This is a genomic window from Acidobacteriota bacterium (assembly GCA_016195325.1).
Classification (GTDB): domain Bacteria; phylum Acidobacteriota; class Polarisedimenticolia; order JACPZX01; family JACPZX01; genus JACPZX01.
The window spans coordinates 115344-163302 of sequence record JACPZX010000016.1 but is presented as its reverse complement, the minus strand read 5'-3'; the positions used below and the strand labels follow the sequence as shown (position 1 = coordinate 163302).

The window sequence follows — 47959 nt, the reverse complement described above, 5'->3', positions numbered from 1 at the left end:
CAACACCTCGACGGACTTCAAGACCAACCCGCTCCTGCTCGACATCGACGGCGTGCAAGCGACTCTCGACGTCGCCCCGAACACGCAGAGCGTGAGCGTGGTCGGACTGAACGCGGAGTTCGGCGGCTTCGTCTTCGTCTCCGGTAACTTCGGCTTCAGAAAGCAGGTCACTGGCACGGTCACCGAGATCCAGGCTACCGGCTCGATGATCGACGTGAGCCTGAAGGTCGGTTCGGTCTTCGAGGCCGGCGTCAACGACGGGTCGATCGCGCTGTTGCTTCGGTCGGACAGCACGACGCCCGGCGTCACGACTCGCGCGCTGAAGGCGACGGGCGGCGCGTTCCTGACCGCTGGCGACTTCGCGCAGGTCACGATTCAGTCGGCGACGGTGAAGCTGAACAACACGGCGACTGACTTCAAGACCAACCCGCTCCTTCTCGATATCGACGGCGTCCAGGCAACGCTCGATGTCGCTCCGAACACCCAGAGCGTGTCGGTCGTCGGTCTGAGCGCCGAGTTCGGCGGGTTCGTGAACGTCTCGGGCAATTTCGGCTTCAGAAAGCAGGTCAACAGCACCGTCACGGAGATCCAGGCGACAGGCTCGATGATTGACGTGAGCCTGAAGGTCGGTTCGGTCTTCGAGGCGGGCGTCAACGATGGGTCGATTGCGCTGTTGCTGCGGTCGGACTCGACGACCCCGGGCGTCACGACGAAGGCCCTGAAGGCGACGGGCGGCGCGTTCCTGACGGCAGGGGACTTCGCGCAGGTCACGATCCAGTCGGCGACCGTCAAGCTCAACAACACGAACACCAACTTCGCCGCGAACCCGCTCCTCCTCGACATCGACGGCGTGCAAGCGACTCTCGACGTCGCCCCGAACACGCAGAGCGTGAGCGTGGTCGGACTGAGCGCCGAGTTCGGCGGCTTCGTGTTCGTGTCCGGCAACTTCGGCTTCAGGAAGCAGGTCAACGGCACCGTCACGGAGATCCAGGCGACGGGCTCGATGATCGATGTGAGCCTGAAGGTCGGGACCGTCTTCGAGGCCGGCGTCAACGACGGGTCGATTGCCCTCCTTCTTAGAAGCGATTCGACGACCCCGGGCGTCACGACGAAGGCCCTGAAGGCGACCGGAGGCGCATTCCTGACGGCCGGCGACTTCGCCCAGGTCACGATCCAGTCGGCGACCGTGAAGCTCAACACCACCAGCACCGACTTCAAGACCAACCCGCTGACGCTGAACATCGATGGGGTGCAGGCGACGATCGACGCGGCGCCCAACTCCCAGAGCGTGTCGGTCGTGGGGCTCAGCGCGAGCTTCGCCGGGTTCGTGACCATCTCGGGCGACTTCGGGTTCCGCAAGGTCGGCGCCGACGTCGAGGCGGCGGCGGAGCATGTCTCGGCGATTCTGAGCGCCGGCGCGATCCAGGTCGGCGTGACGAACGGGACCCTCGCCCTCGCGATGAACGCGAACGGGACGAAGGCTCTCGAGGCGAGCGGCACGCTGGTGCTCACGCTCCCGGGGAACATCACCGCGAGCGCCCGCGACGTGAGGGTGCAGCTCAACACGACGACGACGAACTATTCGGCCGCGCCGAAGACCATCGACATCGACGGCGTGTCCGGGACGCTCACGAGCGCCCCGGGGGTGCAGGCCGTGCGCGTCCTGGGCGCGGTGCTCCAGATCGAGGGGTTCGTCTTCGTGACGGGGTCGTTCAACTTCGAGAAGGGCGCGACGATCTTCGTGACGCTCAAGGGCGTGGCGCAGTCGGTGCAGGTCTCGGTCATCAAGGTCGGCGTCAGCGACGTGCACGCGTTCGTCGGCACGGGCGGGCCGTACTGGGTGACGGAGGCGAACGGCGCGGTGCGCGCGCCGACGGCGACCGAGGCGGAGGGGGCGCTCGGGATCGCGATCAGCCAGTTCGAGTTCGCGCTCGTCCTGATGAAGCCGACGGACACGGCCGACACGCGGAGCTTCACGGCCCTCAAGGCGACCGGGGCGGCCGAGCTGGTCGGGATCCCGGGGCTGACCCTCAGCGCCGGTGTGTCGGTGAGCGTGAACACCTCGAGCGACAGCGCGGGCGGGACACCCCCGGCGGTCGACTTCAGCCTGCTGCCCGGGCACAAGCTCACCGTGCCTGCCGGCGCGCACTCCATCGACATCGACTTCACCGACACGCTTCTCGAAGCCCAGGGGTTCGCGACGCTGGTGATCCAGGAGTTCGTCACGGTCGCCGCGCAGTTCGCCTTCCGCAAGGGAGCCGAGCAGGACGTGACGCTCTCGGACGGAACTCCACGGCGGGTCAACATCGTCCAGGTCGGCGTGGCGAACGGGAACGTCTTCGTCGGCGTCGGCGGGCCCTACTGGCAGGACAACTCCGGGCCGAACGGCGTCCCGGACGGCGTCATCGACACGTTCGACACGCCGCTCGCAGCCGGCGCGCTCGGCGTCGCGCTCAGCAACGTCACGCTCGGCATGGCGCTGATCAAGCCGGTGATCCCGATGACGGGGCCGAAGCCCACCGAGAGCTTCTTCGCGATCAAGGCGCGGGGCGACGTCGCCATCGTGGGCGTCGACGGCCTCACGCTCTCGGCGCGGTCCCTCACGGTCGAGGTGAACACGTCGAGCGACTCCGCGGCGCCGAACGCCCCCGTGCCGGTCGTCGATTTCACGAAGTTCCCCGGTGGGAAGCTCACGGTGCCGACGGGCGGCGTCTCGGGGATCGACCTCGATTTCAGCGCCCCGCTCCTTCGCGCGAGCGGCTTCGTGACGCTCGGCATCAGCGAGTTCGTCTTCGTGAGCGGCGCCTTCAGCTTCGAGAAGGGGCCGGCGCTGCCTTCGGCGACCCTCTCGGACGGCACCACGAAGTCGAACCTCTCGGTCCTCACCGTGGGCGCGAGCCAGGTGCACGCCTTCCTCGGCACCGGCGGCCCGTACTGGCAGGACAACTCGGGGCCGAACGGCGTCCCGGACGGCGTCATCGACAGCTTCGACACGCCCGCATCGGCCGGCGCGGTCGGCGTGATCGTCGAGAACTTCGAGTTCGGCCTCGCGCTCATGAAGCCGCAGTCGACGGCCGACACGACGAGCTACTACGCGCTGAAGGCGAGCGCCTCGCTCATCTCCCTCGTCGGCGTCAAGGCCGTCAGCTTGAGCGTCGCGAACCTCTCGGTCGAGGTGAACGGCTCGAGCGACAAGAACCCGGCGACCACGGGCGTCCCGCCGGTGATCGACTTCCGCCTGAGCTTCCCGGTCGCCCACGGGCCTCCGGGCCTCGCGATCACGACCGGCCCGGACCCCGATCTCGGCGGTCCGCTGAAAGCCCCCTCCGTCCTCCTCGATTTCGACACCCGAACCCTCAGAGCCCTGGCGATCGACAACCCGTCGGCGACGCAGCCGAACGGCGTCGGCGCCGCGATCTTCGCCGTCGATCTCGACGGCGACCACACGCCGGACATCTCGCTCCAGACCGATTTCTTCTTCGAGCAGACGACGCGCGCCAACGGCTCGCGCGTGACGAAGCTCGCGCTCTTCGACCTCGATCTGAAGCTCGGCTCGCCGGCCGTCATCGACATCCAGGACGCGAGCGGACTCATTCTCCTGACCGATGCGGGGCTCGCCGCCGAGTTCACCGTCGGCGTCAACCTCGATCTCCCCGCCGGCCAGGCGCAGCCGACGTTCAGCCTCCACGGGACGATGTCGCTCGCGATCAACAACACGACGAGCGCAGTCAACGAGGAGTTCAACATCCCCGGCACCTCGAACACCCTCTTCGAGGTCGCCGGCTTCACGGACATCACGAGCCTTCCGGGCTCCATCGGCGCGGCCACCGCGCTTTCCGCCACGTGGATCGCGCACTTCCAGGCCGGCGGCGTGACGCTCGGGGCGGGGGCGACCGTCCGCGCCGTCGCCGCGCAGGGAACCCGGCCGACGCTCTGGCAGGTGCTCGACGGCACGACGAAGTACCTCATCGAGGCGATGCCGGGCGATCCGAAGGGACAGCCCGCGACGGCCGACCATTTCGAGGTCCGGAAGCCTCTGGTCCTGAGCCTTCCCGCCGGCCCGTACGTGCGGCTGAGCGGCACGCCGAACGTCACCATCCGCGTCGGGCAGGCGACGATTCAGGTCTCGGGCGAGTTCGCCATCGAGCAGGTGACCCGGCCGCCGGCGACGCAGGGCGGGCAGCCCGTCAAAATCGTCCGCGTGGGGGTTCGCGAGCTGACGATCGCGGGCTTCGCCGACGAAGGGGGCTTCAACCTCGGCACCGTCACCCTGACGCACGGCACGGGCGGCTTCGTCTTCTTCCAGGACGGGGTGGCCGCGTCGCTGAAGGGGACCTTCAACGTGACGGTCCCCGGCCTCCAGGCCGGCGCCGACATCTTCCTCTCGATCAACACGACGTCGCCGAGCCGCGACGTGAAGGAAGTCATCTCGCTGCCGGGCGGCGACGTGCGGATCGACGCGAAGGCCGGCCGCACGTTCGAGATCGCCATCACCAACCTCGACGTGACGATCGGCGACTTCCTCACGCTGCGAGGCGACTTCACCACGCAGCCGATCCCGGGCGGCAACGTCTACGCGGCGCGGAACGTCCTCATCTTCATCGGATCGCCGGCCCCGCTCCCGGGCGGCGCGCTCGATCCGAAGGCGACCGGAATCCTCGTCAGCGGCGCCAACATCGGCGTCGTCTACTTCGACAAGGGGACCGCCGACAAGTCCGACGACACCTTCGCCCTGAAGGCCTTCGGCACGGTCTCGTTCGTCGGCCTCGACGGCCTGTCGGTCCGCGGCAACGTGGGCGTGAAGATCAACAACACCGGGCTGGCGATCAACCAGTCGGTCTTCTTCCCCGGCGACGATCCGGCGACCGCGCAGCCGTTCCAGATCGTCTTCGCCACCGGCCTCTTCATCGAGCAGGTCGAGGTCGGATTCGATCAGAACGGCCAGGTCGTCGCGGACAACGGCACCGACGACACGCGCCTCACCATCAGCGCCGGCCCGGCGAACGCCCCCGTCTTCCAGATCCGCGGGTCGGCCCGGTTCACGCAGAGCACGCCTACGAGCCCCGTCTCGGTCGACATCCCGAACGCCGAGGTGGCGATCAACACGCCGCAGGGCGGGACCGTCAAGGAGGCGTTCGCGGTCAAGGGGTCGGCCCGCTTCAAGATCGGCGGGAAGCAGGGGTTCCAGCTCCAGGACATCCGCGTCACCGGGTTCTCGGTCTTCGGGCAGCCCGTGAACATCGCGCTCCCGGCGACGGCGCTGCGCCCCGTCACCGCCGACCTCAAGGATCCGTTCGCCGGCGCCCGCATCGACGCGACTGCGATCAACACGCGCGGCACCATCGACGTGGTCTTCAACGACGAGAACTTCGTCGGGCTCGACGCGGGCTCGATCACGGACCCGCAGGCCGAGTTCAACCTCGTAGGGACCTCCGCGCGGAACGTCGCGGTGAACGGCCAGGCCACGCGCATCGACGATCGGACCTTCCGGTACTCGCTGGTCAAGATCAACCCGGCGCTCGACTACTTCCTCGAGCCGACCGACTTCGATCCCACGATCGAGGTTCAGTTCCTGGAGGGCCGCTTCAGCGACGTCCGGGGGGCGACGAACATCGCCGAGACGGAGCTCTTCACCGTCGTCTTCCCGAGCGACACGGGGGCGAAGCCGACCGCGAGCCTCGCGAGCCCCTTCAACGGGGCCGTCGTGAACAAGGGGGCGCAGAACGCCCGCCGGTACGTCGACGTGGCCTTCTCCTCGCCGGACGGGAGCCCTGTCAATCCGGCGACGATCGACGGCGACGAGATCCGCGTGACGATCGCGGGGTCCCTCTTCAACCCGGGCGGGGTCGCGAACGGCAAGTACCGCTTCCAGCGCCTCGGGCCGAACTCCTACCGCTATTTCTTCGACCCGGATCCTCTGAAGCCCCCGTCCAACTTCGCCGACGTCTTCCCGAACGGCGACGTGGTAGTGGACTTCGTCCCGAAGAACGCGGGGGGCCAGGCGGCGTGGAAGACGCAGAGCGGCCTCGAGTCGGGGCGCTCGAAGGGGACCTTCAAGGTCGACAGCGCGACTCAGGAAGGCGGCATCGCGGCGAGCAACGTCTCCGCCGGCCCGGTCACGCTCGAGGGGCCGTCGGTCGGGATCGCCGGGATCGCGTTCAAGCCCGACTTCGGGCCGAACGGCCTCGAGGCCAACCTCGTCATCACGATCGCGATCGGAGTCAACACCGCGAAGCTCAACTTCGGCGGAGGGACGGCGAACCAGACGACGCCTTCGTCGGCCCAGTCGGGGAGCGGCATCACCGCGACGCTGACGGGAGTCCTCGCGAAGTTCGACGTGCAGATCGACCTGCTCGGGCTCATCCAGGGGGCCGGCATCGCCGCCTTCAGCGTGCCGGGCAAGTTCAGCGTCGACGTGGCGGGCCTCGACGTGAACGTCCCCGACGTCGTCCGCGTCACGGGCTCCGGCATCCGCGTCAGCTACGACCCCAACTACAGCGCGGCGAAGAACGGCGGGAGGGCGCAGGAGCTGGTCGTCATCGACCAGGCGTCGATCAACTTCCCGAAGTTCGGCGTCACCGGCATCATCGACTCGTTCATGGGGACGCCGGGGCTCACGATCCGGGACAACGGCTTCAAGCTCGGGACGGCGCTCCTCCAGTTCGGCGGCACGCCGCCTCCGCCCCCGCCGGGCTTCCCGGCCGCGGCCCCGGCGCCGAAGCCCGCCGGCGGCATCAAGCTCGGGAGCCTCATCGAGTTCGATGACCTCCGCGTCGGCGTCCAGAACTTCGACGTCGTCTTCGACGGCTCGAACCCCTTCGCGAACTTCAGCGGGAACATCTTCATCGCGACGGGCGGGGCGAAGTTCCTGCCGGGGCGCCCCGTCAACGCGATCATCAGCGATCGCCTCTCGGGCGAGCCAGCCGCAGACACCGAGGCGGCGCGCGTCACGCTCGAGTTCGACTCGGGGCACGTCAAGGCGCTCCTCTTCAGCGTCGACACCTTCCGCGTGCAGCTCGGAAGCTTCCTCACGCTGAGCGGGCGCGACCTCAAGATCAACACCGGGGCGAAGGGCACCGAGGAGCTGGTCAGCTTCGCCTCGATCGCCGCCGAGGTGACGATCGGGTCTCTCGTCCTCACGGGGGAGGGGAGGAACTTCGCCTTCCTCGGGAACGGCGACTTCCTCCCGAAGCCCGGCTTCGGCGTCATCCTCACCATCGGCTCCGCGACCGGCGACGGCTTCAAGTGGCCGTCGTGGCTCCCGATCAAGATCGACTCGATCGGCATCCAGTTCCGTGACATCCAGCACGATCCGACCGACTTCATCCTGATCCTGTCGGCCAGCGTGAACGGCCTCCAGGGGGTCAGCGGGATCACCTTCTCGGGGGCGGTCGAGGGGATCAAGATCGACGTCGGCAAGCTCCTCGCCGGCGAGTTCCCGATCATCGGCATCGACTCGATCGGCGTCTCGATCGAGGGGAACCTCTTCGGCGGCGAGATCAAGGCGTCGCTGATCGGCGGCATCATCAACCTCGACGCCGGGAACCGGATCATCGACTCCTTCGACGTGACCACGCCCGTGATGAGGCGCGTCTTCTTCATCGGCGTCGAGGGAGGGTTCGAGTTCTCGGGGATCGGAGTCACGATCCGGTTTGCGCTCTCGGACCTCGGCCCCCTCGGGATCTTCATGAGCGTCTCGATCCCGGGCGGCGTCATCCTCGTGCCGCAGATCGGCCTCGCGATAAACGACTTCAGCGCGGGAGTGGACTTCTTCAAGACCCTCCCGTCGATCGAGGACCCCTTCAAGCTGCGAGGCCCCGAGTTCCAGCTCCCGACGGCGCTGACCCCCGAGCAGTGGCTGGCGGGCGTGAAGCAGCAGGTCGTGAACCAGGCGATCGCCCTCTCGAACGGGGCGGCGAACGGGTGGGCGGCGGCCTTCACCTCCCCGATGCTCATCACCGGGGGCGCGAAGGTCTTCGACATTTACACGTCCGAGGAGGTCTTCAACGGCGAGGTGATCATCCGGTTCAGCACCGACGGGAAGTTCCTCATCGTCGGGAAGCTCAACTTCGCCGCCAACAACCTCTCCGTGAGCGGACGTCTCTACGCCGATCTCTCGAAGGTCACGTCGGGGAGGGTGGTCGTCCTCTTCCTCGCGGACGTCCCGGATCAGATCCGGCTCCTCACGATCCACGGAAAGATCAAGATGGGATTCCGGGACGCGACCGGCCAGGAGGTCGCGTTCGACACGGTGATGCCGGAGAGTCCGATCCCGCTCCTGACGGCGTCGGGGCCGCGCGCGGGGGACCGCATCGGTGGGTCCACGCTGAACGGCCGCGGGTACGTCGACGTCACGTTCCCGACCTCGCCCAACGAGAACCTCGCGGCCTTCAACGGGACGCTTGACGTCTCGTCGATCACGGACCCCGACCCGGAGATCGTCGTCATCGGCCAGGGGGGGAGCCGCATCGATCGACGTCGACGTGATGCCGGCGACCGGCACGACGATCAGCGCCGCGACGCTGAAGGCGATCGCGACGCAGGGCAGCGGCGGGGCGATCAGCGTCCGCGCGAAGGGCTCGAACACCGCGACGTTGTTCACGAGCGCCGACGTCCTCCCGGACGGCCGCACGATCCGGCTCTACATGCCGCCGGCGACGGCGCTCGCCTCCGGCGACTACGAGCTGGTGATCGACGCCGACGTCGCCGGGATCGGCAACGCGGCGTCCGTCTCGGGCTTCACCGTCGGCGACGCTGCGGGACGCGTCGCCGGGCCGTTCAACGGACCGTCGATCGACGTCGGCGTGCTGAACGCCGATCAGTTCGATCCGGACGGGAACGGCGACCAGAAGTACTTCGACATCATGTTCGAGGCCACCCCCGGAAGGAACCTCGACTTCGCCTCGATCCTCGACAACCCCGGCGCGGAGTTCACGCTCACCGGCACGGCGCTCCACGGCCACGCCGTCAGCGTCCCGGGGCGCCCGATCCCGATCGCCATGGTGGCGGACGCGAACGGCGTCCTCGACGCCACCGAGGTCAGCGCGGCCGGCCAGGATCTCGACGGGAACGGGATCAAGGGTGAGGAGTCGGACCTGCTGATCCTCCTCGCGAACCAGGGGGTGAGGCGCTTCCGGTACATGCTCGGCGCCTTCGACTACGCCCCGGGCGACCTGGTGGTGACGTTCACGGCGGGCGGGTCGAACGGCGATGGGTGGTTCGAGGACGGCGGCCAGGCCGGCCTCGCGTACCAGCAGGCGTTCAGCGTGGAAGGGCCGACGGCGGTCCTCGTGAACCCCGGGGAAGGCGGCACGATCGACGTCTCGAAGCTGAACAAGAGGAATTACGTTGACGTCGACCTCGCCGCCTTCGGGGCCGTGCCTTCGGGCTTCGACATCGACCCGGCGTCGGTGACCGACCTCGCCCCCGAGCTCAGGCTTTCGGGGCCGGGGGCGGTGGCCGTGCAGCTCGACGCCGATCAGGCGCCGGTGCACCTCGGCCCGATCTCCTCGACGACCTACCGCTTCTGGGTCTCGGGGATCTTCGCCGCCGGCAACGTCACGGCCGAGCCGATCGCCGGGAGCTGGTCGTTCACGAAGTCGCAGGCGCTCTCGCCGGTTCCGGTCCACGTCGTCGACGCGGCCTTCCTGGACGTGACGATCCCGGCGCTGGCTTCTCCCGCCGGCTTCACCATCGACGCGGCGTCCGTCACCGATCTCACGCCCGAGTTCACCGTGACCTCCGCCACGGCCGGGATCACCGTGTCGCTCACCGGGAACAGGGCGCCGACGCGAATCGGGCAGACCGACACGTACCGGTTCCGGTACACGGCGACCGGCCGCACGTTCACGAACAACGGGACGATCCTCACCCCCTTCGACGTGACCGTCACCTTCGACTCGACGGCGTGGTCGTACACGCAGGACGCGCACGCGCCGGCCCCGGTCACCCTGGGCGCCCTGACCGCCACCAACGGGCGCACCTACCTCGACGTCCAGTTCCTCCCGAGCAAGGGAGGGATGCTCGTCGCGGGGCCCACGGGAACTTTCGTCGACGGCGACGAGATCGCTCTCTGGGGGGCGAGCCTCGGGATCCCGGGCGTCTCCTCGGCCCTCGGCCCTGACGCGGCGCAAGGGAAGCTCCTCGCCCTCGGCGGCGACATGTACCGCTTCTTCTTCCAGGCCGACTTCCAGCCGGGGATCCTGAACGTCGAGATCAATGCGGGGACCTTCGCCGACGGCTCGTTCAAGAACACGCAGGCCACGAAGAGCGTCACGATCCTGGGCCCGACGGTGAACCTCGTCGGCCCGGCGGACGGCGCGACGATCGGCCTCGGCTCGCTGAACGACCGCGGCTTCATCGACGTCTCCCTCATCCTCCCCGCCGGCAAGACGCTCGACCTCGACACGGTCTACGACGTGGGCGCCAACGCCTCCGACACGTCGGGGGACGAGTTCACGCTGACGGTGCCGAACGGCAGCCGCGTCGCGCTCGTGCACACGCAGGCGCCGGTCCTCATCGACGCCGCGACGAACACCTTCCGTTACTGGGTGACGGGTGAGTACGACACGACGGCGGGCGGCGCCCTCTCCGTAACGTTTGTGGCCGGGAGCTACAGCTTCACCGACCCTGTCACGAGCGTGCAGACGTCGAACACGCTCCCGGGCCCCGCGATGGCGCACGATCCGACCACGGTCAACGTCACGTACCTCGACGTCCGCTTCACGCCGACCTCGGGCGACGTCCTCGACGAGGACTCGATCCTCGACCCGGCCGCCGAGTTCACGCTGGACGCGCAGGGGGTGGCGCCGGCGGCCTCGTTCGCGCCGCTGCGCCTGACGAACTCGAACGTCTACCGCTACTTCTTCACCGGCGCCTTCGCCGGCGGCACGATCCACGCGGCCTTCGTGACGGACGCCTTCCGCTCGACCCCGGGGGATCAGCCCGGGGTGCTCGACACCGGCGCGGGCGTCGTCTCGAGCGACGCGCACACCGAGAGGTTCGAAGTGCGCCGGCTCGCCGCCGAGCTCGCCGACCCGATTCGGGGCGCGCTCATCGACGCGACGGTGCTGGCGGAGCGAGGGTACTTCGACGTCTCCTTCGCAACGCCTGCCTATGCGTCGCGCCTCGACGTCGCCTCGGTCACCGACGCGGACCCCGAGTTCGTCGTCACCGTGACCAGCTCGACCCCGAGCGGGGCCACTTTGAAGCTCTCGACGTCGGACACCCCCGTGCTGATCGACGCCGCGACCAACACCTTCCGCTACTTCTTCTCCGGGAATTTCAAGGAGGGGCAGCTCCAGCTCGACTTCATCGACGGGAGCGTGACCTTCGAGGACAACGCCGCCAACACCTTCCCCCTCTTCGGCGATCGGAAGGTGAGCGTCCAGAACGACGCCACGGCGAACCACCTGTACTTCGACGTGACGTACGGCGGCCGCCCCGGGAGCGTGACCTTCGCGTCGGCCGCGCTGCCGTTCTCGATCCGCGGGCCTCCGAACAGCACCGTCTCGGCGACCCTCGACAGCACGACCCCGGTCGATCCGAACACCAACACGTTCCGGTACGTCGTGACCTCGGGCGCCGCCCAGGGCGACCAGCTCGTCCTCACGTTCACGGCGGGGGCGTGGCTCTACGACGCCCTGCCTTCCGTCGTCCCGGCCGCGGCGACCCTCACCATCGACGCGGCGCACTCGAACCAGCCTCGTGCCTACATCGACGTCCGCTTCCCGAAGGCGGGCGACGCCGCGATCGACGCCGGCTCGATCCTCGACACGAACCCCGAGTTCACGCTCACCGACTCGACGGGCGGGCTCCTGCTCGACCCGGTGCCGACGGCGCTGAACGACGGCGTGACCTTCCGCTACTACCTCACGCGCACCCTCGCGGCCGGGCGCGTCCAGGTCGACTTCATCGAAGGGTCGTGGACCGACGCCGACGGAAACCCCGGCGCGGCCTCGTCGCAGAGCTTCCGGGTCATCTCGAACACTCCCGTCGGGAACCCCGCGCAGCCGGGGAGCGGCGGCCAGATCTTCTTCATCGAGATGAGCGGCGGCCTCATCGTCGACTCGGGCGGGCTCCTCGACGAGCCGCTCCTCGAGCTCCGCGGCTTCGCGAAGCTCGAGATCGCGCCGGGGCCGTTCTTCAGCCTCGAGGCGTCGGGAACGCTCAGGCTCTTCCGCCTGGGCAACATCGCCTCGGGGGCGGCGAGGTTCGTCCTCGACGCGAGCGCCGGGCTCAACGCGGCGCCGAAGTTCTACGGCATCCTCGTCTTCCAGACGAACCTCGAGTTCCTGGAGACGATCGGCATCACGGCGAAGGGGGAGGCGCGGCTCGAGGTCAACCTGACCGACAAGCTCCAGACCGGATCCCTGGTGCTCGAGGGGATCCCCGGCGACACGCTCCTCGAGTTCCAGAACTTCACGAACAGCAACGGCACCATCTCGTTCGCGAGCCCGGGCGGCCTGCCGACGGGCCTCTTCAACAAGGTGGCCCTCCCCGGGGTCTGGATCGACAGGTTCGGGACGGCGGCCGCGGGCTTCACCCCCATCACGCTGAGCGCGCAGGCGAAGGTCCTCGCGACGACGAAGAAGGGGAACGACGTCGTCACGTGGCGCGTCGAGGACGGGAGCAAGCAGTTCTTCATCCAGAAGGTGTCGGACTCGAAGGGCGATCGGCTGATCATCCGCGGAGAGGAGCAGGCCTACGCCCTCCAGCCCCTCTCGTTCCTGATCCAGCTCGTCGGCGAGTTCACCATCAAGGACCCGCAGGGAGGCGCCGATCCTCTGTTCTCGATTCGGGGCGGCGTGCGGATCCGTATCTCCCGCGACGGCTTCGAGTTCTTCACCGTCGCGCAGCTCCAGCTCGGAGGGAATTCTCTCGCGAAGATCGCCCTCGCGGCGGTGAACCCGGCCTTCGCGCTCCTCAACGAGGTCTCGGTCATCGGCCTCTTCGTCATCCAGACGAAGGCGCCGGCCGGCATCGCGGGGCTGCTGCGAGTCGATCTCGCGGTGGGCGCGAACTTCTCCGACCCGACCGGCGGGGGGATTGGCGGCGTCACCTTCACCGGGACGTTCCAGCTCCTCTTCAACTTCACCGGCGACGAGTTCCACTTCGACATCCCCGCGGTCTTCCTCGGCCTCCTCGACCCGAAGACGCTGGCCCTGCCGATCTTCCACGGCGGCTCCATCGTCCTCCCCGAGTCGGCTCCCGACGCGAACGGGAACGCGAAGTTCGCCGCGGCCGTGAGGTTCAGCGTCAACGCGAACACCGCGCCGGCGGGCCTCCCGACCACGCTCTTCGTCGAGACGAACCTCGCCCCGGCGTGGGTGACCCTCTTCAACAACCGCGGCATCCTGTTCACGGGGACGCCGAAGGTCCAGGCGATCGCCCACGCGGCCGGCAACAAGATCACGCAGTGGAAGGTCTACGACGGGTCCGACCGCTACTACATCAAGTTCGTCGCCGGCGCCACGCAGGCTCTCGACACCCTCGAGATCCACGACGACAGCCCCGGCTTCTACATCCAGCTCCAGGTGGCGGGCGAGCTGAACCTCTTCGATCAGATCACCCTCGCGGGCTTCTTCCAGATCACGCTCGAAGTCAGCGGGATGGGCTTCTCCGAGCTGAGCATCGTCGGCTTCGTGACCGCCGACATCAAGTTCCTGGGGGCGGTCTCGGGATCGATCGCCTTCACCGCGCGCGTCGGCACGGACAACGGACTGTGGGGAAGCGCGGAGCTCATCCTGTCGACGAACGGCACGATCCCCGGCATCAAGCTCAGGGGCGGCTTCGTCCTCGAGGTGAACATCTCGCAGGGCGGGACGGCGCGCGACATCGACGTCTTCAACATCGATCCGGCCACCGGCCAGGTCAGCCGCACCGCCACCACCAAGACGATCCAGCCCGGGATCACCATCCTCATGGGCGGGGAGATGGAGATCGCGGGCTTCCTCACGATCCGCGGAGCCTTCTACTTCCGGTTCAACCCGTTCCAATTCGATCTGGTGGTGATCGTCGACGCCGATCTCATCCTCGGGGATTTCGGGAAGATCCACGTCTTCGCCGGGATGGAGATCAACGCGAACGGGCTCGTGGCGCGGATCGACGTCTCCGCGGGGATCGGCGCCAACTTCGGCCAGGACGTCGGCCTGAGCTTCCAGGCCACGTTCATCCTCGAGCTGAACACCACCGGGACGCCGAAGGGCGTGCCGAGCATCCCGGCCGATCCCGCCTTCCCCGGAATGGCCGGGCAGGCGTCGAAGAATGCGATGATAGATCCCGGCTTCCGGATCTCCATCACCGGGAGCGTCGATTTTCTCGGCTTCGCCTCCGCCGCGGGGAGCCTGACCCTCGCCATCCAGAACGGGAATTTCGAGCTGGCCTTCAACGTCCAGTTCACCCTCGGCCCGATCACCCTCGACGCCGTCGGCTTCGCGGGGATCTACACCGGGGCGAGCCCCGGGCTCGTCATCCGGCTCGCGGCCCACCTCGATCTCACGATCGCGTCGATCATCAAGATCGCCGCGGGGGGCGAGCTGCGGATCAACACGACGAGCATGGCCCGCGACGCGAACGGCGTCATCGTCCCCGCGCACTCCTTCCGGCTCGAGCTGGACGGCACCGTGCGCTTCCTCGAGGTCCTCAAGTTCGACGCGCACTTCGTCATCCAGGTGGGAGGGGACGGCGTCACACCGCTCGCCGTGGGATCCGGGGTCACGGCGAACCAGCTCGTCCTGAGCGAGGGGGACTGGTTCGTCTCCTTCGACGCGTCGCTCGGCTTTTTCGGCCTCGCGTCGCTCAGCGCGAGCGGGTGGTTCGACTCGGCGGGCGAGTTCGACGTGGCCCTGGACGGCGAGCTGGTCCTCGGCACCCGGAGCTTCGGCCTCGTCGGCGAGTTCAACATCCACGCCTACCTGCACAGGGGGTCGGGTGACGGGCTCCTCGCGAGCCAGCCGGCGTTCAAGCTCGATCTCTTCATCAGCGCGAGCGCCGAGGTCAGCGCGCGCCTCTTCGGCATCACCTTCGGGAGCCTCGGCCTCGAGTTCACCTTCCAGATCCTGAGCAACACCGGCGGCTCGGTCGACGTCATCGCCTCGGTGACGGTCAAGATCAAGATCCTCTTCATCCACATCCGCGTGACGGCGAGCTTCAAGATCGGCACGCTCGAGCTCCCGAGGCCGATCTATCTGGCCGGCAACCCGCTCGTCTCCCAGGCCCAGTCGTGGACGCCGGCCAACGTGAACGGCGAGCTGCACCTGAACTCGGGTCTGCGCGGCCCGCTCCGGAACATCGGCACCTCGCCCGACGAGGTCTTCATCATCGACCACGTGGCGGGGAACGCCGCGACGGGCGAGAAGATCCGCGTCACGGCGATGGGCCGCGATCAGACCTTCTCGGGGGTGAAGAGCATCATCGCGGACGGCGACTCCGGGAACGATCAGTTCATCGTGCACCCCGGCGTGCAGGTTCCCGTGCGGCTCGCCGGCGGCGGCGGCGACGACCAGCTCGTCTACCAGGGCGAGGGAGCCGGCACGGTCCTCGGCCCCGACGGCCGCGCGTACAACGCGGTCCTCGAGGGGGGCGACGGCAACGACTACATCGAGACGGGCGGGAACGCGGCGACCGCGTACATGGACGGCGGCGACGGCCGCGACTTCCTCACGCACGGCGGCAGCGGCCCCGCCAGGCTTCTGGGGGGCGCGGACGACGATCACATCGAGGGAGGCCCGGCGGCCGACACGATCGACGCGGGCTCGGGCAACGACGAGATCGACGGGCGCGGCGGGAACGACGTCATCGACGCCGGCTCGGGTGACGATCTCATCCGCTGGGCCGTCGCGCCGATCGTCCTCGGCAGCACGGTGAAGGGCGGCCCGGGGCGCGACTTCCTCGTCGTGAGCGGCACCGCGGGGAACGACAACCTCCTGATCTTCACGCCGTCGAGCCAGAACGTCCGCGTCTCCCAGCGCTCGGGGGCGAACGAGACGGGCGCCGTGCAGGCGAGCGACATCGAGGATCTGATCGTCGACGCCGGCGCCGGCGCCGACAACATCACCGTGGGCCACCTCGGCGGGTCGGGGGTGCAGCGCGCGACCATCGACACCGGCAAGCGGTACATCGACACCGGCCGCACGACGGTCGTCGCCGACGAGGACGGGACCGACGGCGTCGACAACGACGGCGACGGCCAGATCGACGAGGCCGACGAGCACACGAACGTCGTCGTCCCGGTCCTCGACGTCCTCGACGACGGGGCGGCCGACACCGTCACGCTGCAGGGCCTCGACGGCTCCTCGGGCGCGGACGAGTTCACCCTCGTGGGACGCGACCCGGTCAACGGGCGGATGAGCACGGTCGGCGTCCTGCTGCGCGACGGCGGCGGCTCGCTCGTCACCGACTTCACGATCTCGCACACCGTCCGCGCCGAAGGGGATCGCATCGTCATCGACGCGAGGGGCGGCGACGACGTCATCGACGCGGGCGGGCTGGGCGACGCCGATCCGACCGACGGCGTGCTCTTCCCCGACCTCGTCGCCATCGAGATCCGCGCCGGACCCGGCGACGACGTCCTCGTGGGCACGCCGTACAACGACCTCCTCGACAGCGGCGTCGGCAACGACACCGTGACGGGAGGCGACGGGCTCGACCAGTTCTTCGACGCGAGCCCGGCCGGGGAGATCGACACCCTCGTCGAGATCCAGGACCGGGACATCGCGCTCTTCAACGACACGTTCGTGACAGGGGTCCTCCTCAAGGACAGCGGCTCCCTCGGCTTCGCCGCCGGCGAGACGGTCCAGACGGAATCCGATCTCGCGAGCCGCATCACGAACGAGGACGATCCCGACTTCAACATCGCGAACCGGGGCGATCGCTGGGCCGCCGGGGCCATCGTCGAGGACATCAAGGGCCTCTTCGAGCGCGCGGTGATCTCGGGCGGCGCCGGGAACAACACCCTCGTCGTCAACGACTCGGACAACGTCATCCACCTGGTCGGCGCGGCCGACCGCACCGTCCAGCCGTGGCAGGGGCGCGTCACCCTCGACAACCTCGGCAACAGCTCCGCCGACGTCGAGCACTACATCGTCACGATCCCGCTGAACAACGCGGGGCGCATCGAGATCGCCGACAGCGGCGGCACCTCGGGCGTCGATCGGCTCGTCGTGAACGGCACGCCGCTCGCCGACAACATCGCGCTGAACGCGGCCGGGAGCGGCTCGTTCCGCGTCGGCACCGTCGTCGCCCGCACGATCTCGAGCACGCTGGTGAGCTACCGCGGCGTCGAGAGCGTGCTCGTGAGCACCTTCGGCGGCGACGACCAGATCCAGGTCGACGACACCGTCGTGCCGACGGTGATCACTATGGGCACGGGCGACGACAATATCTCGATCGGCACCGTCCCGCTGATCCCGGACAAGGGGAACCGCACCCTCGAGTTCCCGGACGGCGTCCCGGTGGCCGACCTCGAGAACATGACGAACGGGAACTCGGCGACGCTCTTCGTCCTCGGCGAGGCGCAGAACGACCGCTTCGAGGTGAACCACAACCGCGGCAATCTCTTCCTGCACGGCGGCTCGGGGAATGATCGCTTCCTCCTCAAGACCTTCCTCGTCCTCCGCGAGAACGCGAACGACCCCGACGAGATCACGAACCTGTCGCAGCTCTTCGGTGGCACCGGCGTGAACCGGTACGACTACCTCCAGAACGCGCCGGTCAACATCAACGGTGGCCCCGGCGTCGACACCGTCGTCGTCGTGGGCACGCCGATCGGCGACATCTTCGTCATCACCGACACGTACATCGCCGGCGCGGGCCGCATCGTGACCTTCAAGAACATCGAGGCGGTGGAGGTGGACGGCGGCGGCGGCCCGGATCAGATCTACGTCCTCGCGACAGGGAAGAACTTCGAGACGACGATCGACGGCGGATCGGGCGACGACACGATCCACATCGGGGGCGATCACCCGCCGCTGATCTTCAACCCGCCGCCCTTCACGTACGTGCCGCCGCCCGTCGAGATCGCGCTGCCGCCTGCGGCCGTGACCACGGATCAGACCCTCGATCTCACGCGGAACGCACCCTTCGTCTTCCAGGTGAGCCTGGCGCAGTTCCTGGACGCGGTGGTCCGGACGGGAGGGCAGGCGGCGGCCATCGAGGACCTGGCGGGCCGCGTCGCCGACGGGATCGGCGGCTTCCTCCAGGCGTTCCTGCCGCGGGCCCGCTACATCTCGAAGGACCTCGCGGGCGTGTCCGCCCAGATCCGCTTCGATATCTTCTTCGCCTTCCTCTTCCAGCCGACGATCGAGATCTCCGTCCAGACGCTGCGGATCCACTACCAGACCGTCCAGCTCATCCAGCGCACGCAGCTCGTGCAGCCGGCGCCGGTCGTCGTCGATCCGCCCCCCTTCGCCTTCAAGGCCGATCGAAGCCTCGACGCGTCGAAGTTCGTCGGCCGGCTGACGATCATCGGCGGCGAGGAGGCCGAGGGGAGCGGCGACAGGGTCATCTTCCACGACCAGAGCGGGCCGACCCCGAACGACGGGAAGGACAACGACCGCGACGGCCAGGTGGACGAGCCCGGCGAGCTGAACGGGTTCTTGCGCACCCGGACGATCCCGAGGCTCGTCCAGGTCGGCGAGCTCGTCCTCCCGATGAACGCCGACGGCGTCGACAACAACCACGACGGCGTGGTGGACGAGCCGACCGAGGGGATCGACGGCGTCGACAACGACGGGAACGGGATCATCGACGAGCCGAACGAGCTGAGCGCGATCCCGCTCTTCGACCAGGACAGCGACCCCAGCCGCCTCACCGATCACGTCGACAACAACGGCAACGGCCTCATCGACGAGCCCGGCGAGAACCTCCTCTTCGACACGTCGCTGAGCCTCGAGGGGCTCGGCATCCCGATCGACCCGACGATGGGCCGGAAGGCGTTCGACACGGTGAAGGTCGCCGCCGGCCTCGACGTCCGCTACCACGGGATCGAGCTCCAGCAGATCGAGGGACTCGAGCTTCGCCTCGGGGACGGCGCCGACAACTTCACCGTCGAGGACGCCCCCGCCGACCTCGCGCTGACGATCTACGCGGGCGGCGGCGACGACGTCATCAATCTGCAGGCGGCCGGCGCGCACACCGAGATCCACGGCGGCGCGGGCAACGACACGATCCACATCGGCGCCGGGGACCTGAACCGCATCCTCCCGCGCCTCGTCATCGACGGCGACGACCACCTGGTCGAGACGCAGGTGCCGTTCCTGGTGACGAACTTCAGCCCGAACGTGCTCGGCAACCTCCCCATCGTGCTCACGGAAACCGAGACGGCGGGCCTCGGGTTCACGCTGCGGCCGATCGTCGAGCCCAACCCGGCGAACCCGGCGGCGCTGCGGGTCTGGATCGTCGTGCAGGACCCGGTCACGGGGCAGATCGTCGAGGACGACGTGCAGCAGTTCGGCCTGCCGGAGTTCGCGATCCAGAAGCGCGACGGGCTCGCGAACCGGCTCTTCTTCGACCTGGACGGCCGCGAGACGGTCGACGCGACCATCACCGGCGTGCCGGTCCTCGTGGCGATCACCAACGACCAGATCGCCGACTTCCTCACGGACCCTGCCGGCCATCCGCTGCCCGCGGGATCCGAGGAGATCTACCTCGACCCGGCCGGCAACAAGGTGATCGGCGCGACGAACCCCGGCGGGGGGACGCGCCCGCGATCGTTCGTCACCGATTTCGAGCGCGGCAGCCCGCTGTACCTCGCGAACGGCATCCGCCAGCTCGGCGTGACGGCCACACCGGCCACGATCACCACGAACCGCCTGCGCGTCGTCCCGTGGAACGAGACCAGGGACGTGATCGTCACCCCGGCCGACGATCCGACGCTCGCGGGGATCGACACGCTCGTCGTCGATAGCGGAGCGGACGTGACGGCCACGGGCGCGGGGGCCGCGCTGACAGGCGTCGTCGACTCGTTCGTGATTCCGGTCGACGTCCTCTCGGGCGGCCTGCCGGTCTTCTTCAACGGCGCGACGGGGACGATCGTGAACGGCACCCTCCTGGTCACGTCGGTGGACGCCGCGGGACAGCCCCTCTCGCCGGTGGCGATGACGTACGCGGGGGGGGAGCCGGTCGTCGATCCCTTCAGCTTCCAGCCGCTCGTGTACGCGGGCGGCGAGCCAATCCTCGACCTGCTGACGAAGGCTCCGGTCCGGGATCCCTTCGGCAACCCGCTCTTCCACAAGGCGGGCGAGCCGATCCTGCACTTCAAGGGTGACCCGGCCGTCCACCTGAACGGCGACATCCGGCGCTACCTCGGCGGCGAGCTCGTCTTCGACGAGAACGGCCAGCTCGTCCCGAACCCGGTGAAGGTGAAGGGGAGCCCGACGCTCGTCTTCGACCAGCGGCCGGGGAGCGACACCATCACGCGGACCGACACGCGCAGCTTTGTCGTCGACGGTTTCGCGGCGGGCGACACGATCCGCGTGACCGGAACGGCGCTGAACGACGGCCTCTACACCATCGGCGCCATTGACCCGACCGAAAAGGTGGTCACCCTCATCGCGACCGACAACCTGAGGGACGAGACGCGGGCGGGGGCCACCGTCGAGCAGCTCTTCAAGCACACGGGCGGCCAGGCGATCATCCACGATCGGCGCGAGTCGGTCCTCGATCTGATCTCCGGCCAGGGAGCGCGCGTCGCGCCGGGCACCTCCTACGCTCCGCCCACCTTCGACTTCAAGGGAGGCGCGGCGAGGACGCGCGTCCTCGAGCTCGGTGCGCTGGCCGGCTTCTCCTACCAGCTCGCGGCGGGCGACGTCGTCGGCGTCACCCTCTTCCGCGGCGCCGACATCGAGAGCCTCGGATCGGTCACGCTCGGCGGGGCGGCCGCGACCTCGACCGCGCTCTTCTCGGTCACGCGCGCCGCGAACACGATCACGCTCGCCACCTCGATCGACCTGGCGGCCGTGGACGCGGTGAAGATCACGATCGCCACCCCGGCCGTCCACACCGCAGCGGATCCGAAGCTCTACTTCGGCGACGAGATCGTCCAGGTGGGCCAGCCCCTCACCGACGTCCAGGGGAACCTCGTCCTCGACGACACGGGCCAGGTCGTCCTCTACTCCGAGGCGACGATCGGCAAGAACTTCACCGAGGCCTTCTCCTACTTCGGCATCGGGGACAAGGACGGGATCGACAACGACCACGACGGGACGATCGACGAAGGGGACGAGAAGCTCCTCAAGGACGTCTTCACCCTCTCGAAGACGCCGCTGAACCCCTCCGCCTTCTTCACCGTCACCGTGTCGGGCCAGGCCCTCGCCCCCTCCGAGTTCACCGTGTCGGGCACCACGCTGACCCTCACGCCGGCGGCGCGTCCCACCGAGGGGGCGCAGGTCGTCGTGACGTACCGCCTGTCGCTCCGGTCGCACCGCCGCGGCGAACCGGTCTACGTCGCCGACGGCAGCGGCGGCTTCGTCATCGCGACGCACGCCGCCGGGGATCCGAAGCTCACGCTGGGGAACGAGGCGCTGGCGTACTTCGGCGGCGAGACGTCGTTCTTCACCGATGCCGATCGGCGGGTGACGACGCGGGAGTATCACCGCATCCTCGTGACGGGCGTGAACGACACGGCGCCGATCCAGGGAGGCGGGACGAAGACGATCGAGGTGAACGGCATGCCCGGGGAGATCTTCTTCCGCGGCATCGACGCCGTCTCGCTGACCACGGGCGACGGGGACGATCTGCTCACGATCGTGAGGACGCACCTCCCGAGCGAGGGGCCGCAGGCCGAGGCCTTCACCCTGGATGTCTCGACCTCGGGCGGCGACGACCGGGTCGCGGTGCGCGCGCTCGCGGCGGCCGCGTCGGTCGATCTCGGGGCCGGCGACGACGTCCTGAGCGTGGGCTCACAGGCCGGCCTCTGGGAGACCAACCCGCAGACGGGGGCGCAGGACTTCATCAACGTCCTCGGCGTGGTCGACGAGCTCGACGCGATGCTGACGGCGAGCGGCGGCGCGGGGGCCGACCAGCTCAACGTCGACGACACCGCCGACGCCACCGACAACACCGGTCGGTTGAGCGTCACGCACCTCGGCGGCCTCGGCATGTCCACGCCGGGCGGCATCGACTACTTCACCTTCGAGGATCTGAACGTCGATCTCGGATCCGGCGACGACAGCTTCCTCATCCTCGGCACGCACCACGGCACGACGAAGGTCGAGGGGCGCCCCGGGCGCGACCTGTTCAACATCCGGATGATCGAGGGGCAGACCACGATCGCGGGGGACGGCCTGGTTCCCGTTCTCAACTACGGCCCGCTGGGGACGCGCCGCGTGGACGGCCAGCCCTTCCTGAACACGCTCGCGACCGGCGGCCAGGACGACATCGTGAACGTCGGCGGCCGCGCGGGGGTCGGCGGGCTGAACTTCCTCGGCGTCGTGAACTTCATCATGGCCCCGCTGATCGTCGACGGGAGCGGCCAGAGCGACATCGACCGGCTGAACGTGGACGACAGCGGCGAGACGGTGGACGAAGTGGGGGCGCGCCGCGGCGTGCTGACCTCGACGACCCTCACCGGCCTCGGCATGACGCAGGGAATCACCTACACGAACATCGAGGCCGTGCACGTGATGCTCGGCCGGGGGAACGACGCCTTCCACATCGTCTCGACCATCCCGGGGACCACGCGCGTGAGCGGCGGGCCCGGGAACGACACCTTCACGGTGGACACGATCGCGGGCGGCACCGAGATCGAGGGGGACGACCCGGTCGTCCCGGGCACCGAGATCCACACGGTGATCGAGACCGATTACGTCGTGGCGTTCCGGATCTTTGACAGCAGGGCGGCCATCGGCGTGAAGATTGACGGCGTGGCGCAGACCTTCGGGGTCGACTACTCGTTCGTCGAGGGGACGAAGATCATCCACTTCGCGAACGAGATCCTCGGGCCGTCGAACGTCGAGATCACGTACTCGACCAACGTCGTCTTCGGCGCGGCGCGGACGGCTCTGACGGGCGTCACCTACGACGACACGTTCGTGGTCAACGTCGACGCGACCGGGGCCGAGACGCGCCGCAACGGCATGGGCGCCCTGCTGAGCATGGACGGCCAGAAGGGGAGCGACGCGACGTCGATCTTCCTCGCGGGCGCGGAAGCCGCGCCCGGGATGCCGATCTCCATCATCGACGTCCACGACTCGGGCGATCCGGCCGACGGGACCGACAAGCTCGACATCTACGGCGTCGACGACGAGATCGTCGGCGACCGGTTCCTCCTGAGGGCCGCCAGCGAGACGCCCATCTCAATCGGCGGCGTGCTCCTCCCGATGCGCCGCGCCTTCGTGGCCCTCATCCCCGAGGTGACGGTCAGCATGACGGCGACCGCGGAGCGCGTGAACTACGACTTCACGCTGAACCGCGGCCTCCAGGTTCACGGCCTCAAGGGGGACGACTCCTTCGCGCTCGACGACGTCGCGACGCTCGCGACGGTGGACGGCGGCGACGGCGACGACTCGTTCCAGGTCGGTCAGATTTTCCAGTCGGAGCGCGAGTTCCCGAAGATCCCGTTCAAGGACGATGTCTTCGACACGGTCGAGACGACGCGCGGCTTCCTGAGCAACGGCATCAGCCAGGACACGACGATCAACGGCGGACACGGGAACGACCGCTTCGTGGTCTTCCACAACCTCGCGAATCTGATCCTGAACGGCGACTCGGGGAACGACTCGTTCTCGGTGCGCGCCTTCGCCCTCAAGGGATCGCAAGCGATCGACCCGGCCCAGAAGGTCACCGACATCAACGGCGGCCTCGGCTCGGACTTCGTCGAGTACAGCGCCAACGCGCCGGTCAACATCGACGGCGGCCCCGGCTCCGACAAGGTCGTCATCATCGGGACGGAGTTCAGCGACACCTTCGTCGTCACGAAGGACGGGGTGTTCGGCGCCGGCCTCTTCGTCCAGTTCGTGGGCGTCGAGTCGCTGGACGTCGACGGGATGGAGGGGAACGACCGGTTCGTCGTCTACTCCACGAGCCAGTTCCTCAGCACGACGATCTTCGGCGGGCTGGGGAGCGACACCGTCGAGGTGGGGGGCTCGGTCGACGGCCAGGCGGTCGCCGTGAGCGCGAAGGACCTCCGCGGCCACTCGGGGCTGATCCTCCACTCGGTGGAGACCACCGACCCGGCGTTCAAGGACGCGGTCGTCGAGGGGATCTCCGCCGACGTCGCCGACAACGACGAGGCGGCCGTGGTCGTCACGCCGCTGAGCGTGCAGCGCGTCTTCGAGGGAGCCACGGGCGCCATATTCCCGGGCCGGCTCCAGGACCAGGGGGTGGTCTTCGCCGTCTACTCCGTCGTCCTGACCCGCATCCCGCAGGATCCCGATCCGGCCAAGCGAAAGGTCTTCGTCACCATCACGCCCAACGAGAACACCGCCGAGGAGCTGGCGGCGGGGGCGCGCGGGGTCCTCGTGACCGACGATCCCTCGAAGGCGCCGGTCGAGTCGCTCGTCATCACCTTCACCGAGTTCGACTACTTCGAGCCGCGCCTCATCTACGTGATCGCGGCCGCCGACAACGTCCCCGAGGGAATCCAGAAGCAGGTCGCCGAGACCTTCGCCTTCCCCGGCGGCGTCACGGGCGCGTTCGTCCTCGCGCGCACCCCCGACTCGGTCGAGAGGATCGAGATCGACGGCCAGCGGATCCGCTCCACCGAGTTCACGGTCACGGGGCGCACGATCGACCTCAACCTCCTCGCGCCGCGCGCGCCGGGAGCGGTCGTCTCGATCGAGTACCTGCTCCCGGACGGGGCGCTCAGCTTCGAGTCGGTGCGCCACAGCATCTCGGGCGACAGCGCCATCAACTACGTCGACGCGAAGATCCCGCTCATGACCTTCGAGGTCGTGGACGACGACGCCGCGGGGGTGGTCGTGCTCCCGGCCGACCCGGCCACGGGGCTCCAGGACGACGGGACGTTCGCCTTCGAGGGAGGCGCCTCGGACGCGTACCTCGTGAAGATCACGAAGCGCCCGAACCCGGGCGAGGTCGTGAAGGTGAAGTTCCTCACCGACGCCCAGGTGAGCCTCAGCTTCCACGGCGCCCCGGTGACGGAGCTCACCTTCGACGAGAACGACTGGGCCACGGATCGCCTCGTCCTCATCAACGCGGTGAACGACACGGTGGTCGAGGGGACGCAGATCTCGACGATCCGGCACACCGTCGAGTCCTCCTTCGGCGCCGCGTCGGCCTACTTCGACCTGACGGTCCAGGATCTCGACGCGAAGGTCCTCGACGACGACATCGGCTCGGTCCTCATCCGGCAGACCGCCGGCTCCACGCGCGTCTACGAGACGGTCTCCGCGTCGAACCCGCTCTTCGGCGACTTCTACACCGTCGTCCTGACGAAGCAGCCCACGCTGGCGAGCGTCGACGTCGTCATCCGGCCCGACTTCACGCAGACCGGCGGCGAGCTGAAGCAGAGCGCTCTCTTCGGCGCCATCGGCAACCCGGCGACGTTCACGGCGTTCCTCGCGCTCCAGAAGGATCCGACGCTCATCGTGCAGGTGAAGATCGACGGCCGGAAGCTCTCGCGCGGGCTCCTCTCGACCGACACGGCCGACTTCGGGACGCTGGCCGGCGGGGTCATGACCCTCTCGAAGCTGCCGAGCCAGCTCCTGTCGGTGACGATCGGCGGGCGGCTCCTCGGGAAGAGCGAGTACAGCCTCGCCGGAAGCGTCCTCACGCTGAGCCCGCTCCGCCCGCCCGCGGCGGCGGATGAGGTGAGCGTGTCGTACCTCAGGGACGCGGAGTTCCGGCTCGACGGGCAGACGCTGGTCCTCACCCCCGACCATAGCCATCCGCTCTCGGCCTTCTCGCGCGTCGAGGCCTTCTACCGGTTCGAGAACGGCGAGACGCTCACCGAGGTCGCCGACTTCGCGACCCTTCCGGGCGGCCTCCTCGAGCTCTCGCGCGATCCGACCCGCATCGAGATGGTCACGATCGACAGCCGCATCCTCGACCGCTCGGAGTACGCGCTCAGCGGGCGGACGCTGAGCTTCGCCACCGCGACGGTGCCCAACCCCGCCGCGAAGGTGTCGGTGACGTACCGGACCGGCGACGCGCGCCAGGTCATCGTCGCCCTCATGGACGCGAACGGGAACGTCGCCGCGGAGAGCGAGACCGAGCTGAGGCTCACCTTCACGTCGGCCGACTGGAACCAGCCCAAGCTCATCCGCGTGAGGGCGGTCGACGACAACACGATCGACGGCGACGAGGTGCAGGTCTTCGCCCCGGCGCCGAGGCTCCTCGACGACATCCGCGGGCCGCTCAAGGTGGTCGGCGGTGTCGATCCCGACGCGGACCGGTCGATCCCCGAGCCGAAGCTGTACCTCTTCGTGCCCGGGATCGGGACGCGAGGAGAGACCGATCCGCACGAGTTCGTCCCCGACGACAACCCGAACTTCCGCGCTGTCGAGGCCGAGCAGATCGACGTGCTGAACGTGCTCGACAACGACAGCGTGGGCGGGCGCGTGGGCGGCATGACCGACTCGCGCATCTTCGGGCTCGGGATGGGCGGCGACCGCGTCATCGCCGGCCAGAGGTTCGACGGCGGCATCACCTACACCGACATCGAGATGGTCGGGATCTTCCTCGGCCACGGCTCGGACCGGTTCGTCGTCCAGAGCACCCACGGCGGGACGACGCGCGTGAGCGGCGGCGATCAACGCCGGTTCCTCCCCGAGGCGATCGATGACCAGATCTTCGTCCGCACCATCGCGGGCCCGACCCTCATCGAGGGGGGGACGGGCGACGACGTCATCTCGGTGGGCACGAGCTTCGGCTCGACCCTCTTCGATCGGTCGATCGATCACGCGGCGTCGCCTCTGCGCGGGACGATCGACACGATCGACGGGCTGCTGCGGCTGGACGGCGGGGCCGGCATCGACACCGTCAACCTGGACGACTCTGGGGACCAGAGCTCCGACGTCGCCACGCTGACGGGCGCGACGGTCGACGGACTCGATCTCCAGGACGCCTACGCGCAGACGGTCGAGATCCGGAACGCGAGCGGCGGCCACTTCAGCCTGAAGGTCGGCGCGCACGGCCCGACGACGGGAGACCTGAGGTTCCGGATCGGGGCGCTCGATCTCGAGGCCGTGCTGCGAGGCCTGGGCCTGCCGGGGGTCACCGACGTCGTCGTGAGCCGATCGGGGAACGTCTTCACCATCGGCTTCCTCGGGGACGAGCGGATCGCGTCGCTCGACCTCGCCATCACCGGCGACGTCTCGAACCTGATCGCCGACGCCTCGGGGCTGCCGCCGGTCATCGAGGCCCTCGCCGCGAAGCGATCGCTCGTCCAGACGGTGAAGGTGAACGCCCCTTCCGGCCTCTACACCGTCACGCTCGGCGCGGGGCTGGCGACCTTCGACCTGTCGCCCGGCGATGACCCGCGGACATTCCGCGACAGGCTCATCGACGCCATCCGCAGCACCGGCCTCCTGTCGGCCGAAGGGTTCCTGCCGGGGGTGAAGGACGTCCTCGTGGACCGGGTGGGCGACACGTACCTTGTCACCTACCAGGGACTCCTCCGCGGGGCGCTCGGCGACGCCTACCGGCTGAGCGTGGCGCCGACCTCCGGGTCGAGGAAGACCGGGGCCGGCCGCGCAGAGGTCACCATCAACGCCGTCTCCGGCACCTTCACCCTCTTCGTGGACGGCGCCAACCGGACGTGGGCGCTCCCGTGGAACGCGACGGCCGGCGACGTCGCCACCGCGCTCAACGCGATCCTGGGGATCGCGAGCGTGGCGGTGGTCCGCACGGACCTCGGCGTGGCGCTGCGCGTCTACACCGTCACGAGCCTCCCCGGCGTCGTGGCGGACGCCCTCGTCGTCGACGACCGGAGCCTCGACAACCCGGTGGTCATCGCGGCGCGCCGGAGCGGCATCCACTACGCCGGCGTGGACGTCCTGAACCTCGACCTCGCCGACGGGAACGAGGTCGTCAACGTCCGCGGCACGACGGCCATCACGAACATCTACGGCCACAACGGCGACGAGCGGTACTACGTCTCGTCCCTGGCGGCGATGGACCAGACGTCGTCCCTGACGGCCGACTTCCTCGAGGGGGACCTCGACGACCTTCGCGGCGAGCTCAACATCCACGCGGGAGCCGGCAACCACCTCCTGATGGTGAGCGACGAGTCGTCGGTGACGGGGGATGCGAACGTCGTCATCACCGACAAGCCCCCCGTCCTCGGCGGCGTCCTCCCGTCGCCGTTCGTGCCGGGGGCCGAGATCCAGATCCGCGGCCTCGCCGCCGGCGCCATCAACTTCCAGGCCGCCGCGAACGGCAACTTCGGCCGGCCGCCGCTGAACGGCACGGCGAGCGGCGTCCGCATCTGGACCGGGTACGGCCGCGACGTCATCCGGATCGACGGCACGCATTTCCGGCCGGGGATGCGGACCGCGACCTTCCTCAACACCGGCCTCGGCAACGACGACGTGACGGTCGATCTCGACATCGGGCCGGCGACCGATCCGATGGAGACCGACGGCGGCGACGGATTCTTCGTCCTCGACACGCAGGGGCCGTACGACGCCTTCCTGACCTACCCCGACAGCGACACCGTCGTGGCCTCGAACTCGACGCTGCCTCTCGTCATCTTCGGCGGCCAGGGTCGCGACACGATCATCGGCGGGCAGTCCGACGACGTGATCTTCGGCGACCGCGGGCGCGTCCTGTACTTCGCGAATCCGGCGGCGACGATCGACCTCACGCTGCCCCTCTCCGCCCTCGAGGCGATGGCGGCGGCGGTTCTCGGCCACGGCGGCGCGGGCGACCGGATCGACGGCGTCGTGCGACCGATCACCTTCGCGCTGACGGTCGATCCGACCGTGGGCGGCGACGACGCCATCCGCGGCAGCGACACGGCCAACGCGGCGCTCAAGGACGAGGACCTGATCTTCGGCGGCGGGAACGACGACATCGCGGGCGATCCGACGCGCGAGACGATCCTCGCGGCCGAGGACGACGACGTGGTCTTCGGCGACTACGGCCGCGCCGTGTACACGAACGGCCTTGCGACGCGACTCGAGAGCACCGACCCCGCCCGCGGCGGCGACGACGTCATCCAGGGGAACGCCGCCAACGACGTCATCCTCGGGGGGGCCGGCAGCGACCGGATCGACGGCGATTCCGCGCGAGGCAGCCTCGACACCGGCGACGACGTCATCGTGGGCGACAACGCCCTCGTCCTCCTGTGGGATCTCAAGAGCGCGGGGGCGCCGGTCCTCCCCGCGGGCTCGAGCCTGACGACCCCCAGGATCTACTTCGTCGAGACGACGGCGCGCCTCATCGGCGGCGCGGATCGCGTCGCGGCCGGCCCGGGCGAGGACGTCGTGATCGGCGGCGCGGCGGGCGACTTCCTGGACGGCGACGCGGGCGACGACCTGATCTTCGGCGACAACGTCTCCCTCACGCGCCTGACGAGGTACAGGAACTACACGGGCGACCGCTTCCGCACGCTCACGGGGACGCTCCTGTACGACGCGAAGGGCGGGGTCCTGGTGGATTCGACGCCGCGCCTGAACCCGGCGGGGGCCCCGGTGTGGAGCGACTACGCCATCACGATCCTCGACCACTCGAGCGCCGTGCAGGCCGCCGCGCTGAACAACTTCGGCGACGACCAGATCGCGGGCGGCCCGGACGACGACGTGATCTTCGGCCAGCTCGGCAACGACGTCATCCAGGGGGACGGCGACCTGAAGGTCGAGGACAATCTGGCGGCGCGCGCTCCGGACGTCTGGGCCGGCCGCGATCCTGCAACGGGCTTCCTCATCGTGCGCCCCTCGTTCGAGGCGGCCACAGACGGAGACGACTACATCGAGGCGAACGGCGGGAACGACGTCGTCTTCGGCGGACTCGGCCAGGACGACATCCTCGGCGGATCGTCGCGCCTCTTCGGCCTCACCGATCCGTCGAGCGCGGCGAACGACCGCGCGCTCCGGCCGGACGGGACCGACCTCATCTTCGGCGGCGCCGGGACCGAGATCGCCCGGAACGACCTCGGAAACCTGTCGGCGCAAGGGCACGCGCGCGACGCCGACACGATCCTCGGCGACAACGGCGACATCTACCGCCTCGTCGGCGTGAACCGCGTCTACGGCGGCGCCTTCCTCGCCTTCCGCTACGACACCTACACCGACGCCCTGCCGGCCGCCCAGAGGCTCGAGATCATCCCGCGGGCGGCGGAGATCCTCGACTACACGCCGGGCGGCATCGACTTCAACGCCCAGGCCGCGGTCCTCGACATCGGCGCGGCCGACGAGATCCACGGCGAGTCGGGGGACGACTTCATCTACGGGACGCGCGGGAACGACGTCCTCTTCGGCGAGGGGCAGGACGACGACCTCATCGGCGGGTACGGGAACGACTGGATCTCGGGCGGCACCGGCGACGACGGCGCGATCGGCGACGACGGGCGCATCTCGACGAGCCGCAACACGCTCCTCGCCACCGGGAGCACGGACCTCTTCGCCGAGCCGATCTACGGCGTCCTCAAGGTCACGGCGGTCGATCTCCGCATCGACATCCCGGGGAACCTCCAGATCGCGATCATCAACGTCTCCGGCGAGCTGAAGAAGACGGTCAACATCGAGCCGTTCAACCTCGGGCCGGCCGGGACGGCGGAGAATCCGCTCTTCAAGCCGACGCGCGATCCGGCCCTCCTCCCCTTCGGCGGCGCCGACGACATCATCTACGGCGGCTGGGGGATGGACTCGCTCCACGGCGCGTCGGGCGACGACGCCATGTCGGGGGCCGAGGCGCTGTCGCTCTTCTACGATCGGCCGTACAACCCGGGGAACGTCCTCCGGTTCGAGCAGACGCGCCCCGAGGAGTTCGCCGCGTACGACGAGAACAACCCGCTCCGGAAGATCTTCGTCGACGCGAACGGCGTCTTCACGGGGAACTCCACCGGGACGCCGTTCCTCCTGAACTTCGATGCGAAGGAGGGGCCGATCGTCGACGCCGCCCTGAACATCCACAGCGACGGCGTGGACCGCATCTTCGGCGATCTCGGCAACGACTGGATCGTCGGCGGCACGGGCCAGGATCACCTCTTCGGCGGCTTCGGGAACGATCTCCTCAACGCCGACGACGATCACGACTCGACGGCGGGGACGGCCGATCCGCTCGCGAACAACGTTCCCGACACCCACGTGACGTACGAGGACATCGCGTACGGCGGCGCCGGGCGCGACGTCCTCATCGCCAACACCGGCGGCGACCGGCTCATCGACTGGGTCGGCGAGTTCAACAGCTACCTGGTTCCCTTCGCGCCGTTCGGGGCCTTTACGATCAGCCGATCCCTGAGCCCGCAGCTCTTCCAGTACCTCTATGACCTGTCGTCCGGGGACGGCGCCGATCCGACGCGCGCCGCCGACGCGGGCACCGATCCGGCGCGTAACGGCGAGCCTCTCGGCGAGATCGGCCTCGTCACCCAGAAGGACTCCTACTGGCAGGATCAGACCGGCGCGCCGGGCGATCCGCAGGCCGGGAACCTCCACGGGGGGAGGAAGGACGTCCTTAGGTCAGCCGCCTTCAACACCGGCAGCTTCTCGAGCTTCGCCCCCGACAGCGGCGTGTGGACCGTCGTGAACGGCGAGCTGCAGGTGGCGGCGGCCTCACTCGGCGGCGACGCGGCGAGCGTCTTCGACGTGGACGTGCAGCTCCCGAGCTACTTCGAGATGCTCGCGACGGTGCGGGTCGTCAAGCCGACGGCCGGCTGGAAGGCGAACGCCTACCTGATCTTCGACTACCAGAGCAAGACCGACTTCAAGTTCGCGGGGCTCAACGGATTCGTCAACAAGCTCCAGATGGGCCATCGGACGGCGGCGGGCTGGATCGTGGACGTTCAGAAGCCCTTCAACGTGAAGTCCGACGTGAACTACTCGCTCATGCTCGCGCTCGATCACAGCACCGCCACGCTGACCGGGGACGGGGGGAGCCAGCTCAGCTTCACCTACGCCCAGCGCATCGTCGACGGCTTCGCGTACGGCCTCAACGCCGGATTCGTCGGCGTCGGCTCCGACAACTCGCGGGGCGCCTACGACGACGTCATCGTCCAGGCGGACTCGAGGCCCGCGACGTTCGACACCACCGAGGACTTCAGCGATGGCGTCGCGAACGTCTTCAAGGGGACGCGCACCGGGAGCTGGACGATATCGGCCGGAAGATGGGGGGCCACGCCGGCCGCGGGGGCCGACCGCGCCGTCTCGCTCGTCGATCTCGGTCTGGCCCGCGGCCTCCAGACCGCGGCGGTTCTCGACCTGTCGGCGACGCTGCGTACGGCCGCCGCCGGTGGCTTCGTCTTCGACTTCTACGGCGTCGACGACTTCAAGTACCTCATCGTGGACGTCCGATCGGGCCTTCTGAAGCTGGGACACTACACCGCGGCCGCCGGGTGGAAGGTGGATGCGCAGGGGGCGGCGCCGATCGCGTCGGGGGTGGACTTCCAGCTCGGCCTGACGTTGAAGGGGACGACGGCCGTCGTGACGCTCGCCGGCTCGACCGCCTTCACCTACGCGTTCAACGGCGTGACGACCTACGGCCGGTTCGGCCTCATGACGGCGCAGGGGACCAGCTCGTTCGACACCGTGAGAATCGTGTCGGACGACCCGGCCCTCACGGGGGTGACGATCACCAGCGTGACCCAGGCCCCGGCCCCGGCCCTGACCGGGACGGCCCTCACGGCGACCGCCCTGATCGGGAGGCTCAGCCCGTCGTCGCCGATCGACTTCTATTCGACGGCGACGGCCACGCGGTGGGCGCCAATCCTGACGCTCGCCCCCCTCGACGACGCGGCGCGCGACCGGGACGACCTGCTCTAGTTCGAGGAGGGGCGATCCCCGGGAAGGGCGAATCGCGTGGTGCACTTCGTCCCCGCGGGAAGCGAGCCCCTCGGGTTCGGCAGCTCGAGGCGGACGCCGATCGTCCCGCTGGCGGGATCCACGACCGGATCGACCACCTTCACCGTCGCGGCGTAGGATCCGAGAATCGGCGCCTCCCACGACACCTTCGCCGACGACCCCACGCGGATCACCCCGAAGAGCTTGAAGGGGACGACGACCTCGATCCTCAGGGGGTCGATCTGGGCCACCTCGAGGATGGGCTTCTCCTCCACGAACTCGCCGGGGGAGTAGTGCCGCTTCACGACGACGCCGTCGATCGGGCTGACGATGGTGCGGAGCTTGAGCCGCTCCTCGGCCTCGCGGACCTCGAGCTTCAGGATCTCGAGCTCTGTCTCCAGCTCGTCCTTGTCGTGGCTCGAGAGCATCTGCTTCTTGTAGAGCGTCTTGTTGCGCTCGACCTTGCGCGCGGCGAAGGCGGCCTTGGCCCTGGCGAGGTCGATGTTCGCGCGCTCGACGTCCGACTTGAGGTAGGCGAGGGGCTGCCCCTTCGTGACGACGTCGCCGCGATCGACGCGGACCTCATCGAGGATCCCCGGCACCGCGCTGCTGATCTTCACGTCGGCGTACGGCTGGACGAGGCATTCGAACTCCTCCGCCCGCGCGGGCGCCCCCCAGGCGGCGAGGGCGGCGGCGGCGAGAAGCGATGGGACTCGGACTCTTCTGGGCATGATCGGCTCCATGGTACGGCATCTCACTGGAGGTAGGCGTTGATCCGGCGCAGATCGTCCACGGCCAGGGTCCCCGCGGCCTGCTTCAGCTTGAGACCCTGAAGGAGGTAGAGGTACCGGGCCTGCGCCAGATCCCGCTTCGCCTGGTAGAGCTCCTTCCTCGCGTCGAGGACGATGAGCCCCGTGTTGATCCCCGAGCGCCACCCCTGCTCCTTCACCGCCACGGCGGCCTCGTGAGCGAAGACCGACTTCGTGAGCGCCTGGATGCGCGTGAGGCCGCTCGCGACCCCCTGGAAGGCGGCGCGGGCCTCCCTCTCGGCGCGCCGCCGCTCCTTCTCGAGCTCCTGGTAGGCGGCGCTCTTGCGAAGCTCGGCCTGCTCGACCCTCGAGACGGCCCGGCCGCCGTCGTAGAGGGGGATCGAGAGCCTCAGCCCCGCCTGGGTGCTGGCGATCCTGTTGCCGGCTCCGTAGACCGATCCGCCGGCGTCGCTGAGGCTGTAGGAGGCGAAGAGGTCGAACCCGGGGAGGTAGAGGCCGCGCTGGCGCCGGATCTCCTGCTCGGCCGAGTCGATGTCGGCCTGCACCGCCTGGACGCGGGGGCTGCTGAACATGGCTGTCGAGACCCACGTGGCGACGTCGGCGTCCGCAGGCGGCACGAGGGGGAAGGCGTCGCTCAGGCGCTTGAGCTCGGCGGGCGCCTCGCCGGTGATCTCGGCGATCGCCTGCCGGGCCTCCTCGACGGCGTCCTGCGCGTCGATCTCGGCGGCCTCGGCGAGCGCGGCGCGCCCCTCGAGATCGTGGAGGTCGGCGACGGTGCCGAGCCCCGAGGACAGGCGCTCCCGGGCTTCGAGGAGCTGGCCGGCGATGGCCTGCCCCTCCGCGCGGGAGAAGTCCAGGCTCTCGCGCGCCGCCAGGAACTGGAAGTGCGTCTGCGAGACGCGGAAGAGGAGATCCTGCTCGGCGGCCGTGAAGAGCGCCTCGGATTTCCGGAGATCGGCCCGCGCCTGGGGCATCCGCGCGATGAGATCGCGGCGGTAGATGGGCTGGCTCAGCGAGAGGGAGTACGACGAATCGTAGAACTGGCGCGCGCCGAGGGGGAAGAGAGGGCTCGTGCTCCGCGTCGTGTCCTGGAAGTTCTTCGACCCCTCCGCGCTCGCGCTGACGGCCGGGCCGAGCGCCGCCTTCGATTCGTCGACCGCCGCGAACGAGGCCTGCCGCTCGATGCGGGCCCTCTGGAACTCGGGGTCGAACTCGATCGCCTTGATGTAGAGCTGCATCAGGTCGTCGGCGCGGCTCTCGGCGACGGCGGCGGCCGAGGCGAGGAGCAGGAGGGCCAGCGATTTCATCCAGGGATTCGGGCGGTGCATGAGCAGGTGTCCCTCTATTCGCCCCGGCCCGAGAAGGCCAGCGCGGTGTCCACGTGTTCGTCGATGCGGAGGAGATCGCGTCGGATCAGGTAGTGGTTCCTCTCGGCGGCGGCCTGGGCCCCGCGGAAGAGAGCGCGCGCCAGCCAGCTCCCCGGCGCGGCCGAGGGATCGATCCACGACGCGGGGATGACGCGGAAGGCGCGCAGCGCACGGATCCGGAGCATCTCGTCCTCGAACGAGACGAAGGCCTCGTGAGTCCCGGCGTCCGCCTGCCTCCCGCAGCGGCCGAAGAGCTGCCGGTCGATGCGCCCGGCGTCGTGCAGCTCCGTCGCGAGGACGTGCAGCCCGCCGAGCGCCTCGACGTCCGCCGTGAGCTTGATGTCGGTGCCGCGCCCCGCCATGTTCGTCGCGACGGTGATCTGGCCGAGGCGGCCGGCGCGCGAGACGATCTGGGCCTCCCGCTCGTCCTGGAGGGCGTTGAGGACGAGGCATTCCATCCCCGCCTCCGCGAGGAGCACGGCGAGGCGCTCGGAATCGGCCACGGTCCGCGTCCCGACGAGGACCGGGCGCCCGATCGCGTGCAGCTCGGCGATCCGGGCGACGACGGCGCGCCATTTCTGTTCGGCGGTCACGAAGATTCTCATCGGCAGCCCTTCGCGGCGGGACGGCTTGTTGGTCGGGATCGTCACGACGTGCAGATGGTACACGGTGGCGAGCTCGCGCCGCGCCTCGCGGGCGGTGCCGGTCATGCCCGCGAGGGCGAGGTAGCGGCGGAAGAATCGCTGGTAGCTGATCCGGCCGAGCGTCTCGTTCTGCATCGTGAGAGGGCAGTCCTCCTTCGCCTCGATGAGCTGGTGGAGCCCACCCTCCCACGATCGGCTGTGCATGATGCGCCCCGTGTACTCGTCGACGATCTCGACCTTCCCTCGCTTCACGACGTAGTGCCGGTCCTTGTGGAAGAGGAGGCGGGCGGTCAGCGCCTTCTTCACGATCTCCTCGCGCCTCAGCCGCGACGCCCAGAAGCCGCCGAGCGCGGCCCCGATCTCGCCGAGGTGCGCCTTCCCCGCCTCCGTGAGATCGATCGTCCGGTGCGGGAAGTCGACGGTGTAGTCGTCCCCCTCTTCGAGGCGCTCGCTCACCTCGAGCGCCTGGCGGTAGACCGTCGACTCGTACGCGTTCTCCCCCTGGCCCGCGATGATGAGCGGCGTCCGCGCCTCGTCGATGAGGACGCTGTCCGCCTCGTCGACGATCCCGAAGCAGAGGCCGCGGAGCCTCACGCTCCGGAGCTTCCCGCGCCCCCCCGAGAGCCGGTCGAGCCGCGCCTGGATCTCGCCGGGCTTGCGGCCGATCTCGAGGCGGTCCCTCAGGTAGTCGAAGACGATCTCCTTGTTGGTGCAATAGGTGATGTCGCTGCGATAGGCCTGGCGCCGGTCCTCGATCCCGGCCCCCTGCACGACGCACCCCACGCTCAGCCCGAAGGCGGCGTAGACGGGCTTCATCCACTCGGAGTCCCGCTTCGCCAGGTAGTCGTTGACCGTGATGATGTGGACCGGCACCCCCGCGAGCCCCATGGCGCAGGCGGGGAGGGTGGCGGTGAGAGTCTTCCCCTCGCCGGCGTTCATCTCGGCGACCATCCCCTGCAGGAGAACGTACCCCCCGAGGATCTGGACGTCGAAGTGGCGCATCTCGAGGCGGCGCGTGGCGACCTCGCGGACGAGCGCGAAAACGCGGGCGACGCTGTCGCGCGTGAATCCGTCCGCGCGGAGCTCGGAGCGCAGATCGCGGATCCGCCACTGCACCTCCTGGTCGCCGAGCGCGGCCACGGACGCGGCGTGGCGGTTCACCTCCAGGACGATCGCCCGGAAGCGGCGGAGCCGTGGCCTGCGGAATCGCCAGAGCCGCGCGAGGACGTCGTCGGCCCACCGGTCGACCGGCCCCTCCTCGGCGGTCCGGCGCTCCGGGTAAAACCCCGCCGGGATCCGGCCGCGGAGCACGAGGCTAGACATTCAGCCGCCTCAGGACGAGCTGCCGGACCATCCGCCAGATCTGGAACGCCGCGGGGACGTAGCCGTGATCGAAGCGGACGTAGGCGCGCCCCCCGACGAAGATGGCCTCGGGGGCGTCGGTGAGCTGCAGCTCGAACTGGAAGGTCTTCTCGAAGGTCTTGCGCCCCCCTTCGTCGGAAGGATCGATCGCGATCTCGCCGCCTCCCGCGCGCCCGAGGACCGTGCTCGGCAGGCGCTCGATCGCGCCGGGGATCTCGCGGCGGACGGTGGCCGCGAGCGTCCGATCGACCCGCTGCGCGAGCCGCACCTGGACCGCGATCGTCCGGTTCCGCACGAGATCGACCTGGCTCTGCGGGACGACGACGCGGATCGTCGGCCTCTCGACGTCCAGGACGTAGCCGACCAGGTCCCCCTGCTTCAGGTAGAGGTCGGGGAGGTCCTCGGCGTCGGGGAGGATGAGGCTCCCCGACGTCGGCGCCAGGAGCTTCAGCTCGTCCGCCCTCTCCTCGGCCCGCGCGAGGTTGGCGGCCGTGTCGCGCAGCTCCTCGGCGAGGACCTTCGCGTCGACGTTGTCCTGGGTCCGCGCGGCGTCGTAGCGGCTCTGCATCTCCTCGAGCTGCGCCCTGAGGACCCTGGCGTTGGCGACGAGGAACGGATCGCTCGTCTCGACGAGGAGATCGCCGCGCGCGACGCGGTCGCCGGGCCGGCCCGCGACGCGGGTCACGAAGCCGCTGGTGCGGGCCCGCAGGAGCGCTTCGTCGGGAACCGAGACGACCCCCTCGGCCCGCGTCCAGCAGGGGAAGGGCATCACGAAGAAGGCGAGCGCGACGAGGGCGAGGAGAACGCATGTGAGCGCCACGGCCCTCCCGCGCCCCTCCCTCAGGGCGGGGTCGGTGAGGAGGAACTTCGCCCCCTTCCAGATTGGCAGGAGGATCATCCCCGCGAGCGCCCACGCGGCGAGGACGAGGCCGATCGTGAAGAACTTCGTCGCGATGACGAAGATGATCGCCGAGTAGATGACCGCGCGGTACAGGAACGACGCCACCGTGTAGAAGACGAACCAGAAGCGCTCTCCCGGGGCCGCGTAGGGGAGCGGGACGTCCTTGATCCGGAGCCCGTGCTTCTGCACGAGGTAGATGACGTAGTTCCGGCCGCGCTGGGCGAGGTTCGGGACGTCGACGAGATCCGACAGGACGTAGTAGCCGTCGTAGCGCAGAAGAGGGTTCGCGTTGAAGAGGATCGTCGAGACGCTTCCGATCAGCGCCACGTTGTAGGCGACCGACCTCAGGATCCCCGGCTCGATAGTCGCCCAGGCGAGGAGGCCGATCGCCGCGAGGAAGACCTCGACGAAGATCCCCGAGGCGGCGACCAGCGCGCGCCGATGCCGCTCGCGGAACTGCGACGACGCGGAGGCGTCGACGTACGGCACCGGGACCAGCACGAGCAGGAGGATCCCCATCTCGTGGCACTCGCCCCCCCAGTGCTTGACGGTGTAGCCGTGGCCCAGCTCGTGGAGGATCTTCACCAGCGGGTACGCGACCCACAGGATCAGGAGGTTGTCGATCGAGAGGACCCGATCGATGACGTTGCGCGTCAGCTCCGGCCAGTGCGTCGCCGCGACCGCCACGGCGGACGCGACCACCGCGAGCCAGACGAGCCCGCCGAGGGCCGAGAGGGCGGGGCGCGCGAGGGGGAGCGTCGCCTTCAGGAATCTCTCGGGATCGACCAGCGGGATCCGGATGGCCAGCGGCGTGCGCAGGTTCATCCACCAGCGGTCGCGCCGGATCTTGCGCGCGCGGCGGAGCAGCTCCTCGGTGTCGGGGGCCACTTCCGAGATGAGGAGATCGGCCGAGTGGAGCTGGCTCAGGAGCTGGATGATCTCGGACTGGGTCGGCGCGTCGTCGCCGAAGCGCTCGACCGCGTTCTCCCAGATCCGCTGGATCGTCCGCTCCCCGTCCATCATCGCGATGACGTGGTGGGCCTGCGGCGTGAACCGGTAGTGGGCTCCCTTCGCGGCGTCGAGCAGGACGAACCAGACCTCGCCGCGGTACTCGTGCCGGTCGATGCGGGCGTGGGCCCGGAGGCGCGGCTTGAGCGTCGCCACCCGGTACCAGGAGGGGCTGAAGAGGGTCTCGGTCACGGCACGGCGCTTACGGCCACCACGACCAGATCTTGAGCCGGGCCCAGTCGATGAGATCGCGGGTCCAGATCCAGATCAGGCGGCGGCGATCGATGTCGACCTTGGCGTACCCCTCCATCCCGGGGCGAAGGCGCTCGGAGGCCCCGGCCAGCGCCGCCTCGACCCGGAAGTAGCTCCGCCCTTCCTCGCTGAGGGAGACGGGGGTGATCTTCGTCACCTTGAACGGAAGCTTCTCGTCCGGGAGCGAGGTCAGGATCAGCCGCCCCTCCTGGCCCGGCTGCACGTAGGAGACATCCCACTCCCCGACCTGCAGCATCAGGCGGTACGAGTCGAGCGGCGCGATCTCGAAGAGGATCTGGCCGGCGTCGACCGGCGCCCCGAGCGACTGGCTCAGGTCGCCGCTCACGACGAGGCCCCGGAACGGCGCGACAACCCTCGTGCGCGCGAGCTGCTCGTCGAGGAGCGCCATCTGGGCCTCGGCCTGGTTGACCTTCTTGCCCAGGACCTTCATCGCCGCGAGGTCCCCCTGCGCGAGCGACCGCCGGTGCTCGAGGACGTACTGCTCCCGCTCGGTCGACCACTTCGTGCGCTCGAGGAGGAGGTCGCGATCGTCGAGGCGGCACAGGAGCGCCCCCGCTTCGACGATGTCGCCGGCGCGGGCGGCGGCCTCCTGGATGTAACCCTTGAAGGGGGAGGAGGCGACGCGGCGGATCTGCCCCTGGAGCGTCGTCTTCGCCGTCACGCGGAACGGCCCCTTCGCGAACGTGAAGAAGACGACGAGGAGGGCGAGGCCCGCCGCCGAGAGCTTGAGCGCGAAGTGGCGCGGCCCGAGGAGATCCCGGACGTGGCTCCTCAGCGACTCCCACGCCGCGACGGGCAGCGCGCGCCCTCCGCGGCGCTTCTCCTCGAGGATGGGGCCGGCGATCGCCGCGACGCCGTCGCAGACGTCCATCGTGGATCGGTCGAAGGGCCTCGCCTGCGAGCGCTCGAGGAGGAGCGCGCCGAAGAAAGCCCCTTCCGAATCGACGTAGGGGATCGTGCAGATCGCCTCCGAGCCGTGTCCCCGCGCGAGCGCCTCGTGCTCGCGCAGGATGCGCCCGCCGCCGTCGGCCGGCTCCGGGTACACGAGGGGGGCCTGCTGGTCGAGGCTCTCGGCCATCGCGGCCTCGATGCCCCGGATGAGGTTCATCTGCTTCCGGAAATCGGAGCTGTGCGACAGGGCCTGGATCCGGACGCGCTTCCCCTTGAGGATGCCGAGGCTCGCCCGATCGCAGTCGAGCCGCGTCGCCAGCTCGGTGAGGAAGGCGGTGGCGGCGGACTTGTAGTCCCGCTCCTCGAGGATCACCGCCGCCATCTCGAGCGACGTGGTCAGCCGGTGCTTGAGGTGCGCCTCGGGCCACGCCGTCTGCCTCAGGATCCAGTTCTGGAGCCAGGCGATCCCCCACTGGAGCTGCTTCATGGCGGCGAGGAGCGGCCCCTGCGCGCGCGGGGCCATCTCGAGGGCGGCCACGCCGTGGAGCCTCTGGCCGATGAGGAGAGGGAGCGCGAGGAGCTGCCGGATCGCGTCGGGGGAGTCAACGGGCCCCAGGGAGTCGTTGCGCATCACGACACCCTTGCGCTCGCGCAGCGTGCGCTCGATCACCCCCTGGAGCCCGCGCCGATCGCGAAGGTCCTTCGGCCAGGAGGCGACGGGCGCGAAGCCCCCGGCCTCGCGCCCCTCGAGGACGACGAGCCCGCCGGTGACCCCCTCGATCATGCGGGCCTGCAGATCGAGCCAGTGCGAGCAGAACTCGTCGGCGGTTACGGCCTCCGCCATGCGCCGGATGGCGGCCTGATCGAGATCCGAGACGTTGTGAGTCGTCGAGGAGTCCGTCAATTCGTGGACACCGACACGATCGGCGTGAACGCCTTCCGGAGCGGGTTCCCCTTGGGAAGATCGCGATCGATGCCGAAGACGGCCACGTAGAGCCCCGAGCCGCCGTTCGCGCACGCGCGGAGCCACTTCTTCGCCGGGAAGGCGTACGACGTCGCGGTGAGGAGGGCGCTGCCGCTGCTGATTTTCTTCTTGCCGGCGAGCATCGGATCCCACGAGACGAAGACGCGGTACCGGTCATACCCGCCGGCGAGCCAGTGGATCGTCGGCGGCGCGGGGGTCGCGCAGTCGAGGACCTGCCCCGCCGTCGGCGCCACGACGACGAAGCCGCAGCCGCCCGCGACGTCGTCCACCGTGCCGTCGCAGTCATTGTCGATCCCGTCGCAGATCTCGACCCCGGGCGAGCCCGGGACGCACGTGTCCCCGGCCACCCCCAGCGAGCAGGTGGTCGTGCCGGCCGCGGCGCAGGCGCCCACGCCGCAGGTGGTCGGGGTGGCGACGACGTCCTCGTCGATCTGCCCGTTGCAATCGTCGTCGACGCCGTTGCACGTGGCGTCGCTCGCCGCCGGCGCCCCGGGCGTGCACGTGTTCCCCTGGGTCCCCAGGGCGCACGTCGTGACGCCCATCGACGCGCACGCGCCGACGCCGCACGAGGTCATCGCCGGGGCGAAGTCCTCGTCCACCTGGCCGTTGCAGTCGTTGTCGATGCCGTCGCAGCTCGCGTCGCTTCCCGCCGGCGCGCCGGGGGTGCACGAGTTCATCCCCGCCGCGCACGTCCCCGTCGAGGCGCACGCGCCCACCCCGCAGGTGGTGGCGAAGCCGTCCACCGTCCCGTCGCAGTTGTCGTCGAGGTCGTTGCAGATCTCGGCCGACGGGCCGGCGGTGCGCGCGCAATGGAACGCCCCGCCGGTGCAGGTCTGTGTCCCCGCCGCGCAGACGCCGAGCTGTCCCGTCGAGCAGGCGCTCCCGTTGCCGGCGACGTTGTCGTCGACCGCGCCGTCGCAGTCGTCGTCGACGCCGTTGCAGATCTCGGCCGAAGGCTGTCCGGGCGAGCACGAGTTGTTCCCCGCGGCGCACATCCCCGTCGACGCGCAGGCGCCGACGCCGCACGTGGTCGGGAAGGCGTCCACCGCGCCGTCGCAGTTGTCGTCGAGGTTGTTGCAGATCTCGGCCGACGGGGCGACGTTCCGCACGCACTGGAGCGATCCGCCCGCGCAGGTCTCGGTCCCCGCCGCGCAGACGCCGAGCTGGCCCGTGGCGCACGCCGTGCCGCCCCCCGGGTTCCCCTCGTCGATGGCGCCGTTGCAGTTGTTGTCGATGCCGTCGCAGATCTCGGCCGAGGGGGCCCCCGGAACGCACGTCGTCCCCGGGACGCCGTTCGTGCAGGTGGAAGTTCCCGTCGAGGCGCACGCCCCGACGCCGCACGTCGTCGGCCCCGCCACGAAGTCCTCGTCGATCTGGCCGTCGCAGTCGTTGTCGACGTTGTCGCAGACGTCGGTGGAGGGCTGGTTGTTCTGGATGCACTTCACCATCCCCCCCTGGCACTGGGTCGTCCCCGCGGCGCAGGCGCCCATGAGCCCCGTGCCGCACCCGGCCCCCCCGCCGGGGTTTCCGTTGTCCACGGCCCCGTTGCAGTCGTTGTCGAGGCCGTCGCAGGTCTCGGGGGTCGGGTCGGTATTCCGCACGCACTGGAGCGAGCCGAGGGTGCAGGCTGTCGTCCCCGCCGCGCAGACTCCCTGCTGGCCGGTGGAGCAGGCGGCCCCCGAGCCCGGGCTCCCTTCGTCGGTGCTTCCGTTGCAGTTGTTGTCGAGGCCGTCGCAGATCTCCGCCGTCGGGGCCTTCGGCGTGCACGTGTCGGCGCCGTGGGTGCAGGTTCCCGTCGTCGCGCACGCGCCGACGCCGCACGCGGTGGGGAAGCCGTCCACCGTGCCGTCGCAGTCGTCGTCGACGTTGTTGCAGGTCTCGGCGACCGGCGTCCCCGCCGCGCAGGTGTCGTTGCCGGCGGAGCAGAAGCCGGTCGAGGCGCAGGCGCCCCGGCCGCACGACGTCGCGAATTCGTCGGTCGTCCCGTCGCAGTCGTTGTCCTGGTTGTCGCAGATCTCGGGGCCGGTCGGGACGCACAGCCCCGCGGTCGGGCAGACCGCCGCCGACACCACCTCGTAGCCGACGTCGCCGCACCGGCCGAGGCGGCAGTCGGCGCGCGCGGTGGATCCGGTCTGCGGCTTCTTGCCGAAGAGGGTCCGGATGCGGAGGCAGCTCCCACCGGGGATCGTCACCTGCGCCGGGCTCGAGGTCTTCTCGACGCTCAGCGTCGGATTCGAGAAGGTCGTGTCGCTCGCGTCCGCCGCCTCGATCACGTACCGGACGAGCGGGAACTTCGCCGAGACGTCGCTCACGCCCACTCCCGCGGCGGCCGCGAGGGTCTGGGGGGAGAGCGTGACGTTCTTGCTCGGGCGGTGCGACTGGTCGCTGTAGATCTCCACCTCGTCCCAGTGGAAGTCGACGCGGAGATCGGAGTTCGGATCGGTGATCACCACGCGCTGCGCGTTGGTGACGATGGGCGCAGGCGTCGCCTGCCACGGCACGACGTTCGTCGCGCCGCCGGCCGCGGCGTTGGCGAGGCCGTTCGAGACGTCGGCGAAGCGGAAGGCCCCGGGCGTCGTGTCGCACGGCGCGGGGTTCGTCCCCGGGTCGGTCGTGTGGCAGGGGCCGTTCGCCCCCGAGCCGTCGTTGCCGCGACTCTCTGTCGCGACGGCGGCGAAGGCGAAGTAGTCCGCATTCGGGAGCGTCCTGAGGAGGACCGCCATCGGGTAGTCCTGCTGGGCCCTCAGGCTGTAGTAGCCAGGAGTGCTCAGGTAGCGGGAATAGTAGACGTCGTAGTAGGGATTGAGGAGCCCGTCGTCGGCGAGGGGTGGGTCCGTCGCGTCGCGGACGTCGTCGCAGCAGCCGTCGACCCCCGCGCTCCCCCAGTTGTTGACGCCGAGGCAGACCGCCCCGGTCGGCACGGCGCCGCCGGGGTTCCCCGTCGCCGCCTGCGCGTCGCGCACGTCGACGACCACGAGGCCGTGATCGTTCCCGTTGAAGGTCGTCGGTGCCGATGTGCCGGTGCCGTCCGAGCCGAGCCCGCTGTTCGCGCTCCCGTTCCCGAAGCCGATCTGCCAGAAGGCCGCCGAGACGCTGGTGACGAGGAAGGGGCGGTTGGGATCGCCGAACGCGAGCGAGAAGTTGGGGTCGGGGACGGGCGCGAAGAAGGCGACGTCCGCGCACTGGCGGATCGCAAAGCCGCCGGGCTCGACGCAGTTCGCCATGGCGCACGGGATCCCCGTGACCGCGACGAGAGCCAGGAGGACGGAAGTGTGCCGCCGCCGTGTGGTGTTCATGTCAACTGCCCCCGACCGGACGTCCGCACCGCGGGCCGCGGGGCCGGACGTCGAGCCCCACCATGTTGGAACACGCGCGGAGTCCCTGTCGAGCGGTGCCGCCCGGATTCTTCGAGGCGTCAGGCGTGGGTTCGGAGGGCCGCTCCTTCGGCTGGGGGCGCTTTCGATCTTCCGAAGAATTAACGCACGATCCACCCGGAAATTCGGTACAATCTCCCCACGCCCCGCCCGGACCTGACCTCCGGCGATCCTCCCCCCTCGGAGGATGTCCGCCTCCGATCAGGTTCCCTGTCGACCTGGAGGATTCGGACGATGCGCGACCCTGCCTTCGCCTCATGGCTCCGGCGCTTCCGGAGCGCGTCCCTCCCCCTCGTCGTCGCGCTCGTCGCGGCCGCCGCCGGCGCACCGTGGACTCCTGCCCAGACCCTGCCGGACCCCGCCGCGACCGAAGGCGCTATCCAGAAGCTCATTGAGGAGCGCTCGCGCGAGGGATCGCCTCTCGCGCACGCCACCGCCGCCACCTACGACTCGCTGAATCGGATCCTCGACCTGTCGCGAACCGGTGACTCCGCCTCGATGCTCCTCCTCGAGATGAAGAGCCTCCGCGTCGCCTACGACGAGCTTCAGCGGACGCTGGCCTCGTCCCCCGCGGTCCCTCGCGGCGCGTTCGACGCCGTCGAGAAGGTCCTCGATCTCGAGCCGTCGCTCGGGACGTCGGCGGGGCGGCCGGCGGTCGTCGCCCGGGCCGTCCGCCGCATCCAGAAGGCGGCGGAGAGCGCTCTCCGGACTCTCAGCCGCGAGCCCGCCCCCCCTCGCCGCGTGATCTACAACCCCGTCCCGGAGGTGCGCCTCGATCCCGTGCCTCTCGGCGCCCCCGCCCTGATGGTCGCGACCCCCGCGCTGATCGAGGACGCCGGCGTCGGCATCAGCTCCGGAACCACGATCACGCCGGACATCTCCGCGCTCGCGACGCAGCTCGGCCACGACCCCCTCAAGATCTACCAGTACGTCAGGAACAACTTCCGCTTCGAGACCTACTTCGGGTTCCTGAAGGGGGCGCAGGCGACCCTCGAGACGAAGGGGGGAAACGACTACGACCTCGCCGTCCTGACGGGGGCTCTCCTGCAGTCGTCGGGGTTCAACGTCCGGTACGGGAGAGGGACGGCGATCATCCCGGCGCAGTCGATGATCGACTGGCTGGGCCTCGAGGATGCGGGGGCCGCCAACTCGATCCTGAACACCGCGGGGATCAGCGCCGTCCCCGTCGTCAATGGCTCGGTCATCGACAACTACCGCGTGGACCGCCTCTGGGTGGAGGTCGAGACGGCGCCGCGTCCGGGAAGCCCGCTCGCCTGGGTCCGCCTCGACCCCGCCTTCAAGAAGCACAACCTCGATCCGGGGGTCCCGGGGATCCTCGCCGCCGTCCCCTTCGACGAGACGACGTACCTCTCGGTCACCCGCACGCAGCTCACGTACGAGTTCTACCGCGATCAGGTCTCGACCTGGCTCCAGACGCACATGCCGGGGACCAGCGCGGGAGATGTCCCGTTCGGGATGAGCGTGATCCCCGACGTCGGGAGCGGCCTCCCGAGATCGCTCCCGTACCAGCTCCTCACCTTCAACACCATCTACACCTCGATCCCGTCGACGCTCATGCACAAGTCGACGATCCGGGTCCGGTATCTCGGCGCGACGCAGCTCAGCCAGCAGATCATCCTCCCCGACACCTCCCTCCAGCGAATCACCGTCTCGTACCGGGTGAACCCGTCGGAGCAGGGGATCGTGAACGGCTTCGGCGGCCTCGCGAACACGCCGCCCGGCGCCGTGCACGTCATCCCCGATCTGAAGCTGGACGGCGCCACGCTCGCCTCGGGCGGGCTGATCCCGTACCTCGCGACCGTCTCGGTCGAGATCGATTTCACAAAGCCCGGGGACGTCTTCGACGGCACCTCGACCCACACGCTGCGCGCCGGGGAGTGGTCGGCGATCGGCATCGACGCGTACCAGATCTCGGACGCTCACCTCCAGCGCCAGGCCCAGATCGTCGTCAACGCCATCGCGCTGAAGAGCTCGGGGGGGACGCCCGATCCCGACGAGCTCATCGGGGCCTTCCTTTACCTCGCGATCATGGAGTACCACCACGACGTCCGCGCGGGGGACGAGGTGCTGACGGGGCTCGCGCACTACCGCCAGGTGGTGCAGGTGAGCGAGGGGGCCGCGCTCGCGAACCAGCAGATCTTCTCCGTCGTCGGCACCCCCTTCACGACGCTCCCCGGCGGGCTGACGGTGGACGTCCCGCGGCTCAACCGGACGAACTTCGCCCTCAACAACGACAACACCCTCACCGCGCAGCTCCGGAGAATTGCGGGGTTCAACGGCTCGGCCCAGGAGCACGCCCTCTGGGAGGGGTTCCTCAACGTCCCCGGCATCTCGACGATCAAGTCTCTGCAGATCGCGAAGTCGACGGCGATCCCGGTCTTCGTCATCGACGACACCGACTCCGATCCGAACAACAACTGCTCGGTCCTCTGCCCGCAGCTCACGCTGGATTCGACGACGAAGGCGAGCATCCAGGCCGACGTCGCCTCCGGCCGCCGCGTGACGGTGCCGAAGAACCCGACGCCTCTCAACAGCTGGACCGGCGTCGGTTACATCACCGAGCTCCCCGCGACCGGCTCGGCGGGGTACATCATCTCGGGAGGGCTCGCCTCCGCGTCGAGCGAGACGTCGTCGGGGGCCGTGCCCCCCGGGGTCGCCTCGGGCGGCTCCGTCACGATCATCCTCCAGGACGGGACGGTCCTCGTCGTACCGATAGGCCTTCTGGGGAACGGGCAGGGGGCCGGGCTCACCGGCGATCCGGTCAACATCGCCAACGGGAACTTCTTCCGCGACGAGACCGACTTCTCGATCCCCGCTCTCGGCGAGCCGCTCGCCTTCCGCCGCGCGTACAACTCCCAGAGCACCTTCGCCGGCCCCCTCGGGATCGGATGGACCCACCCGTACAGCGATTTCATGGCGCCGCAGCCCGGAGGGGCCGTCATCTGGATCAACGCCCAGGGGACGGCGTACACCTTCGCGGCGGGAGGGGTCGCAGGGACGTACGTGTCGCCGCCGGGGCTCGCAGAGACGCTGACATCGAGCGGCGGAACCTACAGGCTCGAGTCGCACGAGGGGCGCGTGATGCTCTTCGACGCGGCGGGAAAGCTCACCTCCCGCGCCGACCGGAACGGGAGCACGTTCACGTTCGGGTACGACGGCTCGGGGCGCCTGGCCACGGTGACGGACCCGGCGGCGCGGGCGCTCACGCTGACGTACGGCGCCGGCAACCGGATCTTGGCGGTCTCCGACTTCACCGGCCGGTCGTGGGCGTACGGCTACGACGGCGGCGGCCGCCTCGCCCTCGTGACGAGCCCGTCCAACGGCCAGACGCCGGCGCGCGTGACGGCGTACGCCTACGACGGCGCGGGGCGGTTGATCTCGACCACCGAGCCGAACGGCGGCGTGCGGCAGGTCCGCTACTACGCGAACGGCCGCGTCGCCCAGGTGATCGATCCCCTCGGCGGCGCGA

At 69.4% G+C, this 47959-nt stretch carries 9 protein-coding genes and 5 pseudogenes (1 of these 14 running past the window's edge); 8 read left to right on the top strand and 6 right to left on the bottom strand.

Annotated features, from left to right (window positions below; all coding sequences use genetic code 11):
- The 7 genes and pseudogenes from HY049_03165 to HY049_03135 all read left to right on the top strand — a co-directional run.
- On the top strand, nucleotides 1–9085 hold a 9085-nt coding region (locus HY049_03165; protein MBI3447906.1), incomplete at its 5' end, for a hypothetical protein.
- A gap of 4837 nt (nucleotides 9086–13922) precedes the next feature.
- Nucleotides 13923–15827: pseudogene (locus tag HY049_03160) on the top strand (hypothetical protein).
- A gap of 519 nt (nucleotides 15828–16346) precedes the next feature.
- Nucleotides 16347–16652, top strand: a pseudogene (locus HY049_03155) (hypothetical protein).
- Nucleotides 16653–21668: 5016 nt separating this feature from the next.
- A pseudogene (locus tag HY049_03150) lies at nucleotides 21669–28718 on the top strand (hypothetical protein).
- A 69-nt stretch (nucleotides 28719–28787) separates the two neighbouring features.
- Nucleotides 28788–29183 (top strand): annotated as a pseudogene (locus HY049_03145) (hypothetical protein).
- A gap of 639 nt (nucleotides 29184–29822) precedes the next feature.
- A pseudogene (locus HY049_03140) lies at nucleotides 29823–30398 on the top strand (hypothetical protein).
- A gap of 360 nt (nucleotides 30399–30758) precedes the next feature.
- Entirely contained in the window at nucleotides 30759–32876 is a 2118-nt protein-coding gene (locus tag HY049_03135; protein MBI3447905.1) for a hypothetical protein, read from the top strand.
- Here the strand turns inward: HY049_03135 and HY049_03130 are convergent.
- From HY049_03130 to HY049_03105, 6 genes are read right to left on the bottom strand one after another with little or no spacing between them, the layout of a single operon-like run.
- Nucleotides 32873–33625: an efflux RND transporter periplasmic adaptor subunit gene (locus HY049_03130; protein MBI3447904.1), complete on the bottom strand. Its 753-nt coding sequence runs from the start codon at nucleotides 33623–33625 to the stop codon at nucleotides 32873–32875. The two genes, HY049_03135 and HY049_03130, sit on opposite strands and share 4 nt — an antisense overlap.
- A gap of 23 nt (nucleotides 33626–33648) precedes the next feature.
- Nucleotides 33649–34971 (bottom strand): TolC family outer membrane protein, encoded by a 1323-nt coding sequence (locus tag HY049_03125; GenBank protein MBI3447903.1) that lies wholly within the window; start codon nucleotides 34969–34971, stop codon nucleotides 33649–33651.
- Between the two features lie 35 nt (nucleotides 34972–35006).
- Nucleotides 35007–36998 carry a preprotein translocase subunit SecA gene (locus HY049_03120; GenBank protein MBI3447902.1) on the bottom strand — a complete coding sequence of 664 codons (1992 nt, stop codon included), beginning with the start codon at nucleotides 36996–36998 and terminating at the stop codon, nucleotides 35007–35009.
- Nucleotides 36991–39138 (bottom strand): PqqD family peptide modification chaperone, encoded by a 2148-nt coding sequence (locus HY049_03115; GenBank protein MBI3447901.1) that lies wholly within the window; start codon nucleotides 39136–39138, stop codon nucleotides 36991–36993. Before HY049_03115 ends, HY049_03120 begins: the two co-directional genes overlap by 8 nt.
- 10 nt (nucleotides 39139–39148) lie before the next feature.
- Nucleotides 39149–41014, bottom strand: coding sequence for an HlyD family efflux transporter periplasmic adaptor subunit (locus HY049_03110; protein MBI3447900.1), 1866 nt, complete (start codon nucleotides 41012–41014; stop codon nucleotides 39149–39151).
- A complete protein-coding gene (locus tag HY049_03105) occupies nucleotides 41011–44391 on the bottom strand; it encodes a hypothetical protein (GenBank protein ID MBI3447899.1) in 3381 nt (1126 codons plus the stop codon). The genes HY049_03110 and HY049_03105 overlap by 4 nt, the downstream gene beginning before the upstream one ends.
- Nucleotides 44392–44703: 312 nt before the next feature.
- Between HY049_03105 and HY049_03100 the strand changes: the two genes are divergently transcribed.
- Nucleotides 44704–47959: the 5' portion of a hypothetical protein gene (locus HY049_03100; GenBank protein ID MBI3447898.1), read on the top strand. 3641 nt of this gene lie beyond the right edge of the window; 3256 of the gene's 6897 nt are visible here — the first part of the coding sequence; its start codon is at nucleotides 44704–44706; its stop codon lies off the right edge, out of view.

Coding starts and splice junctions, on each gene's coding strand:
- HY049_03135 (MBI3447905.1), top strand. CDS start 30,759: ATGGACTCGCTCCACGGCGCGTCGGGCGACGACGCCATGTCGGGGGCC.
- HY049_03130 (MBI3447904.1), bottom strand. CDS start 33,625: ATGCCCAGAAGAGTCCGAGTCCCATCGCTTCTCGCCGCCGCCGCCCTC.
- HY049_03125 (MBI3447903.1), bottom strand. CDS start 34,971: ATGAAATCGCTGGCCCTCCTGCTCCTCGCCTCGGCCGCCGCCGTCGCC.
- HY049_03120 (MBI3447902.1), bottom strand. CDS start 36,998: ATGTCTAGCCTCGTGCTCCGCGGCCGGATCCCGGCGGGGTTTTACCCG.
- HY049_03105 (MBI3447899.1), bottom strand. CDS start 44,391: ATGAACACCACACGGCGGCGGCACACTTCCGTCCTCCTGGCTCTCGTC.